The following is a 56607-nucleotide window of genomic DNA, read 5'->3' as shown; positions in this document are numbered from 1 at the left end:
CATCCGCTGCCGGAGAGCCCGGACGGGAACGCACTGGCATGCCAGCACAATCATCGCTGTTCAGCGAAGATCCGTCGTAGGTGGCCGGTACGGACAGACGACCGGAGTTCACCAGTGGACGCGCAAATTCAGCAGCCTCGGAAAGATCCAGAACAGCATCGCGGAACACACGGCTGATCGCGGATTTTGGTGTGATGAAGTCGGTAGAGCGGGAAGAGTTCAAAATGTTCTCATCCGCAGCGTAGATGCGCTCTTCATCATAGGTGTCCAGCAGGCTCATTGGCGCCGTGCCGTCCATCACCAGTTTCAGCTTCCAGATCAGGTTGTCAGTGTCCTGCAGGCCGGAGTTTGCACCACGAGCACCGAACGGAGACACCTGGTGGGCACTGTCGCCAGCAAAGATCACACGGCCTTTGCGGAATTGTTCCATACGGCGGCACTGGAAGGTGTAGATGGAAACCCACTCAAGCTCGAAGTTCACATCCTCGCCCAGCATCGCTTTCAGGCGTGGGATGACGTTTTCCGGCTTCTTCTCTTCTTCCTTGTCGACATCCCAGCCCAGCTGAAGGTCGATGCGCCACACATTGTCTGGCTGCTTATGAAGCAGAGCGGACTGACCGCGGTTGAATGGCGGATCGAACCAAAACCAGCGCTCTGTCGGAAAGTCCGCTTCCATAACCACATCGGCGATCAGGAAGTTGTCTTCAAAGATGCGGCCCACAAAGTCCAGACCCATCATAGCGCGGATTGGAGAAGCAGCACCATCACAAGCGATCACCCAGTCGGCTTCAACGGAGTAGTTGCCTTCCGGTGTTTCCAGCTCAACAGTTGCGAAGTCACTGCTCTGATCAACGGAAACAACCTTGTTGTTGCCACGGATCTCAATTGGCTTGCCCTGTGCCTGAAGCTCTTTAACCCGGTCAACCAGATACTCTTCAAAGTAATACTGTTGCAGGTTGATGAAAGCCGGACGCTTGTGACCATCTTCTGGCAACAGATCGAACTGATAGACCTGACGCTCATCGAAGAACACCTTGCCCACGTTCCACTGAACGCCTTTGTCGACAAACTGATCACCGCAACCAATGCGGTCGAGGATTTCCAGTGGGCGCTTTGCATAACAAACCGCGCGAGAACCCCAGCTCACCTTGTCGTTGTCATCGACAACAACAACTTCAATGTCCTGCATGGCCAGTTCAATTGCTGCAGCAAGGCCAATCGGGCCCGCTCCCACCACAACAACCTTATGGCGCACTGCCTTTTCCGCATCCTGATCCGGCGACCGGACATATGGATATAGCGGAACTTCGAAAATCTTTTTTTTCGTCATACGCTGCCTCCCAGCAAGTGTGATGCCTCAGCCAGCATCCGGCAAAACATCAATCAACTTTGGAGAGCCGGCTGGAACTTGGGGCCATCCGGCGCTCTGACGCATATGGGGCGGCTTTCGCCTGCGAGGTTTTTCGTCAATGTTGGGAGCCAGCAGTATCGATCGTTCACAAACAGAGTAAGAATTGTTCTGCGAAGGAAGGATCCAATCTCTGTTATGGATTTACTCTGTTCCTCAAGGCTCCCAAGTAGGTTGGACTTAAGCTTTGCTGACAGAATAAGCTCTGTCAGCTGGCTTAAGTCCCTTCATATTAGCCCTGCAATGCTGCCCACATTTCGCGGTCGCGCTCTGCAGTCCAAATACGTGGTGTCTCAATGCCGCGGGCTTCGTCAAAAGCGCGTGCGACATTGAATGGCAGACAATGCTCGTAGATTGCGTAGTCAGCGAACTTCGGATCGCATTCTGCGCGCACTGCGTCCCATGCTTCTTTCAGCGTGCCGCCTCGTACTGCCACGCGGGCGGCTGGTTTATAGGTGCTCTCAACAAAGTCACGGGTGTTCTCAATGGCTTTGTTGACCATCTCTTTGCCCACAAGCGCATCGCCGCGGCCCGGTGCAATTGCATCCGGATTGTAGGCTTTGATCGCGTCGAGGGTGTTGCCCCAGTCCTTGAAGTGACCGTCGCCGCAGTAACAGGCGGAGTGGTATTCAACGATATCACCGGTGAACATTACGCCTTCATCGGGAACCCATGCAACGATGTCGCCAGCGGTGTGAGCGCGGCCCAGATGCATCAGCTCAACCTTGCGCTTGCCCATGTTGATGGTCATGCGGTTTTTGAAGGTCATGGTTGGCCATGTGAGGCCCGGAATGGAATCTGCTGCAGAGAACAGGCGTGGGAAACGACCGTACTCAGAATCCCAGTCTTCCTGACCGCGTTCGTAAATCATGCCCTCACACTTTTCAGAGGCAATGATTTCAGAGGCGCCGTAACCGGAGGCACCCAGCACGCGCACAGCGTGGTAGTGGGTCAGGGTTACGTATTTGATCGGCTTGTCAGTGACTTCGCGGATTTTATCAACCACGAGCTGAGCCATGACAGGGGTTGCCTGCGCATCAACCACCATGACGCTGTCATCACCAATGATAACGCCGGTGTTTGGATCACCTTCCGCGGTGAACGCGTACAGATCGCGTCCAACTTCGGTGAAGGAGATCTTTTTGGCTTCCATGTCGCCACTGGATGCAAATGCTTTAGCCATCGTCACTATCCTAAATTAAGCTTTGAAATCTGGAGCTGGCAGAATTTTGCCGGTGCATTCGCCGAAGCCGATGCGGAAGCCATCGCCCTGCGCCCAACCTGTCAGCGTCAGGGTGTCACCATCCTCGATGAACGTACGGCTTTCACCGCTGTCCAGAGTGATTGGCTCTTTGCCACCCCATGTGAGTTCCATCAGCGAGCCAAACTCGGCCTTGTCCGCACCGGAAATGGTGCCGGAGCCGAGCAGGTCGCCCGTGTTCATTTTACAGCCGCCAATGGCATGGTGTGTCAGCTGCTGCGCCGCAGAGTAGTACATGCGGTTGTAGTTGGTGTGGCAGAGCAGTGTCGCTTTGTCCGCGCCTTCCGGCTGCATGTACGCCTGCAACTCAATGTCATAGATCATCGGACCTGGCTCATTGAGGTAAGGCAGAAGTTCCTTTTCACGCTCCGGTGTGCTGGTGCGGAAGGACTCCAGCGCAGCCTTCGTCACAACCCACGGGCTGATGGAGGTCGCGAATGCTTTTGCCTGAAACGGACCAAGCGGCTGATATTCCCAGCCCTGAATGTCACGGGCGGACCAGTCGTTGAGCAGAACGTAACCGAAGATCATGTCGTCAGCTTCTTGCACGGTGATCGGCTGACCCATGGTGCTTGGTGTTCCAACAACAGCGCCCATTTCCAGCTCAATGTCGAGGCGCGCACAAGCCTTGAAGGATGGCACCTGAGCGGTTGGGGCTTTGGTCTGGCCCAGTGGGCGCTTAATATCTGTACCGGATACAACGACCGTTGAGGCGCGGCCATTGTATCCGATTGGGATATGCAACCAGTTTGGTGGTAGTGCATTCTCAGCGCCGCGCAAGATGGTACCAATGTTCATGGCATGCTGCTTGCCAGCGTAAAAGTCGGTGTATTCAGAAACCGCGAAAGGCAGGTACATCTGCGCCGCACTCATTGGCACCAGTGCTTTTGCCTTCAGGATATCATTGCCGGAAAGAGCATCATTGCCATCTTTGGAAAGCAGGGCAGTCAGCTGATCGCGCACGCTGTCCCAGGACGCTTTGCCTAGGCCCATGAAGTCATTGAGGGCTGGCTTGTCGAAAACGGTGGCAGAACCGCCTGCATTGAGAAGACCGGCGGATTCCAGCACAGCCATGTCAACAACCATGTCCCCGATCGCAACACCACACCGTGGCTCTTCACCGTTTTTGGCAAACACACCGTAGGGAAGATTCTGGATTGGGAAATGGCAGTGCGCTGCATTCGCACTCTCGATCCAACTCGTCATAACACATCCTTGGCAATTGAAGATCGCGGCAAAGTCCTCCCAGACTCAGGCAATCTGTAATTTATCTAATCTCAGAATAGTTTCACTTGTAACTTTGTCAATAACATTTTCCGCCAAAACAAATTCCCTAAGCGTAAGAAAGCGGGCTAAAATGCTGCAAAATGGCTAAAAATAGCTGATTATTCTACTTTGGGATATATATCAGTGAGCCGTTTGATGGTCTTGACATATAGTTGCAATTGATACTATCAGGATATTTGTGCAAGTATCTATGTGCAATAGTTTCATTTTAAACCAACGAGACGTGATGATGGTGACTGCGAATAACACGATGGATAAGGAAGACTTCCAGCTTGGGTCGTTCTTTCCCTACAAGGTCCGTGTTTTTGGCACAGCCGTTAGTACTGCTGTCTCAAGTGTTTATCGGGAACGGTATGGCCTCAGCGTATCTGAGTGGCGCACCATGGCGATCCTGGGTCGCAATCAGGCGCTGTCTGCTTCAGAGATTGTTGAGCGCTCCAGTATGGACAAGGTGAATGTCAGCCGCGCCGTTCAGGCCCTTCGCAAAAAGGAGTTCCTGCGCCGCGATATTGACGGAGAGGATCGCCGCAAGTCCGTGCTGCGTCTGACCGAAAAAGGTCTGGCCGTTTTCAATGATGTCATTCCGTTGGTCCGAGATGTGGAAGCTGCGTTGACTGAGAACCTTTCCGCAGAAGAACAGGCGGTTCTTCTGACCTTGATGGAAAAGGTGCAGAAAAACGCAGAAGCGCTCATTGGGGATATGAGCGCCGAGGCAGCCAACGGGTCCTGAAGCAGAACCTTTGAAACGTGAGAGACTGTTCTCGCAAAGGGTTCCGCGCAAGATAGAGAATTGAGCTCTGGGAGGGGGCGCCAATACGATGAGCAATATTACTTTATATGATTACTGGCGCTCTTCTGCGAGCTATCGGGTGCGTATTGCGCTGAACCTGAAAGGCCTCAGCTATGACATGGTGACCGTCAATCTGCTCAAGGGCGAGCAGAAGGATGCGGATAACCTCAAGCGCAACCCGCAAGGCTTTGTGCCATCACTGGATCTGGATGGCGATATGATGACTCAGTCTCTCGCCATCATCGAGTATCTGGATGAGCTGCACCCATCCCCTGCCCTGATGCCTGCCACCGCCCGTGAACGGGCCCGCGTGCGCACGCTGTCCCATGCCATCGCTATGGACATTCACCCGGTCTGCAATCTGGGTGTGGTTCAGCGCATCGTGGAGCTGTCTGGCGGAGACGATCAGGTCAAAGTCAACTGGATGCGTGAGTTCATCGCCAAAGGTCTCAATGCCTTTGAAGAGCTGCTGACTGACGGACAGAGCGGCAAGTTCTGTCACGGAGATAAGGTCGGGCTGGCTGATATCTGTCTCATCCCGCAGGTCTACAACGCAGATCGCTGGGGTGTGGACCGCTCTCACCTGACCCGCATCAACGCCATCGTCAAGGAAGCTGACCAGCTGGAAGCCTTTCAGAAGGCCGAGCCAAAACAAGAAGCCTGAGGGAAAATCTCCCTCTATTTAATGAATGGCGTTCATTTTTCACGCGGTGTTGGAAAAATATTCCTGCACTGCGTTTTTGCGTTTTAAGACGCTCATTCCAGAATAAATCAATTGTTTGGTTCCGAGAGTTTCGGATGCCGCTCCAAGAATTACTGCAATATTGGGCGCAAGTTTCTCTCAGTGAAACTGTAATTTCAGCAATATTTCACTTCTAAACTATCTCTCTGCATAGATTTGTTGTCATGAAAATTTTTCTTTAATGAGTTTTGCCTCTTGCAAACAGAGATATATCAGAGATAATACTGATATATCACCGGTGGCTAATGGAATTATTGGGAGAGGCCACCACCTGCACGCCACCATGCATCATAAAATAATAAGCAGGCCCGGCGTGTATCAATTGAGGGGACTATCATGAAGACTTTATTGATTGCCGCGCTTGCAGGCGTGTCGATGCTCGCCATTAATTCGGCTCAGGCCGTGGAACGTGGCGGCACGCTCACCTTCGCCCGCTATGATGATTCCAATCTGGTTGATCCGGTGTATGCTGACCGTAACCCAGATATCTGGATGGTCACAAACCTCTATGACACTCTTCTGCGCACCAAGGCGGATGGCAAAACCATCGTTCCGGGTCTGGCGTCCGGCTACGAGGTTTCTGCCGATGGTAAAACCATCTCCATCACCCTGCGCGACGGCATCAAGTTTTCCGATGGTTCCCCGATTACTGCGGCAGACGTGAAGTTCTCATTGGAACGTGCTGTTAATCCGGATTTCGGCCCATGGTCCGGTCTGCTGGGATCTGTTGAAAGCATCACTGAGACCAAGAATGGTGTCACGCTTTCCATGAAGAACCCTGACCCAACCATCATCTCCATTCTGGCAACGTTCAACACCGCGATCGTGTCCAAGGCTGCGTTTGAGGCTGCACCAGGAGCCAATGATCAGGAAAAAGCAACCGCTCTGTTCGCGCCTGGCACACCGGTTTCCGGCCCCTTCACGCTGAAAGACCGCACCCGCGGCAGCACCATGACCTTCTCCGCCAACCCGCATTACTGGCGTCAGGGTGAAGATGGCAAGCCGCTGCCATATCTGGATGAAGTCAGCTTTGTGGTCATCCCGGATGATGCGACCCGCATCCTGAAACTGCAAGCGGGTGAAGTGAACGGTGCTGAGTTCGTGCCATTCTCCCGCGTGGCAGAGCTGGAAGCAGATCCTGCGATCAACATGGAGCTGTTCCCATCCACCCGCATCATCTATGCGCCAATCAACGCTCGTGAGACCCGCGCAGATGGTTCGCCAAACCCAATGGCCACCAAAGAAGCACGTCAGGCGCTGAACTACGCAACTAACAAGGGCGCACTGGTTCAGCTGATCACCCATGGCACCGGCAAGTCCATGACATCCCCGCTGATGGCATCGACAACCCAGCTGGCACATGATGGCGGTCCGCTCTATCCATACGACCCTGCCAAGGCGAAGGAACTGGCAAAATCATCTGGTCTGGAAGGTGCTGAAATCACACTAACCACCCTTGCAGGCTCTTCTGATGATGCAACTCTGTTTGCAGCCATTCAGCAGATGTGGGGCGCTATAGGCGTGAACGTGAAAGTGGAGCAGGTTGATAACCCGACCCGCGGCGCAAAGAACCGCTCCGGCGAGTTTGATGTTCACACCTACGGCTGGGTGAACGACGTGAACGATCCGGCACAGGTTGCTGGTTGGCTCGGCTATTACCCAACCCGCAAGGCTGTTGGGACTGGCTGGAACAATGCGGAGTTCAACTCGCTGTTCGAAGCCTCCAACACCGAGATCGATCCGGAAAAGCGCAGCGAGCAGTACAAGCGCATGCAGGAAATCTACCGCGATGCGGCCCCGCTACTGTTCCTCTATGAAACGCCATTTGCTGTTGCGCTGTCTGCCAACGTGAACGGCTATCTCCAGACACCGTTGGGGAACAATGAGTTCTCCTCGGCGTGGATTGCAAAATAACTCCTCCTCTGGGTGTGCCCGGCCTGCGTCAACAGGTTGGCCGGGTGCAATTTGAACCGGGCGGGCTGGTCTGTTCAAACACGGCAGGACCAGACCACCTGCCCCATGCAATCCGGAAAGCCGAAGCGTCAATCCCGTTACTCCGGCGCTTCGGCTCTCACTGTTAAGCCTCTACTAGGGATCAGGAATGTCGTCACTTTCCTATCTGGTGTCACGCCTGTTGCAGATCATTCCGACCTTTCTTCTTGTGATGGTCGTTATCTTTCTGCTGGTGCGTATGCTGCCAGGGGATCCGGCCATTGCCATGGCCGATGCCAAAGCCACCGAAGCTCAGCTGGAACTCATCCGCCAAAAACTCGGGTTAAACGAGCCGCTGGTCATGCAGTTCCTCTATTTTGTAAAGAACACCCTGACCGGAGATATGGGCACATCCATTCTCCTCAAAGCCCCTGTTCTGGAAGTTATTCTGGAGCGCATTCCTGTCACCGCGTTCCTCACTATCTATGCGGTTTGCCTTTCCATTCTCATTGCCGGTCCGCTGGCCTTTGTCGCTGCACTCAACAAGAACGGCATGCTCGACATTGCCATTCGCAGTGGCTTTCAGGTGGGCCTTTCAACGCCTGTGTTTTACATCGGCCTGCTGCTGCTCACTTTTCTGGCCGCGTCTCTGCGCCTGTTTCCGGTTGGTGGTTACGGCACAACCTTTCTACAGCACTTGCACCACCTGATGCTGCCCGCTTTGACGGTCGCCCTTTACACCTCCGCCATCATCATGCGGAACCTGCGCTCTGCGGTGATTGAGGTGCTGGACGCGGAGTACGTGCAGTTTGCCCGCTCCAAGGGCCTGTCGCGCAGTGTGATTTTAGGCCGACATGTTCTGCGCAACGCGCTCATTTCCACCGTGACCCTGCTGGGCCTTTCCATCGGCAACCTGATGAGCGGGACGCTGGTGACGGAAACTGTCTTCGCAGTGCCCGGTCTTGGCCGGTTGATGCTGGAGGCGATCTTTGCTCGTGATTACCCGCTGATTCAGGGCCTCACGCTCACGTTCGCCGTTATGGTTTCTCTCGTGTTTCTGTTCACCGATATGGTGCAGGCATGGCTTGATCCGAGGTTGCGCCTGTCATGACCCAGCTCGATACTCTTCAAGGCACCACACCGCAGAAGAAAAAGCTCCACCCACGAGTGAAAGCGCTGCTGCGTCCCGGGTTTCTGCTCGGTTTCTTCATTCTGTCGTCTTCCATCCTGCTTGCCGTGTTCCCATGGGCGTTTGCGCCGTATGATCCCAATGCCTTTGACTTCATGGCCATCCAGCAACCACCAAGCTGGGCCCATCCGTTTGGCACGGACAATCTGGGCCGCGACACGCTTTCCCGCGTCATCTGGGCCTATCAGGTGGATATGCAGATCGCGTTCTTCGCCACCTTCTTTGCCATGGTGATCGGCGTGATTGTCGGATCACTGGTCGCCTATCACGGCGGCATTGCCGATGTGCTGTTTGGCCGACTGGTCGATGTCACCATCACCTTCCCGTTTCTGGTGCTGGTCATTGCAGTTGTAGCGGTTCTGGGACCGGGACTGACCAACATGTACGTGGCGGTAACGCTGGTACAGTGGGTCTACTACGCCCGCCTCACCCGTGCTGAAATCATGACGCAGATGACCAGCGATTACGCTTCCGCCGGAAAGGTGATGGGCTACTCCTCCACCCGCATCATCTTCCGCCACCTGCTGCCCAACGCCACCACACCGCTGATCACCTATTGGATGACCGATATGGCGCTCGCCATTCTGCTCGGATCCTCGCTCGGCTATCTCGGCCTAGGTGCGCAGCCACCGCAGGCGGAATGGGGCGTGCTGATTGCTGAAGGCCGCAACTTCATCACCACCGCGTGGTGGATGAGCCTGATGCCGGGGATTGCGATTGTTTTGACAGGGCTCGGGTTCTCACTTGTCGGTGACAGCCTTGCCGATGTTCTCAGACCACGGGGGGCATCGTGATGACCAACCAAAACGAAAGCCTGCTCCAGGTTCGCGATCTCACCACCACCTTTCACAGCAAGGGCCGCGTTCTGCGCGCTGTTGACGGCATCTCCTTTGATGTGCGCGCTGGTGAAGTGCTTGGTCTGGTGGGAGAAAGTGGGTCCGGCAAGTCCATCACCCTACGCTCTATCATCGGCCTCGCCCGTGATTACGGCAGTGTCGAGGGCAGTGTTTACTGGAAAGGGGAAGATCTTCTGGCCCGCACGGACAAGCAGCTGCAATCTGTGCGTGGCAGTCAGATCTCCATGATCTTCCAAGAGCCCATGACGTCGCTCAATCCGCTGCTCACCGTGGGTTTGCAGATTGAGGAGAACCTGAAGGCTCACACAGATCTGGATCGCCGCGCCCGCACTGCCCGTGCTATCGAGCTGCTGGACATGGTCGGCATTCCAAGCGCGGCGTCCCGGCTCAAGGACTTTCCGCATCAGTTCTCCGGCGGCATGCGCCAACGGGTGATGATCGCCATCGCGCTGGCGTCCAATCCGGAACTACTGCTTGCAGATGAACCGACTACAGCCTTGGACGTGACCATTCAGGATCAGATCCTGCAACTACTGCTGTCACTGGCCAAGAACCTCAACATGGCGATTGTACTGGTGACCCATGATCTGGGCGTGGTCGCGCAAACCTGTGATCGCGTGGCGGTGATGTACGCTGGTCGATTGGTAGAAACCGGCTCTGTTCGCGATGTACTGAAACGACCTCAGCACCCTTACACGCTCGGCTTGCTGAAATCGGTTCCAGAAAACATTCCACCCCGCACATCACTGTACTCTGTGCCAGGCACACCACCGGCACTGGATGCCCTGCCCAAAGGATGCGCCTTCGCACCGCGCTGTCTGAAAGCGGAAGATGTGTGTCTTGGTACCAAACCACCACTGGCGGTTCTGGGAGATGGAATTTCGTCGGCCTGTCATTTCATGGCAGACATACGTGAGGAGGTGCTGGCATGACCTATGAAGCTCCGGTTCTGGAAGTTGAGGGCCTGCATTTACACTTTCCGCTCAAAAGAACCCTCTTCGACGCAATTCAACGCAAAGAAAAACGCATCGTCAAAGCCCTTAATGGGGTGAGCCTTGAGGTGAAACGGGGTGAAACCCTTGGCATTGTTGGTGAATCTGGCTGCGGAAAGTCCACTTTAGCGCGTTGTCTGGCCCGTCTTTATGAGGCGGACAAAGGCACCATTCGCTATGATGGGCAAGAGGTTGCTGCCAAAGATGCCGGTGCATTACGGGAGTATAACCGCAAGGTCCAGATGATGTTTCAGGACCCTTACTCCTCCCTCAATCCCCGCATGACAGTGCGGCAAGTGCTGAGCGAAGCTCTCCGCGTTCACAATATGCGCCCGCCTGAGCAGATCGAAACCCGCATTGCCGAACTGCTGGATCTGGTCCGCCTGCCACAAGATGCTGCAGATAAGCTCCCCCACGAGTTTTCAGGAGGACAACGCCAACGCATTGCCATTGCGCGCGCTTTGTCGGTGGAGCCGGAGGTGCTTGTGGCAGATGAGCTGGTATCAGCGCTGGATGTTTCCGTGCAGGCGCAGGTGGTGAACCTGCTGCTGGAACTGCAGGAAAAGCTGGGCCTGACCATCCTGTTCGTGGCCCATGACCTCAGACTTGTGCGCCATGTATCCCACAGGGTTGCGGTGATTTATCTGGGATCAATTGTTGAGATCGGAGACTCCGAACAGCTCTTCAACGCCCCAAGACACCCCTACTCCAAGGCTCTTCTGGCAGCAGCCCCTTCTCTTGATCCTGACAAACGCCATACTCGCCCGTCAATCTCCGGCGAACTGCCCAGCCCGCTCAATGTACCCAAGGGCTGCGCGTTCCATGCCAGATGTCCCCATGCATCAGGCCGATGCCAGAGTGAAATTCCCAGATTGAGGGCAATGGATGAGCTGGGTAGAGTGGCTTGTCATCATGCCGAAGCTCTTTTATCAGCGACAAACCCCATCAAATAGCCGAGCAGAAAATGTTGGAAAATCAGAAGTTTGAGACAACCACAGACCGCTTGAACCTCATCCGCACCGAGTTGAAGAACAAGGGGCTGGACGGAGTTATCATCCCCCGGTTTGATGAGCATCAGGGGGAATATTGCGCCCCGCATGATGAGCGACTGGCATGGGCAACCGGCTTCACTGGCTCCGCAGGTCTGGCGATTATCACGGCAGATCAAGCGGTTATGTTCGTTGACGGTCGCTACACCGTGCAGGTACGCAACCAATGCAGCAGTGATCTGTTCTCCTATCAGCATATCTTTGATGAACCACTGGAAAACTGGATATCCGCCAATATGAAGGCCGGTCAGCAAATCGGCGTTGATCCGATGCTTATCCCCTCCACCTGGTGGGATCGCTTTGCTGGCGGGGCAGAAGATGCAGGCGCCGTGCTGGTTGCCACCACCAGCAACATCATTGACGCAGTCTGGTCTGATCAACCGGAAAAACCGCTCGCGCCAATCACACCGTATTCCCTTGAAAACGCAGGTAAAACCAGTCTTGAGAAACGTGCTGAGATAGCTTTGCAGTTGAAAGATGCAGGCGCAAAGGTGCTGGTGGAAACCCAGCCAGACAACATCGCCTGGCTTTTAAACGTGCGCGGTGATGATGTTGAGTTTAACCCAATCCCGCATTCCTTCCTGCTGTTGAAGGACGATGGTTCCGCCAGCTGGTTCGTCGATTCCCGCAAACTTTCCAATGACTTGAGCGAGTATGAGCTGGAGAATGTTGAAACCGCAGACCCGTCCAGCTTCATCAGCTCGCTGGAGAAAATGACGGATAAAGGAACGCAGGTTCTCATCGATCCAATGTTCTCCCCCGTCGCCACCCGCCTCGCCGTTCAGGCTGCTGGCGGTGTTCCGGTGATGAAACCGGGAGCCGTTACGCTCACCAAGGCGAAGAAAAATGAGAGTGAGCTCAAAGGCTTGCGTGACTGCCATATAAGAGATGGTATCGCGTGGACTGAGTTCTCCGCTTGGCTGAAACGGGAAGTCCCACAGCGCGCTGAAGCGGGTGATCCGGTGCATGAGCTGGAAGCGGAAGAGCGCATCCTGATGGAGCGTCAGCGCCAGAAAGACTTTGTATATCCGAGCTTTAGAAGTATTTCAGCCGCCGCTGGCAACGCCGCCATGTGCCATTACGCAGCCACGGAAGCGTCCAACACTGCAATCCTGCCAGAGAACACTTATCTGTTGGATTCCGGCGGTCAGTATCAGGATGGTACCACCGACGCGACGCGTACCTTCGCGTTTACTGAGACTTCAGAGGAATTCAAACGCGCCTACACCGCTGTTTTCAAAGGCTTTGTCGCGCTGGCATCTCTGCGATTTCCGAAAGGCACACAAGGTCATCACATCGATGGTTTCGCCCGCCGCCCGCTCTGGGAATTGGGTCTGGACTATGATCACGGCACCGGCCACGGCATCGGTCACTTCCTCTCCGTCCACGAGCAACCACAACGCATCGGTAAACCTTACAATCCGGTGGATCTGGTCGCTGGTATGGTGATGTCCATTGAACCGGGATATTACGTTGCAGATCAATACGGTATCCGGATTGAGAACCTCTTTGAGATTGTCGAGGAGGACGATGGTTTCCTCGCGTTCCGCAACCTTTCTTACATCCCGATTGAGCCGCAGATGCTCAACATGGTTGATCTCACCCGCGCTGAAATCAAATGGCTCGGCGACTACAATGCTGATTTGAAACGGGTTCTTGGCCCTGAGTTGAGCCCGGATGCATATGACTACCTGATGCGTTGTACCGAGCTACCGGAGTAAGCGCAGCCTTTGAGATGTAAAAAAGCCCCGCAGAACGAGTAACTCTGCGGGGCTAATCAATTGGTGCTCAACAGGAAATCAGGCGGAAACCTGTTCTCCGATGGCCTCAATGAGCAGAGCTTTCGCGGCCTCCAGCGTCAGCTCTACAGGGTTGCCACCGGCACTTGGGTCCTTGATCGCTTCTTCTGCCAGCACGTCGATCTTATCGGTGCCAACGCCCAACTCGCTTAAGGTCTCCGGAACGCCCATGTCCGCCCGCATTTTCATAACAAAATCAAAGAAGCCGTCGAAACCGCCCTCGATATCGAGATAAGCCGCCAGCTTCTCGATCCGCTCTTCAATTGCACCACGGTTGAACTTGAGCACAGTCGGCATGATCACAGCATTGGTCAGGCCATGGTGGGTGTTGTAAACCGCACCAACCGGGTGAGCCAGCGCGTGAATGCCGCCAAGGCCTTTCTGGAAGGCCACTGCGCCCATAGCCGCCGCGCTCATCATATGACCGCGTGCTTCGATATCATTAGGATTTTCAACGACTTTCGGCAGGTTCTCTTTCACAAGACGCATGCCTTCCAGCGCGATACCCTGGGACATCGGATGGTAGAACGGAGAGCTGTACGCTTCCAGACAATGCACAAACGCATCAATGCCAGTGCCCACAGTGATCATCTTCGGCATGCCAACAGTCAGCTCAGGATCACAGATCACAACGCTTGGCAGGATCTTCGGATGGAAGATGATCTTCTTAACGTGGCTCTCTGAGTTGGTGATCACACTCGCACGGCCAACTTCAGAACCGGTACCAGCAGTGGTTGGAACAGCGATGTTCGGATAGATCGCATCCGCATCCGCACGGGTCCACCAGTCGCCAATGTCCTCAAAATCCCAGACCGGACGGGTCTGACCTGCCATGAACGCGATCAGTTTGCCCAGATCAAGACCAGAGCCACCACCAAACGCGATAACGCCGTCATGACCACCAGCCTTGAAGGCTGCAACACCCGCTTCCAGGTTGATTTCAGTCGGGTTTGGGTCAACCTCACTGAACATGGCGCGGCCAAGTCCAGCCTCTTCCATCACGTCCAAAGTGCTTGCAGTAACCGGCAGGTTTGCCAGGCCCTTATCAGTTACAAGCAAAGGCTTTTTGATGCCTGCAGCTGCACAAGCTTCGGCGAGTTCCTTAATGCGTCCGGCACCAAAGCGGATTGCGGTTGGGTAGCTCCAGTTTGCTGTCAACGTCATTGTTCTTATGCCTTTTTGAGATGGTAGGATTTTGGACGGGTCAGGTTCTGATAACCGATCTCAGAGAGTGCACCACCGCGACCCGTGTCTTTGCAGCCGGTCCAGCACAGCGCCGGATCCAGATAGTCAGCGCGGTTCATGAAGACAGTTCCTGTCTCGATCTGCGCACCAATTTTCGCTGCCCGTGCAGGGTCTTGGGTCCATAGAGAGGCCGTCAGGCCGTAATGGCTGTCGTTCATCAGGAGGGTCGCTTCCTCATCGCTCTCCACTTTCATGATGCCGACCACGGGGCCAAAGCTCTCTTCGCGCATCACTTCCATGTCGTGGTTTACGTCCACGAGGATCTGCGGAGCCAGATACGCACCACCATCATCTTCAGGGAAGAGGCCAGCGTCGATCATTGGCTTTGCGCCCTGTTCAACCGCATCTGCAACCTGTTTGCGCACGACATCCGCAAAGCGAACATGTGCCATTGGGCCGATGGTAGTTTTCTCATCCAGCGGACTGCCAAGCTTATACCCCGAAACGATCTCGACAGCCTTCTTCACAAATGCATCGTATTTGGAAGAGTGCACGTAAATACGCTCGATACCACAGCAGCACTGGCCGGAATTGAACATAGCGCCATCGATAAGAGTTTCAGCCGCAGCCTCCACATCCGCATCATCCATGACATAGCCCGGATCCTTACCGCCCAGCTCAAGGCCAAGACCAGTGAAAGTGCCAGCAGCAGCTGTCTCAATCGCGCGGCCACCGCCAACGGAGCCGGTGAAGTTCACAAAACCGAAATTACGGCCTGCGATCAGGTGAGAAGTGGTGTCGTGATCCAGGAACAGGTTTTGGAACACCTCTGCCGGAACGCCCGCCTCAGCGAAGGCCTTTGCCATGCGTTCGCCAACCAGAAGGGTTTGGGTCGCGTGCTTAAGGATCACGGCATTACCGGCGATCAGCGCTGGAGCCACTGTGTTGATCGCGGTCATGTATGGATAGTTCCATGGTGCAATCACAAGAATGACGCCGTGAGGCTCCTTCTCGATGCGGCGTTCGAAGTTGTCGCTCTCTTCCGCGATGATCGGCTTCAGGCTTTCTTCCGCGATCTTTGCCATGTATGAGGCGCGCTCGTTAAAGCCGCCGAACTCGCCGCCATAACGAACCGGACGGCCCATCATTTTTGCAAGTTCCGGAACGATTTCGTCGTTCTGTTCACCAATCTTAGCAACGCCAGCCATCACCAACTTGATGCGCTCTTCGAGTGGGCGTGCGGCCCACTCTTTCTGCGCCCTCTTGGCACTGGCAATGACGGCTTCTGCTTCTTTCTGGCTTGCCACCGGACGTTCTGCAAATACAGAACCATCTACCGGCGAAATACATTTTAGTGTTTTTGTCATGGTCAACTCATCATTCACAGCAACTGCTGTTCACATCAGGCCCGTTCAAATCCGCGTGCAACCTCCCAATCAGTTACACGGCGGTCATATTCATCCTGCTCAATCTTGGCGGCATGTGCGTAGTGATCAACTACATCGCCCCCAAAGGCATCGCGAAGCATTTCGGAGGATTTCATTGCAACTGCGGCATCGCGCAGGGTTGTTGGAATTTCGCGCGCACCTTCACCGCCATAGGCATCACCTCTGAACTCAGGCTCCAGCTCCATTTCCTTCTCAATGCCGTCAATGCCAGCAGCCAAAAGAGCGGCCATCGCCAGATATGGGTTCAGGTCTGCCCCACCAACACGGCACTCAACACGCACGGCTTTGGTGCCATCGCCACACACGCGGTAACCCGCAGTGCGGTTGTCCATGCTCCAGATCGCTTTGGTTGGCGCAAAAGTGCCAGCTGCAAAGCGCTTGTAGGAGTTGATGTTTGGCGCGAGGAAGTAGGTGATCGCATCAGCGTGCTTCAAAAGACCTGCCAGATAATGGCGCATCATTTTGGACATGCCATACTCACCAGCTGGATCGTAGAACAGCGACTCCCCGTCTTTGCCCCAAAGAGACTGGTGCACGTGAGAAGAGCTGCCAGCTGCATCATAGTTCCATTTCGCCATGAAGCTCACGCTCTGGCCCTGCTGCCAGGCGATCTCTTTACAGCCGTTTTTGATGATGGAATGACGGTCAGCCATGGTCAGCGCATCGGAATAACGAACGTTGATTTCTTCCTGACCGGCATCTGCTTCACCCTTGGAGCATTCGACCGGAATGTCAGCACCATTGAGACCGTTGCGGATGGCACGCATCACGTTCTCTTCCTTGGTGGTCTGGAAGATGTGATAGTCTTCGTTATAGGCGGAAATCGGAGACATTCCGCGGTAGCCCTTTGAATGGGCTTCTTCAAAACTCTCTTTAAAGAGGAAGAACTCCAGCTCGGTTGCCATGTTAGCGGTCATGCCCATGCCTTCAAGGCGGTCGACCTGGCGTTTCAAAATGGCGCGTGGAGAATGAGGAACTTCTTTGTGGGTGTGGTGGTCCAACACATCGCACAGAACAAGTGCGGTGCCTTCCAGCCACGGAATAACGCGCAAGGTGGCAAGGTCTGGCTTCATGACGTAATCGCCGTAGCCTGCTTCCCAGCTTGTGGCCTTGTAGCCGTCCGGAGTGGCCATCTCCATATCGGTTGCAAGCAGATAGTTGCAGCTGTGGGTCTCTTCCCAAGCGCTGTTCACGAAGAATTCTGCCTGAAAACGCTTGCCCATCAGGCGGCCTTGCATGTCCACCTGTGCTGCAATCACTGTGTCAATCTCACCCGCATCGACCAGCTCGCGAAGCTCGTCGAGGGTCAGTTTTCCGGTTCTACGTGTCTTTTTGGTTTCTTCTCGCAACATACCTGTTCCCCGAGGACCCTGTTAAAGCGGCGGATGCCCTCGCCTCTCCTGCATGGCATCACCGACACTGCTTACTCACTGTGTGGCTTGGTCAGCCCGAAACCCGGGCCGACCGTTCTTGGATAATCAGCTTAACCGTAGCGGTAAGGACGTCCGGCTTTTGCCATTGCTGCGTTGTATTCCTTCAGGATCTGAACAACGCGCGCATTGCGCTCGGACTTGGCTGCAATCTCGTCCCAGAACTTGAGCGCTTCTGCTTCCACAGTTGCCCACTCTTCGTCAGGAATAGAGGTCAGCTCCAGCTTTTCACCCTGCGTGCGCAGCTTCGCTTCACCTGCCCAGTACCAGTGCTGGCGGTAGTAGTGAGAGCTGTCCATACACAGGTTGAAGAGAGTCTTCAGGTGGTCTGGCAGTTCGTTCCAACGCTCTTCGTTAGCAAAGTAAGAACCAGCCCATGCACCGGAGATGTTGTTGGTGAGGAAGTAGTTGGTTACATCAGCCCAGCCTACAGTGTAGTCCTCGGTGATGCCTGACCATGCAATACCGTCCAGTTCGCCGGTCTGCATTGCAACTTCAATGTCTTCCCATGGCAGGGTGACCGGAACAACGCCGAAGCGTGTCAGGAACTTACCAGCGGTTGGGAAGGTGAAGACGCGCTTGCCCTTGAGGTCTGCAAGGCTGCGGATCGGGTCTTTGGTCGCGAAGTGACAAGGATCCCAGGCACCAGCGGAAAGCCACTTAACGCCTTCTACTTCGCCATAAGCTTCTTCCCAGATCTCTTTCAGGCCCCAGTGGTTGAACAGGGCTGGAACATCAAGGCTGTAGCGGGAAGCGAATGGGAAATAGCCACCGAAAACAGACACATCTACTGGTGCTGCAATGGAGTCATCATCTGACTGCACAGCATCAATGGTGCCGCGCTGCATGGCGCGGAAAAGTTCACCGGTTGGTACCAGCTGGTCAGCGTAGTACAGCTCGATTTCCATCTCACCATTTGCTGCCTTGTTGAAGGCATCAATGGATGGCTTGATTACGTGCTGTGCAAGCGCTGCACCTGCGTATGTCTGAAGGCGCCACTTGATTGGGCGGCCCGCAGCATGAACAGCCGGTGCTGCAAGGGTAGATGCACCAGCAGCTGCGACGGTTGTCAAACCGGCTTTCTTAAGAAAATCACGTCTATTCGTCATACTCAATTCCCCTTGGAATATGAATTTCTGGATCCCTCAGTACCGGTGGACTTTTTATTGCGAGGGGTGTGATTTTTATCTGTCTCCATCCGGAATTCTTGCATTACTTCAATGGTTACGCTGGTAGGGTCTCCTCATGTCAGCGTGCGTAGTAAAGGTTCGGCAGCCAGAGCGCGATTTGCGGGAAGACCGTCACCAGACCTAAGCCAAACACCATGATTGCCACGAATGGAATGATGGACTTGTAGATGTCTGTCAGTGAGATCTCCGGCGGCGCCATGGCGCGCATTAGGAACAGGTTGTAGCCAAATGGCGGTGTCATGTAGGCGATCTGACAGGTGATGGTGTAAAGCACGCCGTACCAGACAAGATCGAAACCTAGGATTTTCACCAGCGGCACGTAAAGTGGTGCCACGATCACCAGCATGGCGGTGTCATCCAGGAACATGCCCATCACGATGTAAGAGAGCTGCATCAGAAGAAGGATCTCCCAGGGGCTGAGGCCCAGATCACCCACGAAGAAGTTCTCAATCGCCCGCACAGCACCCAGACCGTCAAACACTGCGCCAAAGGCAAGTGCGGCCAGGATGATCCACATGAACATACAGCTGATCTGCAGTGTCTTCTCAGTGGTGATGTGCAGCAGGCGGAACGACAGGCGTCCTTTGAACCATGCCGCAAGTGTTGCAGCGGTTGCGCCAACTGCAGAGCTTTCCACTAGACTGGTCACGCCCATCAGGAACAGGCCGGTCATGGCAAAGAAGATGAACAGCGGGATCACACCAGCTTTCAGCAGGCTGATCTTCTCCCCCCATGTGATTTCCTTGCGCTCTTCCTCAGAAAGGGTTGGCCCCAGTTCTGGCTGAAGGCGGCAGCGGATGACGATGTACAGGATAAACAGACCTGCCAGCAGCAGACCCGGAATAGCACCAGCGAGCCACAGCTTGCCCACAGGCTGGCGGGCAATCATACCGTACAGAACCAGAACCACACTTGGCGGCACGAGAATGCCCAGTGAGGAACCGGCCTGAATAACACCGGTCACCATCACCTTGTCATAACCGCGACGCAGCAGTTCTGGCAGAGCGATGGTTGCGCCGATGGCCATACCGGCCACAGACAGACCGTTCATGGCGGAAATCATCACCATGAGGCCGACTGTGCCGATGGCCAATCCACCATGCAGGCCACCTGTCCAGACATGGAACATCTTATAAAGATCTTCCGCAATGCCTGACTCAGAGAGCATATAGCCCATGAAAATGAACAGTGGCAGCGTGAGGAGCGGGTACCACTTCATCAGCTTCATACTGGCGGAGAAGGCAATTTCGGAGCCGCCATCACCCCACAGAAGCAGAGCGGCGATAACAGCAACGGAACCAATTGCAGCAAAAACGCGTTGCCCGGTGAGGAGCATCAGCATCATGCTGGAGAACATCAAAATGGCGATCAGTTCATAACTCATGGCGCAGGTCTCCCAAGGGCTGCGGCCAAGTCCTTAAAGAATGTCGCGATTGCCTGAAGCAGCATCAAGAAAATTCCAAAACACATTACGGCTTTGATCGGGGCCATCGGTGGCGCCCATGCCGAATAGCTTTCCTCGCTGTATTTGATGGCGTATTCCAATGAGGAAAGGCCGCCATAAAGGAGGAAGATGAGGTAGAAAATCAGAAGCAGGATGGTCATCACATCCATGATGGCCTTACGTCGTGGAGACCAGCTTCCGTAAAACAGATCCATGCGCACGTGGGATTGCGTCTGCATGGAATATGCGCCACCCAGCAGGTAGTAGGCGGCCATGGTGAACTGCGCTGTTTCCAGCGTCCAGAGTGGTGGTGCGAAAAAGGTCTTGGCGATGGAGGAGTACAAAAGCACTCCCAGCATCACGAAGATGAGGTACATGGCAAACCGGCCAACATATTTGTTGATCCAGTCAACCCATCTGACGAAAACAACTATTCCCCTTGGCATTTTAATCTGCTGCCCTTGCTTTTGTTGTTGCCCCCTGCCCGCTCACAGCTGTTTCAGCGCTAAACTGTGGCAGGACTTGCAGAATTGCCTCTCCCAACAACTCTGCAACTTGCTCCTGGTCTGCTCGTTTAGCGATAAGGTCGTTGCGTACCTCAATCATAACGTTTAGCAGGCCGCGGGATTGTGCCTGAGAAACAAGGGTATGCGTAACCCCGTCTTCTGGCCCATACGGTTCGTTTCTTTGTATGTCGTAGAGATCTGACGGGCACAGTGCGTTCAGCAGCGCATCAGCAAAGCGTGTGTCGCTGTCGTGTAGAACACCCACTTCCACGGCGCGTTTCTTGCCGTTGTAAACCGGGGTGAACGAGTGGATGGTGATCATCACCGGCAACTGGCCGGAGGCCTGCTTGGCATCGATCACCTGTTTCACTTCGGCTTGGAAGGGACGGTAATACTTGTTGACCCGGTCCAGACGCTGTTCATCACTCAAAGAGACATTGCCCGGCACCTCAAAGATTTCGCTCTTTTCCGGCATGGCGCTTGGGGCCTCCGGTGGGCGGTTACAATCATAAACGAGGCGCGATACTCGTTGAGCGACCAGGGGTGCGTTCAGCCTAGTGGCGAGGAGTTCGGCGACTACCAGAGCTCCCGGATCCCAGGCTGCATGGCTGCTTGCAGCTTCTTCGCTTAGACCAAGGCCATCAAGGTATGCAGGAATAAACTTGGATGCGTGTTCGCAGACCAACACAATCGGAGCTGCTCCTCCTGTATTGATCGTTTCAACAATGTCGTTGCCAACAGATTCTATCTGGTCAATTTTGACTTCAGACAAGAACAGTCCCCCCGATGCATCTTGTTTTTCCTTGTACTTTCAGTCTTTTTATTCGTAAAAGAGATTCTGAAAGAAACGTTTCGAAAGAGACTAATCTGAATGGAACGTTTCACAAAGCCTAAAAACTAGGCAAATATACATACATGAGGCAGGTGAGAGACGTGCGAGACCCAAATGAACAGACCGTCGCAGAAAAATTACGCGGACATTTTAATGGGTTAACTCGTGCGGAGCGCCAGTTGGCTGTCTCTCTGCTTGCAAATTATCCAGTCAGCGGGCTGGGCAGTGTTTCAGAGCTTGCAAAATCGGCAAATGTTTCAGGTCCAACCGTTGTGAGAATGGCGCAGAAGATTGGTTTTGCAGGATTTTCTGAGTTGCAGGCCGCTCTGCGATCGGAGGTGGAAGAGACCATTTCCAACCCGATCTCCAAACAGGAACGCTGGACCCGAAATGCACCTGATGCACATATTCTGAACAGGTTTGCAGACGCTGTCATCGATAATCTGAAACAAACCTTACAGCAAATAGACCCGCAGGACTTCGATCAGGCCGTGCGTTTGCTCACAGATCGTGAACGCGCTGTCCACATTGTTGGGGGCCGTATCACCCGCGCGCTTTCAGATTACTTCTTCACGCACTTGCAGGTGATCCGCGACGATGTGATCGCCATTGCCTCCAACTCCAACACGTGGCCGCATTACCTTTTGAATATGAAAGAGGGTGATGTGGTGGTTGTGTTTGATATCCGTCGATACGAGCACGACATTCTGCGGTTTGTCGATCTGGCTCGCGAACGGGGCGTTGTGGTGATTGTGTTTACCGATCAGTGGACGTCACCAGCGGCGGTTAATGCAGAGTACGTGTTCAATGCCCGCATTGAAGCGCCTTCCGCGTGGGATAGTACGGTGGTGATCATGTTCATTCTGGAAGCCATGATCGAAGCGATGACGACTTCCACCTGGGAGATCACCAAAGAACGTATGAACACGCTCGAGAGCCTGTTCGACAAAACCAAGATGTTCAGCAAGTCCAGTTAGTTGGGCTGCTGCTCGGTGACGCGTGCTGGCATCAGGGCCGGTGCGAAGAATGTCAGGTATTTAAAGCTCACATAAAGAACGACGGCTGCGGCCACATAGAGCTCGATATGTGCCAGCGCTCTGATCTGTGCCACAAGGCTGGCGTTCGCGCCAAGACTTTCCATCCACGTTACGGCTTTGAAAAGAGCCGTTGCGCCAATCACCAGCGGGAAGGTGAAGGCAGAAAACCCCGGAGAGAATGGCAGGCGGAACAAGCGCAGGAAGGACAGATAGATCAATGCTGTCATCGCAACCGCGATACCACCTAAAACCGCAACCATGATCGGAGATGGGCTTGGGGCGAGTGTCAGGTAGCCTGCCAATGAGAGACTCGCTGGTGCAGCCAAAATAGCAATGGTTGGCTTTGCTGCATCCGGCACTTCCGGATGGAAGATCAGTCGATAAAGCATCATCGGCAACATGATGGCATAGGCGACCAGACCGAACCAAAGTAAGGCATTGGCAAAACCTTCAAACACCCCGCCAGGAAATGAAACCGCCGCAACAATGATACCGACCGGCGGAACAAACCAGCTTGGTACCATGTGCTGAAGGTTGAAGTTCTTCACCCGATGATATGTGAAGGCGCACAGGAATGTGAGGTGGAGTGCAATTCCCAGCAGCCAAAGCATTTGCCCGACAGCGAAACTATACTGCGCGATGGCATAGGAAACGATCATCAGCGCCATGGCTGTTGTAGGCAGGACACTGCCAACCACTGGGTGCTTCAGATCCTCAAAAATAGCAGTGTGTGCAAGGGTGATCTTGCCAAGCAGCAGCACCAGCAAAACACCGGAAATCAATGCGCCTGTGAGTTGTAGGGCACCTCCAAAGTTGCCTGCATTTTCCAGTGACCAGCCAAGACTTGCTATGCCAAGCGCGAGGCCACCAAGCGGAGCCGGAACGTGTGCCAGTTTGCTGCGAAGAGTATTCATGGAAAATGCCAGTAACCTGAGGGTGAAAAACCTAATTATGCAACTCAAGTTCCTAGCTGATTTGATATGTCCTGAAAATCTGAATATATTGAATAGGATGTTCAGATAAATTGAACACATTATGATGTGATCCCAATTACAGGCGTATCATTGGAATGAATATAACGCTTCGTCAGCTTAAAGTGTTTGTTTCTATTACTCAGGAAGGCTCGATTACCGCAGCTGCCGAAAAACTATTCCTGACCAAGTCTGCCATCTCCATGGCGCTTGCGGAGTTGGAGCGGCAGCTGGGACGCAAGATGTTCGACAGGGCAAACAAGCAGCTCATCTTAAACGAGCAAGGGCGCCGTTTGCTGCCTCTGGCTGATGAGTTGTTGGACCGGGCAGAAGCGATCTCTCAGATTTTTGAGGGCGAGGATGCAACCAACGGTAATTTGCGTGTGGGGTCCAGTTACACGATCGGCAATCATCTGCTGCCGACCTTGCTCGGTGATTTCCGCAAAAACACCGGATATCTTCATCAATCCCTGAGCCTTTCCAACTCCACCAAAACCTGCCGAATGCTGTTGGATTTTGAGTTGGATCTCGGGTTCATCGAAGCAAAGATCAGCGACAAGCGATTGAAAGTGGAGCCCTGGATGACTGACGAGATGGTGGTTATCTGTGCGCCTTCTCAATGCCCCAATGCTGATGAGCCACTCGCGCTTGAGGCGTTGAAAGGCAACAACTGGGTGCTTCGTGAGCCGGGATCAGGGACGCGTGAGTATTTTCTGACGGAAGTCGGATCAAAGCTGAATGACTGGACTGAGGCGTTTGAACTCAACAGTACAACGGCGATTGTGAATGCAGTGATTGCAGGGCTTGGACTGGCCGTCCTCTCCAGACGCTCCGTCAGCGCAGCTGTTCAGGATGGTCGCCTGTCGATCCTTCCCCTCCAACACAAGATGACCCGGCAGTTCTCTCTCGTTTACAACACTGAGAAGTACCAGAGCCCTGTCTTCAAATCTTTCAAAGAGTATGCTCACAACTGGGCGCTGGGACGTGAGTGACTACAAAATAGATAGGCTTCTATCGCATGGAATTGCAATTAAGCATTGTTTGAAAGTAAACGAGTAGCAGTCAAAATTGATCGCTAAATCACATTTGCATGCTAAAATATGTAAGTAAATCATATGTATATAGTCAAATAATCTATTTTTTGACTGGAGGGTGAGGTCACCAGTAAAACCGATTATTTCTGTCATTTATAGGAAAATGCATATATCTGGCTTGATTGCTGATTAAATTCTTTCTAGCATTCCCCTTGGTAAGGGGAGGCGCCAGTGTGTATTCAGATACCTTCAGATCAATCCTGTCGATTTGAGCTGGATGAATGGAACACACGGCTGACCGAAATCTGCGGCCATTTCGTCACCAACACAGAGACCGGCAGCGTGACCGGAAATGCCTCGCTGCTGCATCTGGGGGACGTAGACTGCGCCCGTGTCACGCACAATGCCAGAGAGATTACCCGCGGCCCTTCCGATATCAGCAAGGACGGAGAAGCCTATTACTTCCTGATCCTTCAATTACGCGGCGAAGCCGAGCTGGAGCAAAATGGCCAGACGGCCCTGCTCTCAAGCCCCGGTGATATGACGCTGATTGATTCAGTAAAGTCCTCTGTCTTTCGCGCCAATCGGGAGCTTGGGTCTGACCAGATCTCCATCCATATCCCCCGCCATCTGCTGCACAAACAGTTCAATTCCACCTATGCTTGCGGGCGAAAAGTCCCTGCCTCTTCAGGAGCTGGCCAACTGATCAATGCGCACCTGAACATGCTGCTGTCGGCTCAACCCGGAAGCCAGAAACAGCATTTGTTGTCAGGGGCTTTTCATGATGTGGTGAGTGCAACGTTTCTGGAGGAAGACATAGGCGCCTTGCAGGAAGGCTATGACAAGCTGCAGCTTCTTCTCTCGCTCATTCATGACAACGCATTGGAAGAGAACTTCAACATCGATGAGCTCTCCAAGCTTTCCAGCATGTCACGCAGCAGCATTTACCGACTCTTTCGGGAACATGGCCTGAGCTGTAAGGAGCAGATCGCCAAGGTGCGTGTCGGGCGGTTTAAACGAGAGCTGTCCCGCCGTTTGCATTCCCGACAAGACTTCAGAATTTCACAGCTCGCCTTCGAGTTTGGCTTCCGCGATTTGTCGACCTTCAACCGCGCCTTCCGAGCGCAAGTTGGCATGTCACCGCGCAACTTTGCTGAGCAGATCCGGCAGAAGGAACCAGCGCTGAAACGATATGCCTAGTAAATTGCACAGGATGCGCAGACTCACAGATCGTTGCTCGCCTAAGCTTTAACTGGACGGAATTTGGGGGAGAAAACGCTGGAGGGTTCATCTCCCCTTTTACTGGGAGGGAACCAATGACTTCAAAACTGTTGGGGGGGCTCGTCGCCGCTTCGATGCTCACATCGGCGTCCTACGCTGCTGATCTTCATCCATTAGATGGTTTGACGGGCGATGAGCTTAACGCGGTTCGTGCGACGCTGATTGAAGCGAGCATCGCAAGCGACAAAACTCTTTACCCGCTGATTGAGCTTCTTGAACCACACAAGCAGGCAGTACTGAGCAATGCGACGGATGGGAGCCTTGATCGCAGAGCAACGGTGCATTTTCAAGAAAACGACAAGTTCCATCAGGCCGTGGTGAACATCACCAAGGGTACTGTTGAGAGCAGTTCTGCGATGGAAGGTCAGCCGATGATCATGCTGGCGGACTTCATGTCAGCCATGGAGATCGCGCTGGGAGATGAGCGCATGGTCGCAGGTCTCGCCAAGCGTGGACTGACACCAGACGACGTGTTCTGCCTTCCGCTAACGGCAGGCAACTTCTTCAGTGATGCCGAGAAAGGCAAGCGCCTGATGAAGGTGCCTTGTTACGTGAACCCAACCAGTTCCAATTTCTATGCCAAACCGGTTGAGGGGCTGGTGGCTGTTGTGGAGCTTTCTGAGCGCAAAGTGCTGGATGTGCTGGATGAAGGCGCTGTTCCACTGCCTGAGGATGATTGGGGCTATAACGAAGATGAAGTCGCCAAACGCACTGCACTGAGAGCCAAAACCAATCCGGCGCGTCTGCGTCAGGAAGGTGGCCCGAACTTCTCCATTGATGGCAGCGAGATCACCTGGGATATCTGGAAGATGCGTTACCGCGTCGACAAACGCCCCGGTCTCGTCCTGTCGCAAGTCAAAGCCAATGACGGCAACAACTGGCGCTCTGTGCTCTATCAGGCCTCCCTTTCTGAGGTGTTCGTGCCGTATATGGACCCATCAGAAGGCTGGTACTGGCGCACCTATATGGACAGCGGTGAGTACGGCTTTGGCTTGTTCCTGACACCGCTGCGCAAGAACGTGGACTGCCCGGATTATGCGACTTTCCTCCCTGCCCTTATCCATGATGATATGGGCCAGCCACTGGAGATCCCTGACGCAATCTGTATCTTTGAGCGTGACATTGGAAACCCGGCATGGCGTCACTTTGAAGTGTTTGCTCAGTCAGAAACAGAGTTCGTTCCGGCGGAAGGTCGTCCTGAGACAGAACTGGTCATCCGCACCGCCTCTGAAGTGGGCAATTACGACTACCTGATCGACTATCGCTTCAAGCAGGATGGCACCATCTACCTGAAAGTGGGCGCATCTGGTCTTGATGCGGTGAAGGGTGTTGCCTCGAAAACTCTAACAGATCCAACTGCTGCAGAAGATACGAAATATGGGTCGCTCATTGCGCCATATCTCGTGGCCCCATTCCACGATCACTACTTCAACTTCCGCCTCGATTTTGATGTCGATGGACCAGATAACACAATGATGGTTCAGGAAATTGTTGGTGGTGAGCCTCCCGTCAATATCCCACGCCGTTCACTTTGGACGGTTAAGAACACACCCGTGAAAAGCGAGATGGAAGGCCGCTTCCGCCTCAGCTCTATGAAGCCAAAAGCCTTTATGGTGATGAACGGAAACGTGGACGGCTACCTTGGTCACAAGCCAGGTTACATGATCCACCACGGCAGTGTGTCTTACGCCCCGTTTGACTTTGAGAACGATGCACCATTCGTGCGCAACCGTTACATCGAGTACAGCGTGTGGAACACGGCTTACGATCCAAAAGAGCGCTACGCTGGTGGTGAGTTGGCAATGGGTTCAGACGGCTCTGATGGTCTGGCCGAATGGGTGAAACAGGATCGCGACTTGATGAACAAGGACGTGGTGACCTGGTTCACCGCAGGCTTCCATCATGTGCCGCGTATGGAAGACTGGCCGGTCATGTCTACGGAATGGAAGACCATCCATATCCAGCCGATGAACTTCTTCCCGCGCAACCCGGCTCTCACCATCCGGTTGCCAGACGCAAACAGCTAAGTGATACCAATCGGTTAGAGCATCAATTATATGGTGCTCTAACCGAGACTTTTATAGGTGTAGCCTTCACCCGGAATGGGTTTCACGCGCCCATCCTTAGGCGGTAGCTCGATGGAGACACCAAGCTTTTCCATGAATGCCTGCATCCAGGCCCAGAGGCCGTGCCATTCCACGCCGTAAACGATGTTACCATCGACCACCACGCCCTCATAGTTCAGCTTCTCGTAGGTGTTGCCCGCCATCTGAACTTCCGTCTCGCAGACGAAGTTACCGGTCATGGTTTTGCCTTTCAAAAGGCCCGTGGATAGCAGGATCTGAACACCCCGACATATGGATGCGATTGGCTTGTTTTCCGTAATGAAATGTGCAGTTACCTCCCGCACAATCGGATAGGTGCGTAAGTATTCGCAGGAGCGACCACCGGGGAGAACCAGCGCGATATAGTCAGCAGGATTGAGGTGGTCGAGAGCTACGTTGATGTTGATGCGGTGCCCTTCCCACTCGGTCACGGTCTGGTAGTTTTTGTTGATGTCATGAATGGAGGAGGCAACGGTATCCCCCTCCCGCTTTTGCGGGCAGGCAACATGCACTTCATATCCAATGGCTTTCAGCAGCATGAAGGGAACAATGACTTCGTAGTCCTCACCAAAGTCACCGGTAATCAGAAGGATCTTGCTGCTCATGAGTACACCTCACTCCAAAATGTTTGGTGTGAAAGATGACATGGCGCACTGAGCAAACTGTTTGGCAATCAGTTCGGTTTTGAACCGTGATTGAGTCAGTTTGCTCCTGTTTGCTCTTTTGCGAAAACAAACTCGATACTGAGGCCCGAGCCTGAAGCAGGTGCAGACAAAATTAACTCGGCCTGATGCAAATCCGCGATGGCTTTAACCAGTGCCAGACCGAGCCCCGCGCCCGGTGTGCTGCGGCTTTTCTCCATTCGGAACATTGGCTCAAGCACGCGCGGATAGAACTCTACCGGAATACCAGGGCCATTGTCCCTCAAGCCAAGAGTGTTGCCTGATACGAAAAGGGTGACCTGAGCGTCCTGAGGTGTATGGCGGAGAGCATTTTCGATGAGGTTGGCAAGCGCCTGAATGAGCAGCACACGGTCAGCATTGATCGTGGTCGCCTCATTGATTTCCAAAGAGAATGACCGGCCTGTTTCCTCAATGACAGCCTGATAGATCTCAGCAACTTCATTTGCCAGCGTATCCAACTGGAGCTGCTGAAACTGCTTCTTTCTTTCACCTGACTGGATGCGTGAAATGCGCAGCAATGCATCAAAGACTTCGAGCAGTTCATCCGTTTTCCTCAGTGCAGCAGCAACACCCTCAGCATCGCTGATACCCTTCAGGTTCTGCTCCTGCGTCTGCTCCAACTGAGCTCTGAGCCGTGTAAGGGGTGTCTTCAGATCATGCGCAATATTGACGGAAAGGTCTCTAACCTGCTGCAGAGTTGTTGCGAGCCGCTGCGTGGTGTCATCCAGCTTCACAGAAAGGATGTCGAGGTCATCCTTGCAGTCCTGAGGGGCAATCCGGGTTGTCAGATCTCCGGCTGCGATTTGGTCAAGAGCATGCGTGATTTTGGAGAGACGACGCTGCGCCCGCCAACCAAACCAGAGGCCACCACCAAGCGTGATCAGCATCATCACACCGCCGCTGAACAGGAACGCATAAGGCAGTGTGTTCAGTAACTGGTTACGTGTCCGCAGGCTTGCACCCACAACAAGCGTGCCACCGGGGACGCGGCCTACATAAGCTCGCCAGCTGGTCTCGGATTCAACATGCTCGCCGCTCTCCTCATCCTCTTCGTCCTCATGAAAGTAATAGGGTGCGAGGTTTATGAAACCGGTTTCGCCATATAGATCAGGGATCGGATAGCCGTAGATCTTGCCTGTGTCAGACTTGAAACTGATGAACTCATCGACGCTGAAATGCTCCGATTCTGATTGGTAAGAGCCGGCAATCGACTGATAGGTTGCCCCGCGAGAAAGATCAGTCTTGATCTGATCAAACTTGTCCAGCAGCTCATTGTCGATGGTTTGATTGAGGTTCGCGCGAATGGAGACATCTGCCAGCAAACCTGTTGCCAGCAGCACGCCCAGAAACACCAATGTCAGCGCAAAGGCCTGACGTAAGGCGGACATTTGCCAGAGGTGTTTGAACGACCTAATCATCCAGTATGTACCCTGCCCCGCGAATGGTCCGGATCAGTTCAATATCAAACGGCTTTTCGATTTTGCTGCGCAGGCGGCTGATATGGGTCTCTACCACACTGCTGGTGGGGTCGAAATTCATGTCCCAAACCTTCTCCAGCAACATGTTCTTGGTCAATACACGGCCTTTGTTGCGGATGAAGGTTTCAAACAAACGAAACTCTTTTGCATTGAGCGGGACCGGCTGGCCTGCTCGGGTGCATTGCTGTTTCAGCAAATTGAGTTGGAACTTTTCCACTTCAAGGCAGCTTGTTGTCTCAGCTGAGTTGGTACTGGGGCGGCGACCAAGCGCGGAAACGCGGGCTAAAAGCTCTGAGAAAGCAAAGGGTTTAGGCAGATAGTCATCTCCGCCAGCATCCAACCCTTCAACCCGGTCTTCGACAGAACCAAGCGCGGTGAGAAACAGGACGGGGACAGAGTTGTTGGTGGAGCGCAGTGCTTTCAAAACCGACAGGCCATCAAGACCCGGTGTCATTCGATCCAGAACGATGACATCATACTCGCGTGTCGTTGCATTTAAAAACGCATCGTGGCCATCCTTGACCCAATCTATCACATGACCAGCCTTGGAGAGGCCGTCTTCAACCCATGTTCCGATTTCGATGTCATCTTCCAGCAAAAGAATGCGCATAAGATACTCTGAGTAACTGCAGTACGTTGTGTTTGCACGAACCAGTTGATCCGGTCAAGAAAGCGCATCAACGTCTGGAAACGTTGATGCGCACTTCCTCGGGCGGTGTTGGGGACTACCCGCGGGAAGTATTAGCCGTGTGACCGGCTTGAACGCTCGTGTTCGTGCTCCCGTTCCACTTCTTCATCGTGGCGGTCGCAAGCGTCGTGGTTGCGATCTTCGTCATGATCATCGTAGCGATCGTGCTCATCACGGTCGTCGTGTTCGTTGCGTTCATCATGCCCTTCTCCGTGTTCAGAAGAGTCGTCGTAATCTTTGCAGGATCCTGCTTTTTCAGCGCGGTGTTCTTCCTGAACAGAGCGGGCATCGGCAACAATGAAAGGTGTATTGATCTGAAGGTCGGCCTCCGGGGCAGGTGTGCCAGCAGCAGCGACAAAACCAGTTGAAGCAACGGTTAAAAGAACAGAACTCATCAAAATACTGATTGTTTTCATAATGTATCTCCTTGGGGGCGTTATTGCCGGGACATCCAAGGAGTAGCCCGCCAGTTTTTCAGCTGCCGGACACCAACTTTACAAGTTTGTAAGCTTGCATAAATTCGTCAAACTCAAATCAAAGGAAGCTTTCAGCTTAGTGAACGGGAAAAAAGCGTATCAACCTTGCCCGTGATCATCCGGCGCGGGGGGCATGATTACATGCTAGCGTCTCTCTTGAATCGCTGAAAACAGCCGTATTGCGACTTGAAACAGGTCGTAACCGAGACTTTGGAGAGCGTTTATGAAGGGCCCCCAGCAAAGCAGAGAGGATATTCCGGCTGCACTGCAGGATGATCGTATGATCATTCTTCAAGGGTCTTTGTGTTGTTTCGCGCGTAACGGCTATTTCAACACCACCTTCAAGGATATTGCCAAGGAAACCGGGCTTTCCCAGCAAAGCATCGGCTCCATTTTTGCCAGTAAGGATGAGATTCTGGCTGAGTATCTGCAGATGTGCGATGACGAGATTGTTGAGCAGATCAAGGAGGAAACAGAGTCAGATGCTGATGTGCTGGAACGCATCCGTTCCATCTGTGTGACCACGCTGATTTACCTTGGAACACACTCAGAACTGACGGCAATCTGGGTGGAGTTTTACAAGCACCACGTTGCGCGCGTGGTGTTGAAGAAGTTCTTCGGCCTGCTGCGCAGCCGTATCAGCGAACAGATTGTCGAGGGGATGGAAAACGGTGTGATCCGCAAAGCGAATGCAACGCATATCGTCGAAGCCATCGTTGAGTTGTTTGAAGGAACTCTGATCCTGAGCCGTCTTGAGGGCACCAATAACGAGGTGGAACGGCGCTTTCTGGCTTCCTGGGAGGTGATGGTGGAAGGCCTCGTTCAGAAATAGCGAGCCCGCAGCTAACGCGGGCTCAGCTTAATCTTACTGCGCAGCAACCACAGTGAACTCAACCAGAATGTCTGGACGAGCCATGCGTGCTTCCACACAGGCGCGCGCTGGTTTCTCGCCATCTGCAACCCATGCATCCCAAACTGCATTCATTGCCGCGAAGTCTTTCATATCGCGCACATAAATGGTGGTGGACAGGATCTTGTTGCGGTCGCTGCCAGCTTGTTCCAGCAGAGCATCAACCTTTGCCAGACAGCGCCGGGTCTGTTCGGTGATGTCCCAGCTTGGATTATCTGCAGCGGTCTGGCCGCACAGATAGATGGTGCCGTTGTGCTTGACGATCTTACTCATGCGGTGGTTGGAGTCCACGCGTTCAATGGTCATTGGTTTACTTCCTGTTGTCTTGGAAAATTGAAGAGTTAGAGCACCTTGCGCTCAAAGCGATCAATGCGGAACGGGTTCAGATCAAAGCTGGATTTGCCGGTGGTGATCAACTGAGTGAGAACATCCCCCACAATTGGCCCAAGCTGGAAACCGTGCGCGGAAAACCCGAAAGCATGGTAGGCGTTGCGTGCATTCACACCTGCGCCGATCACCGGCAGATTGTCTGGCATATACGCCTCTAATCCAGCCCACATACGATTGATGACGGCCTTTTTCATGATAGGAAAGAAGGTCTTAGTCGTCTCAGCCGCGAGCGCCAGTTTCTTGTAATCCAGCGTTGTGCGGTTGTTGTCACGGTCCGCAAATCCCTTGGCTCCGCCGCCGATCAGAACAGTTCCATTCTCAAACTGCTTGAACGACAGCTGACGTGAGATAGCTCCAACCACGGGCCCGGCAAAGTGCGGCATGCGGGCAGTGATCATCAGCATGGGCGCGCTGTGTGAGAGGGGGACATTGTCGCCCATCAGAACCGCGGTTTTGTCAGCCCAAGCGCCGGAACAGTTGATCAGAATGCCGGCATTATAGGTTGTCTTGTCAGTCGTGATCTGCCAGTTGGCGCCGATTTGGCGTAAAGACTGAACAGCTTCGCCTTCATGAAAGACCGCTCCTGCGCGCTCAGCAGCTAATCGGTATGCGCTGGTTGCTTTGTAGGGGATGGCATAACCGTCTTGTTCAGAGACGACACCGCCAACGCAGTTGGGTGCAACATGAGGCAGGCGATCGCGCAGTTCCTGCTGGTTGATCTGGACTTCATGATCATAACCCAGCTCTGCTAGCTGATTGATGCGACTGCTGATTTTTCTCATATCCGCATTATCGATTGCGATGTTGATCAGGCTGCGACGGCGAAAGCCGGTGTCGGCACCCAGCTCCTGATCCAGCGTTTGCCAGCGTGTCATGGCCTCTTTGGAGAGGGGAACTTCTGCAAAGTCGCGGCCCAGCAAGCGTACGCCGCCTGCGTTCACGCCGGAGGCATGGCGGCCAACGTAGTCTTTCTCCAACACCAGAGCTTTTATGCCAGCGTTTGCAAGGTGATAGGCTGTTGCGCTGCCGTGGATTCCACCGCCAATGATGATTGCATCAAAATTCATGCGGACACCTCGGCTGGTTTTGGTGCAGGTTGCACCTCCTGAAAATGACTGAGTTCTTCGACACTTAGCAGTTTTTGTGGGGAGCGCAGGCGGTAGTAACCAACCTCTGAGACAGGCTTGCTCTGCCAGTCCGCCAGCAGCTCGCTGACTGTATGACCGCACTGACGGCCCTGACATGGACCCATGCCACAGCGTGTTAACGCCTTGAGAGCATTGGGATCTTTCGCGCCTTGCTCGAACCCGGTACGCAGCTGTCCAACGGTCTGTTCCTCGCATCTACATACCAACGTCGAATTTTGCGTTGGAATGCGTTGCTGTGTTGGAGGCGCGTAGTAAGTGTCCAGAAAACGGCGAAAGGTTTTGAACGAGTTCATCGCCTTCAAATGGTCCGCACTCATGCTCTCCAGATCCGACTTATCCACCCTGCCAAGTTTGTGCATAGCTTGCAGCGCAGCCAGACGGCCTGCGTGCCGAGCTGCTTCAGCACCCTGAATGCCAGCGGCGTCACCAACCACAGCGATGTGCGGGATGGAACTCTGGCCCCAATCGTCAAGTGTCGGCGTCCAGCAGAGCTGTTGCTCTGACCAGTGATGGTCCATACCAAGGGCACGGGTCATGTTGAGGTTGGGAATAACGCCCTGATGCAGGAAGATGTGGTCTGCGTTGACGGAGTGTGTGCGATCATCCTGTTTGAACTGGAGGCCAACAGCCTTGCTCTCTCCCAGAACGCTCAGATCGGATGCGTGGCGAAAGACCGGAACGCCAGCTTTGCGGATCTCGTTGAGGAGCTTCAGGCCCTTGATGAGGTAAGCTGGTTTGCTCAGCGCACCGCCCAGATGTTGCAGAGCGCGACCGACACCGCCAGCTGGTGTTGTGTCCACTACGGCATTAACGGTGACGCCAAGGCGCAGGTATTGGGCGACGATCAGGTACAGCAGCGGGCCTGTGCCTGCGAAGATAGCACCGTCTTTCACCATGCCGTCCGATTTCAACATCACCTGCGCACTGCCAGCGGTCATCACACCGGGGAGATGCCAGCCTTCAATGGGGAACGGACGCTCCATAGCGCCGGGACTGATGATGAGTTCGCGGGCGACAAGGCGGCGAGTCTGGTTGTCTTGCGAATAGAGAACTTCGCCGTTCTCGCCAATGTGCCAGACATCTGCGTTCTGGTGGCGGTCAATGTCTGCCTCAAGGAAGGCGTTCACCAGCTCTGCGCCCTCTGTGTATTCGACACCCAGAACGGATGGATCCAGCAAAGGGCTTTGCGTAACGTCGCGGTAGATCTGGCCGCCGGGTGTCGCCTTCCGGTCCAGAACCACAACGGAGGCGCCAAACTCTGCGGCCTGTAAGGCGGCAGACATGCCGCCGGGGCCGGCGCCGATGATGGCGAGGTCAAAAATCTCAGTCATGCTGCGCTCCCTCATCTGAACCAAGTGGAGCAATGGACTGTTCGGTCAGCAGCTGACTGCGAACTTCCATTCCTTCAGAAACCTTGGCGAGGCAGGCCTGTTGGTTGGGGACGCCATCAATCTCAACAAGGCATTCAAAGCACACGCCCATCGCGCAATAGGCGGAGCGCTGATCGCCGGAGACGGAGGCCAGACGGGTTTGCGTTGTGCCGGAAAGCGCCATGGCTGCCCAAAGGCTGGAGCCTTCAGCTACCTGAACCGCCTGCCCGTTTATGGTGATGGAGACATTCGGGGTCTCGGTTTTGCGCAGTGAGCGAAACATTGGACCTGCCTTTTACTGGCACATTTCAATTGGGAGGCAAACGCCTCCAAAACCGGGCGGATCAGGCAATTCGATGACACCGGGGTCGGGGCCGGTGGGGGAACGAGACTGCCTGATCCGATTGGAGACCTAGCGGTCTGAGTGCTTAGTTCTTGATTTTCTCAAGAATGGACTGACCCCAGTCAGCACCAACGTCGTTCAGGATCTGTGGCCATACGTCTGCGCGTACTTTCTTGGCCGCTGCTGCCAGCTCATCATCAGAGAGGCTGACAATGGTTGCGCCATAGTCTGCCAGTTTCTGCTCAAACGCGCCCTGATCGGATTCAGCTTTGGACCAACGCTTGGCTTCAAACTCTTTCGCAGCTTCTACGAGCGCTTTGCGGGAGCTTTCATCTAGGCCTTCAAAACGCTCAGAGTTGATGATCAGGTACCAGACTTCAAAGTGTGTGTTCACCGGGATGTAGGTTTTCGCAACATCGCGGAAAGAGGCGTAGTAACCTTCAGCGCCGGAACCAACCACACCGTCAACAACACCGGTCTGCACAGCGGTGAAAGCTTCAGAGAATGGGATTGGGGAGCTGATGTAACCCAGCGCATCTGCGGTCAGCTGGAAGCTTTTGATGCCAGGCACACGAACCTTGATGCCTTTGTCAGCATTTGGGTCGCCTGGAGCAACAGCATCGCGGTTCAGCGCGATACCACCGAAGTACACCGGATAAGCTGCCAGCATGGTGATGTCCTGCTTGGCATAAAGTTCTTTCATCGCGTCATGGATTGCGCCGCCCGGACCATAAATCTTCTGCGCCTGCTCCCAGTTTTCTGCCACATATGGGAAGGCACTGATCTGCATTTTACGCTCAACAGCGGTTGCTGCCGGCTGCACAGCCATGTCGATTGCACCAACGGAAATACGCTCCTGCACAGTGGTGTAATCACCCAGTGCACTTGCTGCAAAGATCTTCAGCTTCAGATCGCCATTGGTTGCTTTTTTCAGCTCTTCAGCCAGGTCTTTCACTTCCAGATCAACAGTTGCACCCTGCGGACGGATGTGGCTGATCTTCAGCGTTTTGGCGTGGGCGACAGATGCTGCACTTACACCACCAATGATGGTTGCCAGCGCAAGGGTCGTTTTCAATGCCTTCAAAATCATAGTTCACCTCTGTGTTTTGTTTTCAATCGCAACTGAGGTTGCTGTTATCGGAGCTGCTCCCACAGCTCGCTTTGGGCTCTTGTCTGGTGATGGGGTCAGTAACCAAAGAGCCGGGGAATGAAGAGAGACAGGCCTGACCAGAAGGAGGTCAGGAACACCACTGGCAGATAGCCAAACAGGATCAGGATCATGGCCGGGCGGATCACCTGAGTGACCGGCACCTTGCCGATGCGTGCGCCCAGATAAAGGATCGACGCATATGGAGGGGTCACACCGCCCATGGCTGTGTTCACGCCCATGATCGCTGCAAACTGGATCGGGCTGATACCGATGGCTTCCATAAGTGGCAGAAGTAGCGGAGCAATCAGGATGATCGCGGTCACGTCGTTCACCACCATGCCCACAAGGAAGAGCAGGATGTTGATGAGGATCAGCAGCAGGATCTTGTTCTCAGTGATGGAGAAGATCGCTTCTACCAGCTCCTGAGGAACGCTTTCCAGAACGAACATCTGGGAAAGGATCATGGAGAACAGGATCATCAGCATGATCGCGCCAACGGAGGTTGCTGCCTCTTTACCTGCACCAAGGAATGTTTTGGCATCCAGACCACGGTAGATGAGGAAGCCAACAGGAATCGCATAGATCACTGCAACAGCTGCTGCTTCAGTCGGCGTCATGATGCCGCCAAGGATGATGACGGGCATGAGCAGCGCCGGGGTTGCCTTGAAACCGCGATGGCTGGCTTCCTGCACAAAGGCTTTGCCGCGCGGGCGATCTTCCAGCTTCAGGTCAAACTTGCGTGCCAGACGCAGGTTCACAACAGAGAAGCTGGACATGATCAGCAGGCCCGGGCCAAGCGTTGCGAGGAAGCAGGCAAGGATGGATGTGTCTGTCACCCAGCCGTAGACGATCATGGTCACGCTTGGTGGGATCAGCAGACCGAGCAGAGAAGCGTTGGCGATGAGAGCGGTTGCATAAGCGCGCGGGTAGCCCTGCTTTTCCATTTCAGGAATGAGAAGCGGACCAATCGCGGCCACACCGGTGAGGCCGGAGCCGGAGATCGCCCCAATGAGCGCACAGCTGACAGTTGCCACAACGCCCAGACCGCCGCGCAGATGGCCGATGAAGATGTTGACGAAGTTGAGCAAACTGGCGGCAATGCCGCTGACGCTCATGATCGTGCCCGCCAGCACAAACAGCGGAATAGCAAGCAGAACAGGGTTGCCAAGCTGCTGGAAGCCCCAGAGCATGTTGCCCTTCATGATGACGTCACCAGCGAAGTACATGGTCATCAGGCCCGCGCCAAAGCAGTAGGGCAGCGGCACACCAAGAGTGAGCAGAATAACGAGAACTGCAACGGAAAGAAGTGCAATCTCAACCATATCAGGCCAGCTCCTCTTGTTGGGACTCTGTTGTGGTTGTGGCTGATGGTGGGTAGTTGCCTGTCGCGACCTGATAGATGTGGCGGCCAAGCTGGATTGCAGTGAAGACCATCATCAGCACAAGGCCGGTGATCAACGCCACGTCCACATAGAAGGTTGGGATGTAGAGGGTTGGGCTCTCTCTCCAGACCCGCATGGAGTATTTGGTGAAGTCCCACGCCCAATAGGTCAGCCAGCAGCCGATAACGAGGCTCAGCGCTTCGCCGATGAGCGCGAGGACGGCCACTTGCTTTGGTGTTTTGAGGAAGATCTCAAGAACGTTGGCGCGGATATGGCTGTTTTCGCGCGATGCGTTCACCGCACCGGCCATGTAAAGCCACATTGTTGGGTAAAGCAGGCTCTCTTCCAGCCCCAGGACTGGGATCTCAAGCAAGTATCGCGTGATCACCTGTACAAACTGGCCCAATGCAACAAGGCAGATCAGCCCCGTCAACAGCAGGCTCATAAAGCGATCCATCAGCAATCCTCCCTAAGTAGATGTCCGCAGTGCTGTTTCGGGGAAGATTTCGACTTTGACCTATAAAATCAAAATGATTTAATCTATTGATGTATAGAAAAAAGTTATGGGGCATGTGATTGCCTCACAATTACAGGCAGTTACATGAACCTGAGTTTTCGACAGTTGCAGGCATTTCGTGAAGTGATGCGCACCGGTTCCATCTCTGAAGCGGCACGTACTCTTGGCCGAACGCAACCTGCGGTAAGTTCTCTGATCTCCAATCTGGAGCAGGAACTGGGCATAGAGTTGTTTGAGCGGCAGCGCGGCAAACTGATCCGAAAACCGGAAGCGCAGTTCTTTTTGGGAGAGGCTGAAGCCATTCTGGATCGTCTGGCGCGCTCAACACGAACCATGCGCGAGATCGGCTCCCTGCAACAGGGGCGGCTCAACGTGGCATTCATGCCTGCGTCTTCTCAGGTGCTTGTGCCGCAGCTGATCTCAGAGTTTGTGCAGGACAAGCCGGATGTGAAGGTCTCGCTGATGATGCGCGGTTCCAACGTGATTGAGGAGTGGGTGGCTTCTCAGCAGTATGATGTCGGTCTGGCTGAGACCCCTGCCCCGAACACGGCCCTGTTCACCCATGACTTTCTGCTCAACTGCATCTGTGCCCTGCGCAGCGATGATCCGCTGGCGCGCAAGGAGATTATTGAGGCGAAAGACCTCTCCGGCAAACCACTGGCAACACTGCCGGAGATGCATCCGAACTGCGTTTCCACGCGGATGGCTTTTGAGGACCAGAGAGCGGAGTTCAACCAACGCTTTGAGCTGCGCAACTTTTTGCCTGCGCTGAAGCTGGTGGAAGATGGCCTATGCTACTGCATTTGTGACCCGATGACAGCGGATGGCTATCTGAACACGGCCCGGGAACACAGCTCGCTTGTCTTCCGTCCGTTTGCGCCAAAGGTGGTGTTGGCGATCTCCATTCTGCTGCCATCCCAACGACCGGCGTCTGCATTGGCGGATGCGTTCGCTGCAAAGTTGATTGCGGCGGTGACAGAGATTGAGAAGAAGCAGTGGGGTGATTTTTATGGTGGCCCACAATAGAAAAGAGATAGTGCGTATTCCCGATATTAGGGCCAGATAAGTCTCGGGAATACGCAGTAACGGGTGAGGTTGCCCACCCGCTATTTTATGTTCAACTAGGTTGTACGGCGCTTTGCAGCTTCTGGATCTGTGCTTCCAGCTCTGCAATCTTCTGTTCTTTTTCTTCCAGCGCTGATCTCACCCATTCTGCATCCACGCGCACAGGAATGTGCTGCGGGCAATTGGCATCCCACGCATCAATGGTGAAGATGATCGCCTGTTCCGGCGCGGCGCGATAAGGCTGGTCGTATTGCATCAATTGCTCGATCAACTCAGGATCGTCTTCAATGACTTTCGCCGTGCCCCAGATCTTGATGCGGGTCTTTTGCAGGTAATCGATCAGGAAGATGAAGGCCTTGGAGTTGTCCTCCAGATTGCCCTGACTGATGTACTGCCGATTGCCGCGAAAATCCGCAAAACCGAGGCGCCGATTGTCGAGCACCTTCAGGAAACCCATCGGTCCGCCGCGGTGCTGAATATATGGCTGACCATCTGCATTGGAGGTTGCCAGAAAGAAACTGCGCTGCGCGGCGATGTATTGCGCCAGATCGTCGGTGACTTCGGTCTTCCAGCCACCGCTTTCTTCCATGCTGGCATAGCCATGGCGCGAGCCTTTGCGGCTCTGGATGGCTTTGACGGTGGGCGTAAAGGCAATATCACTGGAATACATGGGGGTTCCTCCAGTTAAAGACCCAGATCACTCAGGCTGGCATGATCATCCGGGCGGCGACCGAGGGGCCAATGGAACTTGCGCTCCTCCGGCTTGATCGTGTGCTCATTGATGCTCGCAATGCGGCGCTTCATCAGGCCGTCTTCTGCGAACTCCCAGTTTTCGTTGCCATATGCGCGGAACCACTGTCCGGAGTCGTCATGATACTCATAGGCAAAGCGAACTGCGATGCGGTCACCTTCATAGGCCCATAGCTCTTTAATAAGGCGGTAATCGAGCTCTCGGGTCCATTTGCGAGTGAGCAGCTGCTCAATCTCGTGGCGACCGGTTACAAATTCGGCTCTGTTCCGCCATTGGCAGTCTGGCGTGTAGGCCAATGCAACCTTTTGCGGATCCCTTGAGTTCCAGCCATCTTCCGCCGCACGGATCTTGGCGCTGGCTGTTTCCCGTGTGAACGGTGGGAGTGGTGGTCTGGTCATGACGATCTCCGGAAGGGTGGCAGGTGGATTGGGCCCCACCTGCCTGTGGTATCAGGCAAGTTCTTTAGCGGCTGGGAAGTCCACTTCCGTTCCCAGAACCTCGTTCATGTAATTGGTCAGCGTGTTCAGGGCCACATGTCCAACAATCTCAACGAGCTCTGCATCGGAGTAGCCTGCATCGCGCACAGCCTGCACTGCTGCATCGGAAACCTGACCGCGGTTCTTGACGACGGCGACCGCGAACTCAACAGCAACAGCGGCTTTCGCGTCCTCTGAGCTGCCTTTGCGGTTCTTCACGATCTCATCTTCAGAGAGCTTGGCAAGGTTGGATGCAAGGTAGGTGTGTGCGGAGAGGCAGTAGTTACAGCCATTCAGCTCGGCCACGGCCAGAGCGATACGCTCTCGGGTTGCGGCGGGCAAAGTTCCCTTGCCAAGCGCGCCGTTCAAACCGAGGTAACCTTCCAGGGTTTGCGGGCTGTTGGCAACGATACGGAACAGGTTCGGCACGGAGCCGAGCTGAGACTTAACGGCCTGAAGGGAAGCCTGAGACTCCTGAGGAGCGGCTTCGATGGAGGATGGGGTAGAAATGCGTGACATTGATTATCTCCTTATTATTGAAACCGGATGATGGTCTTCATGTAACCAATGTTTGAAAGGAAATAATTGGGCTTCTGTGCAATTCACTATTACACTTGCTGTAATAAATGAGTGTGATTGCGGGATTGTTATGGACAAACTTGAAACAATGCAGGTCTTCGTGGAGGTGGCTGAGCGGGAGAGTTTCGTGGAAGCCAGCAAAAAGCTTGGCCTTTCAGCTCCTGCGGTGACCCGCTCCGTCGCCCGGCTGGAGCAATCCCTTGGCACAAGATTGTTCAACCGAACCACCCGCCATGTCCGCCTGACAGATGCGGGTCGGCATTATCTGTGTGACGTGAAAGGCATTCTGGAAAGCGTTGAACAGGCGGAAGCCGCAGTAACGGGCAGTTTCGCAAAGCCGATTGGGGAGCTTTCCATCACAGCCCCCGTATTGTTCGGGCAGAAGTACATCATCCCTCTGATCACCCAGTATCTGGATCTCTATCCGGAAGTCAGCGTCAATGCAGTGTTCTATGATCGCATCGTCAATATGGTGGAAGACAATCTGGATGTGGCCATTCGTATCGGGAACCTGCAGGATTCCAGCCTTTATGCCACTCGCGTGGGGAGCATCCGCCGTGTGATTTGTGCCGCTCCTGAGTATTTTGCGGAGTATGGAGTTCCGCAAACCCCGTCCGATCTGGCAGACCACAAGATCATCCAGCCCACTGCGGTGGAAACCAGCAATCAATGGAAGTTTTCTGGCGAAAAATCGGAGGTGGTGAAGATCAAACCTCACCTGCGCTGTAACCAGAACTGCGCTGCCATTCAGGCCGCTACGGGAGGCGCCGGGATCACGCGCCTGCTGTCCTATCAGGTGGCGAAGGATGTGGCGAACGGAGCATTGCAGTTGGCACTGGAGGAGTATGAACCCGATCCACTCCCGGTCCATATCGTTTACATGGAAGGCCGGCGTGCCAGTGCGAAGGTGAGATCCTTCGTGGATTTTGCTGCCAAGAGATTGCGGGACAATCCTTTCATTGGCGAATAGTTCACCAGAAAAAAACGCCCGGGGTAACCCTCTCACACCCGGGCGCTTTCTTGAGCTCTAAGCGTCTTCCAGCTTAGCCTGCTCATTGAAGTTTGGCTTACGCTTTTCAAGGAAGGCAGTCATGCCCTCCTGTTGAGCGGGAGAGCCAAACAGCGCATGGTACATCTGCCGTTCAAAGCGGATGCCATTTTCCAGCGAGTTCTCATCGGCTGCATTCACACAGGCCCGGGCCATCATGGTGATGTCCCGTGCATAGCCTGCGATAGTCCCAGCCGTTTCCTTTGCAACGGAAAGCAGTTCGTCTGCCGGGATTTTTCGGCTTATGAGGCCCATATCGTACGCTTCTTGCGCATCGATCATACGGCCCGTCAGGATCAGATCCATCGCTCGTGCTTTGCCGACCAGCTTGGTAAGGCGTTGAGACCCACCAATGCCCGGAATACAGCCGATCTTCACTTCTGGTTGGCCGAATTTGGCAGTGTCAGCTGCCAGAATGATATCGCACATCATGGCAACTTCACAGCCGCCACCAAGAGCATAACCGGAAACCGCAGCAATCTTCGGAATACGGAGTGCAGCGAAGCGATCCCATCCGGTGAAGAAGTTGCTGGCATACATGCTGGCGTAGTCTTGCTCGTTGAGCTCAGCGATATCAGCACCAGCAGCAAAGGCCTGCTCGTTTCCGGTCAGGATCAGACACCCAATTGCCGGATTGGCGTCATATTTGGTTGCCGCATCCAGCACTTCTTCCAGAACCTTGGAGTTCAGCGCATTCAGAGCTTTCGGGCGATTGAAGCGGATGGTTGCCACGCGCCCTTCGACAGATGTTTCAATGGTTTCATACATGATCAGCTATCCCAGATTGCGCCATAGGCAGGAATGCCGAGGCTTTCCATGTCATGAACGAGTTTGCGGGTCAGTTTCTGGTTGGAGATCACAATCACGGCCTCCGCCCCACTCTCCTGTACTGCTTTCATTGTGAGAGCTGTCAGGTCCGGCTTGCCCTGGGCATCTGTATCCCAAATCACCGGATCCTCTGTGCTGGACATAATCTCATCCACGAAAGCATCGCCGTAGGTTTTACGCGGATTGCGTGTGGACCAAATCACCTTGTTCGGCACTTTGCCTGCAAGCAAATGCGGTACGATAGGTCCAATGCCGGACCCTGTTCCCACGTAGACCACCTTCTTGAACAGCACTTCGATGCGAGCCACACCAGAGGTGGTGATGCCTTTTACCCAAACATGGCTTGGCGGGTTTTCAATAAACTCACCGGTCCAGTCCCCTGCCCGGCTGATTGCGAGGCGATATCCCGGCTCATGCGGGGATGGGATGTTGGCGAAGGCATGGTACTCGCCAAATGGTGTGTGGCTGATGGCGTTGGAGCTGCCCGGGAACGGAGTGTCTCCGTAGTTGAACTTTGCCAGAACCGCATGGTTGGACGGCTTAACAACATCCACCTTCACACGCTTCAGTGTCAACCATGGGGAGACGATGGAAAGCGTGATCAGGCAAAGCATCCAGAAAGCTGGAGTTTCCAGCAGAACGCCACTTGTATCTTGTGTGATGGAGATCGTCTGTGCCCAGAAAAGACCCAGAACAGTCCAGCCCACAAAGCGGTGTACCTTTTCAAAGGTGTTGTGATAGCGCGCCCGGAAACCACCCTGTGCTGTGATGATCAGCAGAACCATCAGCGCAACCATGGCACCGCTCAAAGCAAGCGTCTGGTCAGATGGCAGAGCTGCCCCTTCAACACGATTTGCCACCATCGCGTACAGCAAAAAACCAAACCAGATTGTACCAGATACGGTGCTGCTGGAATGAAGTCCGCCAAAGTGGAACACCTTGCCCGCGCCCCAGCGGATCCAAAGTGGCCAACTGGTTGGAATGCGGGTTGCCAGCCAGAACAGCGCATTCACCACCCGCTGCTGGCGGATTAAGATGCCCAGAGACAGGTTAATCAACGCCATATCTGCAATGGCGCCAAGCGCAAAGCCGGTTTCAGAGAACCAGCGGCCATCCTGCAAGCCTGCAATGAAAACTGCAATGTTGACCACCGCAACGAGCACGACAAGTCGGTTGTATTCCATCAAAGATGGATGGCGAGTTACACGGCGCCAGTTATAGCTGCGCGTTTCGGCAGCTGTTGCTTCAATGGTCATTAATTTAACTCCACACCCTGAGCGTCAATATGGTCTTGTGCCAGCTTCAACAGCAGGCGTTTGTCCAACTTGCCGCGTGGCGTGCGAGGCAGCTCATCCATGGCAAGGATCAGCGTTGGACTGCAATAGTAAGGAAGTTTGTCTTTCACAGACTGAGCGGCATCTTCTGTGCTCACGTTCGCAGGGCTGACAAAGGCCACCAGATTGCGACTATCGAACTTGAGCGTGACGGCCTGATCACAGCCTTCCGTTGCTTCCAATGTGTTAGAAACCCCATCCAACTCCACACGGAAGCCGCGGATTTTCACCAGATCATCAACGCGCCCGAAGTGTTCCAGCTCACCGGTATTGGTCCAGCGACCAAGGTCTTTGGTGCGGAACATCATGTGGCCGGGACGGAATGGGTCCGGACGATACCGATCCAGTGTCAGTTCCGGATTGGCGAGGTAGCCAGCGGTCACACAATCACCACCGGCCCACATCTCACCTTTTTCACCAATGGCAACAGGGCGCAGATTTTCATCCAGAACGTAGACCGTGTTGTTTGGTGTCGGGCGACCGATGGACAGCACTTCCTTGCCCGGATAGTGCGGTTCTGCTGTGTTGATGATGGTGGTCTCAGTCGGGCCACAAGAGTTGTAGAACCGGCAGAAACTGCTCCATGCATCCGCCAGTGGACGCGGGCAAGGCTCACCGGCAACAGCGGCGGTCTGCACTTGCTGGCAACGGGAATGGTCAAGGGAGTTCAAAATGGACGGTGTTGCGATCAACACATCCACTTTCTCTGCTGTCTCCTGAATGCTCTTGCCGCGAATGACGAGCGTTGCACCGTTGGAGATTGCACCAAGAGTTTCCCAGGCCGCCATATCAAAGGCGATGGAGAGAATTTGACCCACCCGCAACCCCGGACGCATACCTAGGTCACCCGGTCCGGTTTGTAGAATGTTACATAGGTTTTTGTGTGTGACCTGAACGCCGTTTGGAACACCTGTGGTGCCAGAGGTGAACAGGATCATGCAAAGGTCATCAGGCTGAGTTTTGTACTGCTCTCCCAATGGTGGCATGGTTGGCAGTGCGTCATCTTCCATCACATCTTCAATGGAAATGAGCGTTTGCCCTTCTGCGACAGGCACCTGCTCGCGCAACTCGCGCAGTGTCAGGATGACTTTCGCGCCCGTGATATTGGCGATGTGGCTCAGCGTCTTTTCCGGAGCAACGCCCACGTGTTGCGGAATGTAAGCAGCGCCAACACGAAGGGCGGCGACAATGCCCACGATCATTGGAATGGAACGGTGTAGGTAGAGACAAACGGCGTCTCCACGCTTTACACCGTGCTGAACCAGCGTGTTGGCCAGCCGATTGGCAGCAATGTTCAATGCACCGTAGCTGATCTCCTCTCCCTGATACTCAGCAGCGATGGCATTTGGCTGTGCAGCCATAAAGTGGTTCATTGCGGAAATGATGGTTGGAAAGCGTGGCGCGGTTTCTGGTCCCCATCCAAATTCCAGAAAACGTTCCTGATCAAAATCGCTCAATGCCGACAGAAGCGGATTGCGTGGTGCAACCCCTGCCAGTTTTGGCATGGCCGGAAACACTGGCCGAATGTCATTTAGATAATCTGCAGCAATATCCCGCATGGCGAGTCCCTCTTATGGTGATAAACACTCATTCTAGATAATGGGAAAAATTCCCATTTGAGTATAACAAGTGTTCAACAAGCAGTAACGAATTCGTAGGATGAAAAATTTTGGTGTAATGATTAGAGAACTGGACAGCACAGGAAACGGAAATGAGTCCCGAGCAAACAGACCCTTTTGAGACTGCCCTCACAGCGCTTCTTGCCCCGCTGGCGAAAGCGATGGTGGCGCGTGGCGTCACAATCGGGCCAGCGACCGAGGCCTTAAAACGCGCCCTGCTGCAAGCCGCACTGGAGGAAACCCCAGGCAAAACGACAGACAGTCGGGTTAGCCTGAAGACCGGAATTCATCGTAAGGATGTCAAGCGGTTACGAACCGACGAAAACGGCGGTTCTCTTAAGAAATCCGTTAATGCCTCTGCGCTCGCCATCAGCTATTGGGCCACCGCGCCGGAGTTTCAAAGCAGTGAAGGAACGCCGCGCGACCTGCCTCGGCACGGGAGTGAAAAGGAACCGGGCTTTGATGAACTTGTGCGTTTGACGCGCGCAGATATGGCGCCGGGAACGGTTCTGGAAGCGCTTATTGAACAAGGTGTCGTTACGGAATTAGATGACGGATTTTATCGTTTATTGACTCATGCCTTACTTCCGGCTGCTGGAAGTGCAGAACAGGTCGCGGCCTATCAGGCGACGCTTTCCACCCATCTGACAGCGGCTACCCACAACTTAATTGCTCCTGAAGGAACCTCCCTCAATTTTGATCGAATCCTGCGCTACTCACATTTATCTGATGAGTCAGTCGAGACGCTGAACAGGCTGACGCAAGAGAAAGCCCAGATGCTTTTGGAAGAAGTCAACGCTCTGGCGAGGGAGATGCAGATGAATGATGCGGAACAGACCGCAAATGGCCGTTTTGCCTTTGGGGCCTACGTCCTTCCAAAAAAGCCGTCCTCTGATGAGGCGGCTGCATGATGGTTTGGAGGCACACACTTTCCGCTCTGATTGCGTCCAGTTTTCTGATTGCTCCAGCTGCAGGACATGCAGAAGAGGAGCGTGAAGGCGGTATTTTGGGGACCGGCATTGTCGGTACAATCACACGCCTTGGCAGTATCATCGTCAACGAGCAGCGGATCACCTTCCCTGCTGATCTGCCGGTGAAAAACGAACTTGGCCCTCTTACTGCCGCGCAGCTGGTGCCGGGTGATACGGTCGCCGTTGTGGCTGATCTGACAGGTGCAAACTGGGAAGCTCAAAGCATCCGCCGCATTTTGCCAATCATTGGTCCAGTCTCAGAAATCAGCTCCGATGAGACCGGCAGAACCTTTGAGATCATGGGAACAGCTGTCCATGTTCCGCTGTCCATTGCGACCACTGTGAAGCAAGGTGATTGGGTCGCGATCAGTGGTCTCTGGCAGGATGAAGATGTGGTCGCAACACGCGTTGAAGTGGTTCCGCCACGCCAGTCCGCCGTGATCATTGGTAGCAACCTTTCCGTCGGCGCCAGTAATGTGCCTCAGATCGGAAACACCCTGATCGCAGGCATCATTCCGCAGCACGTGGAATCTGGTGATGTTATTCGGGTAACCGGTATTCCTGAAGCCGGCAGCATCCGCGCCACTTCTCTGGAAACCGGCATTTTTGACGGCAAAGTTGGCCTGGTTCAGGCGGAAGGCTACCTGTCTCCACCAACCTCCAAGGGCCTCTACACCCTCCTCGGCACCGGCATGGTCGCCTTCACCGACCAACCCGACATGATCGACGAAACCGCCAAAGTCCGCCTCTGCGGCTACGACGGTAAGCTCGGTGGTAACTCCACAGCTGATGCGAGCCCGGAATTGCTTGAGAAGCTGGGCTGTCAGTAAGAGACACAGGAACGCGTTGCATCTGAACTACGCGTTCCTGATCAATATCATATACATGCGTATATCTACCCCATACGGTTGTGCTCGATTAAAATTGCGGGCATTAGCTCTTTATTGCTCTGCGGAGAGCAAATGAGATTAAGCAACTAAATGATGTTGTTGGGGGATTGAGATGATTAGGCAAATTGCTGCAATTGCTTTTTTGCTTGCCGGAACCAGCGTTGCGATGGCTGAAGACCACTCTGGTGATGTTCGTGCAAACAGATCTACGATTGTGAACAGGCACTTTTATTACAATAGTCAATTGTGCAGTTCAGGCCCGATTGCTCAGGTTAAACTCAAAAAAGAACCGAAGCACGGCTCCGTAAAAATTGTTCGAAGCGTTTGGGTACCTGAAAAAGGCAAGTGCAAAGGCAAAAAGTTCAAAGGCGTAGATATTATCTATACGCCAAAGAGAGGTTATCGCGGTCCAGATGAGTTCTCGACTAAGTACTCTATGCCGAAATATGCAAACCGGAGCACGCTGCGCTATCTCCACGATAACTATAAGATGCAAGTGAAATAGAGTTTGGCTCTCTTTTGCTAAAAGCAAAACCCCGGAGTGTTCATCACACTCCGGGGTTTCTTTGTTTCAACTCTGATTCAGCTTAGCTGATTTTGCCGAGCAGGGCGTCCATGGAAGACTTTGCATCACCGTAGTACATGCGAGAGTTTTCCTTGTAGAACAGTGGGTTCTCGATACCGGAGTAACCGGTGCCCTGACCACGCTTGGAGATGAACACGTGCTTGGCTTTCCAGACTTCCAGAACTGGCATGCCAGCGATTGGAGAGTTTGGATCTTCCTGTGCGGCCGGGTTCACGATGTCGTTCGCACCGATGATGATCACAACATCTGTATCCGGGAAGTCATCGTTGATCTCGTCCATTTCCAGAACGATATCGTAAGGTACTTTCGCTTCAGCCAGCAGAACGTTCATGTGACCTGGCAGACGACCTGCAACCGGGTGGATTGCAAAGCGTACGTTTTTACCTTTGTCACGCAGACGCTTGGTCAGCTCAGAAACGGACTGCTGAGCCTGAGCAACAGCCATGCCGTAACCTGGTACGATGACGATGCGGTCAGCTTCAGAAAGCGTTTCTGCAACGAAGTCGGTATCGGTTGGAACCATCTCGCCTTCGATTTCCTGAGCAGGGCCAGAGGTGTTACCAAAGCCACCCAGAATAACGGAGACGAAGTGGCGGTTCATCGCCTTACACATGATGTAAGAGAGAATTGCACCTGAGGAACCAACGAGCGCACCCACAACGATGAGAAGGTCGTTGCCGAGGGAGAAACCAATCGCTGCAGCTGCCCAACCTGAGTAGGAGTTCAGCATGGAAACAACAACAGGCATATCTGCACCACCGATACCCATGATCAAGTGGTAACCGATGAAGAATGCCAGCAGGGTCATCAGGATCAGAGTCCAGATACCTGCGTCGTTGAAGTACATGATGCCCAGAATAATGGAAGCAATCGCAGCACCTGCGTTGAGCGCATGACCGCCCGGCAGCTTGATCGCCTTGGAGTTGAGCTTACCTGCCAGCTTGCCGAATGCAACGACAGAACCAGTGAAGGTCACCGCACCAATGAACACGCCGAGGAAGACTTCTACGCGAAGAATGGAGACTTCAACGCTGGTCTTTTTCGCCAGAACCGCAGCAAAGCCTTCCAGTGCTTTACGTGCAGTGTCGTCCATTGCAAGCACACGGCCCAGCTCGATATCAGCGTTAAAGCCAACGAACACAGCAGCCAGACCAACCAGCGAATGCATCGCAGCAACCAGCTGAGGCATTTCGGTCATCTGCACGCGCTGTGCCACGTAGTAACCGATCACGCCGCCAGCGGCGATCAGGATGACGGAGAGCAGCCAGAGGCCGGAACCCGGACCGATGAGCGTGGCAACAACTGCCAGTGCCATACCCGCGATACCGTACCATACAGCACGCTTAGCGCTTTCCTGACCGGACAGACCACCCAGAGACAGAATGAAGAGAACAGCCGCAACAACATAAGCGGCGGTAGTGAAACCAAATTCCATAGTACCGGCCCCCTTAAGACTTCTGGAACATGGCGAGCATGCGCCGGGTTACGAGGAAGCCACCGAAGATGTTGATACCAGCCATAAAGACTGAAACAGCAGCAAGGAGAATGACAAGCCAGCTGCCAGACCCGATTTGCAACAGTGCACCCAGGATAACGATGGAAGAAATCGCGTTGGTGACAGCCATCAGCGGAGTATGCAGAGAGTGTGCAACACCCCAGATAACCTGGAAGCCAACGAAACAAGCCAGAACAAACACGATGAAGTGCTGCATGAAGCTTGCTGGTGCAACAAGGCCAACGAGCAGCAGCAACGCGCCACCACCAGCAAGCAGAGCAACCTGCTTCTTGGTCTGGTCTTTGAAGGCCGCAACTTCAGCGGCACGGCGTTCTTCCGGCGTCAGCTCTGGTGCTTTTTCCTTCGGTTTTTGGGCAGCAATCGCAGCGATTTTCGGCTTTGGTGGCGGGAAGGTGATTTCCCCGTCCTTGGTTGCCGTTGCACCGCGGATCACATCGTCTTCCATGTCGATGTTGATCTGACCGTCCTTCTCAGGGGTCAAGTCTGTCATCATGTGACGGATGTTGGTTGCGTACAGCGTAGACGACTGCGTTGCCATGCGGGATGGGAAGTCTGTGTAGCCGATCACGGTGATGCCGTTTTCGGTGACGATCTTCTCGTCCATCTTGGTCAGTTTACAGTTGCCGCCCTTTTCAGCAGCGAGGTCGACAATCACGGAACCCGGCTTCATGGACTGGACCATGTCTTCGGTCCAGAGCTCAGGCGCATCGCGGCCTGGGATCAGAGCTGTGGTGATGACGATGTCGACTTCCGGTGCCAGCTCACGGAACTTCGCCAGCTGTGCTTCACGGAATTCCGGTGAAGAAACAGAGGCATAGCCGCCTGTGGCTGCGCCGTCCTGCTGCTCTTCCTCAAAGTCCAGATAAACGAACTCAGCGCCCATGGACTCGACCTGCTCAGCCACTTCCGGGCGAACGTCGAAGGCCAGAGTGATTGCGCCCAGAGATGTGGAAGCACCGATTGCGGCAAGGCCGGCAACGCCAGCGCCGATGACGAGCACTTTGGCTGGTGGCACTTTACCAGCAGCGGTGATCTGACCGGTGAAGAAGCGACCGAAGTTGTTACCCGCTTCAATAACAGCGCGATAACCGGCGATGTTGGCCATGGATGACAGAGCATCCATCTTCTGCGCGCGGGAAATACGCGGCACCATATCCATCGCCAGCACATTCACCTTCTTATCGGCAAACTGCTGAAGGAGCTCACCATTCTGGGCTGGCCAGAAGAAGCTGATGACGGTTTGTCCTTCGTGCGTCAGTTCCAGTTCAGAAGTTTCGGGCGGACGGACTTTGATAACAATGTCTGAGGTTTCCCAGAGCGTTTTTGCGTCTGCGACAACCTTTACATCAGCCTCTGTATAATCTTTGTCAGAGAAGTTTGCAGCTTCACCTGCACCGGATTCAATAGCGCACTCGTATCCCAGCTTTTGCAGCTGTCGGGCGCTGTCCGGCGTCAACGCGACCCGACGTTCCCCGTCAAGGACTTCCTTGGCAGCCCCTATGATCATGTTCTAACCTCTTGCCTGTTAAATAGGTTTCCAGCAGAAATCGCTCGTTACCAACTGTTCCAATCGTTTTTGTTCTCTTTCCCAGCGTAGTGGCTGGTTCCGTTTTTGTGCAATGCACCAAAGGCCCTAAACTTTATCGAACTGACCAAAGGAATCTCTTTGAGCAATCTCGTTCGCAAGGCAGGTTAAGCTCCTTGGCGTAAACTGCAAGTCTCTCCTAAAAACTTCGGAATCCCTTCATCTTTAAAATGGACCCCGTTCAAATCCCAGTAGGGTAAAGCACTATCTGAACGCCAGAATGAAACCTTTACCCAAGTGTTTGAGCTCAAACTAAAGAACGAGGTGGATAAGTGAAATTGAATGAATCTCAATATAGTTCACATATATAAGAGCGATTGTGAGTATAAACCTCGTTTTCGGCAGTTTATTGCGGTTTATACTTGCATTTGCTCTTAAGGTGGGAAGAGGAAAACTGTGCCCAAAGTGGCAGTTTAACTGAAATATATTTATATCTTAGTCTCTAGTAGAAGTTAGATATACCAGTTCATCACTTCGGCGGATGCGACAACCTGACATAGAAGCAACCCTGTGTGTAGCTCACGAACCAGCACGTGCGCACCTGCGTTAATCTGTGCGTTACTTTGCAAGGTTTTGCGTTTTTATGCGTTGCAATGTGAAATTCGGTAGAAAAGGACCTTTAGGAAAGCGGCGTACCCCACCACCACGGTAGGTTCTCACCACTGTATCCTGATAGGCTGCGCTTTGCTGATGATTGTTCTTTGCATATGTGCTAGGGGCGCCCTTCACCAAACTAAAAGACCAACGCTACGGCGCTTCACCGCGCGGGCATAAGTTGGCTTGCTGAGGGGCATAAGACAAATCAGATGATGGATGCTTTACGGTACATCGGAATAATCGCGATTTTCGCTGGAACTATCTATTCGTTTCATAAAATCCGTCAGAGGCCAGAATACGAAGAGCTGAGAAAGCGCAATCTCGCGCGCAGTCTGAATTTCATCTTCCTGCTGCCCGCATTTTGGTACAAGAAGGAGCCAGCACTGAAGCCCGCCTATGTGAAGCTGGCTAAGATTGGTCTTGTTCATGTGTTTGGCGCCCTGTTCGGGATGTTGGGCTATCCCACTCTGCTGGATTTCATCTACTTCTATATGACTGGCCGATTACCTTTATAATCTCTGATCTGAGAAAGAACTTGTCCCCCTCCTCCAAGCTTGTGGCATTCTGTTTGAACGGAATGTGTTCGAAGAATAAGCACTCAGAGATAACTGGCTGCAGGGAGATTACCAAGGAATGAACGCCGCGCTCTATATTGGCATCTTCCTCACCCTCCTCGCCTTCTAGATCTCAGAGAGAAAGACCAAGTCCCCCTCCCCGAGTTCTATGCCATTTTGATCAAGCCGTGGCGGCTGTGATGAGGATTTCTACTTTGAGGCTGTCTAGGGCGAGTTTGCATTCGCCGCAGGCGCGGGCTGGTGGGTTTTGCGGGTCAACCCATGCGTCCCAGACGGAGTTCATCTCGTCAAAGTCAGCAACATCGTTCAGCCAGATGGTGGCTTGCAGGATGCGGGATTTGTTGGATCCGGCTTCTTCCAGCAGTGTTTCGATGTTTGCCAGAATAGCGCGGGTCTGATCGGCGGCGGTTTTGCCGTTGGTGTCGACCTGACCGGAAAGATGCACGATGCCGTTGTAAATGACGGCCTGGCTCATGCGTGGGCCTTTGTTCAGACGGGTAATGTCAGACATGGGGTAGTCCTATGCTTTTACGTAAAACGGTGGGGTGAAAGAGCTGCCACGATCTCCTCCGGCAATTCGGAGGGGCGATTGAGGCAGAGGTCTGCGGTGAGGCGGGAAAGGGCCGGGCTGGTCTGGATGCCATAACCGCCTTGAGCGGCCAGCCAGAAGAAGCCGTCTGCATCTGGCGCAAAGCCGACAACCGGGCTGCGGTCTTCAACAAAGCTGCGCAAGCCTGCCCAACTGTGTTCCACGCGTGTGACGGGGAAGTTGACGGCATTTTCAAACCGATATAGCCCTTCGGCGAGCACCATATCGTCCACGAAGGCGTCATGGGGCTCAACAGGGTCAGCATCAACGGGCGAAACGAGTAGCTTGCCCGCTTCAGGTTTGGCGTAAAACGGTTCCGCTGCGCCTTCAAACAGCGGCCAGTCGCTGCTGTCTACACCCTCTGGCAGAGGCAGAATGGCGGCGGTGCGGCGCTTGGGGGTCAGGCCTATGGTGGTGACACCAGCAAGTTCCGCAATCTTGTCTGCCCACGCGCCAGCGGCGTTGATGAGAACAGGCGCGGTGAACACGCCCTTGGGTGTGGTGACCTGCCAGAGATCATTGACGCGCTCAATTGTTGTTGCTGGCGCGGAGAGCACGATCTCTCCGCCACGGGATTTGAGCAGGCGGGCGTAGCCCTGAAACAGCCGGTCCACGTCGATATCAAAGGCGTTGGGCTCATAAAGGGCGGAGGACACTTTATCCGGATCGAGGATCGGCACCATTTCCAACGCTTGCTTTGCGCTGCGGGTTTCCAGGCCAACGGCATCCTCTTCGAAGGTTTCCAGCTGATCTTCCTGGCCCTCTTCCGCCAACATCAGCAGACCGCGTAAGGAAAGGACAGTGCTGTCGCAAATGCCTTGCGGGTTCATGAGCGTTGGTTCAGAAGCAGTATTGAGCGCGCGGATGACCGCATTGCCATAGTTGCGAATGAAGATCGCGGCAGAGCGCCCGGTGGAGTGATGACCAATCACCTCTTCCATTTCCAGCACAATGGTTTTGGCGTGCTCAGCCAGTTGTGAGGCCGCGCTGATGCCGGCAATGCCGCCGCCGATAACCAGAAAATCGCAGTGCTGTGTCATGGAGAGCCTCACAAAGGGATAAATCAGAAAGCTGATATATCTCCTATTTGGTGAGGCGATGCGAGGAAAAACCGATCTTACGCACCCTTATATTGTCCCTGATACAATTGCCAAGGCCTGCGCACTGCCAGAGGTTAGACCGTCTTGAATATTGGTCAGCCAATTATTTTGAGAGGGAATCTGCGCTGAATTTCCGAATCTCACGGGCTATCAATGTAGCGGAAGGCAGACTGATCATGTTATTTGGTCGACCTATTTATAGAATTTCTCGAAATCTAAGTGCGTATTGGTCGGCAATTTCCAGATGGATTGCAAAGGGTGTTTGATAGTTGATCTGTAAATAATATGAGTGGTCTCTATGCTTTGTGAAGTTATAAGTGATGTATTTAAGCGAATTGGTGCCTAGAGTGGCTTTCATATAGCAATAAATACATAAACAACATAACTCACATAGAAAGACCGCAGTTTATGTGATCTGTGTCATCTTTATTCTATTTAAAATCCGGGATTGTCAGAGGCGCGACCAATTGTCAGTGCCAACACCTAGAATTGATATTTTGGTTGACCTTTTAATGAAATTGGTCAGAAATACCAGCAAGAGATGTTGCCGAGGGGAAGTTCGGTCTCATTTCGTAATTCGGGAATTCCGTACCAGATGCTTCTTGTCTGTGTACTTCAAGGGAGAATTTAGAAGAATGTTCCGCAAGTCTCATTTAATTGGTGCTGTGCTTACATCTGCTCTTATGGTGGGCGCTACTGTTGCAGAAGCAAAGACCTTGAAAGTCAGCCACAACCTGCCGACTGACAATCCGGCACATATCTCTCTGGAGTTCATGGCAAAGCGTGTGAAAGAGCTTTCCGGCGGCGATGTTAAAATGCGCATCTTCGCAAACGCTCAGCTTGGCACACAGCGTGAATCCGTTGAACTGATGCAGAACGGCCTTCTGGACATGGCCCGTTCCAACGCAGCAGAAATGGAAGCCTTTGAAGAGTCTTACTCCGCGTTGACCCTCCCTTACATCTTCGAGAGCGAAGAGCACTATTACAAAGTGCTGACCTCAGATGTTGCTGAAGACGTCTTCATGGCTTCCAAAGACAAAGGCTTTGTTGGTCTTGCCTTCATGGTAGACGGCTCCCGCTCGTTCTACGCAAATAAAGAGATCAACAGCCCAGCTGATCTGAAGGGTATGAAGATCCGCGTGCAGCCATCTCCATCCGCTATCCAGATGGTAGAACTGCTTGGCGGTGCACCAACCCCAATCTCCTTCGGTGAGCTGTACTCTGCTCTGCAGCAGGGCGTGGTTGATGGTGCTGAAAACAACCCGCAGGCTCTGGTGGACGTGCGTCACGGTGAAGTTGCTAAAGTCTACTCCCGCGATGAACACACCATGATTCCAGGCGTTCTGATGATCTCCACCAAAGTGTGGGATGGTCTGGAAGCAGACAGCCAGAAAGCACTGAAAACAGCGGCGCGTGAAATGATGGACTTCCACCGCGACCTTTACAACAAGCAGACCCTTGAAGCGATTGAAGCTGCAAAAACCAAGCTTGAAGTGAAGTTTGTTGAAGTAGAAAAAGGCCCATTCATCAGCGCAGTTCTGCCAATGCATGACGCGCTTGCAGAAAAGTCACCTAAACTGGCTGATCTGGTTGCACGCATCAAAGGCCTTGCAAAATAAGCAAAACACTCTCCGGGCAATAAACTTAAAACCCCGTCTCATCCGAGGCGGGGTTTTTGTGTTCTTGGGGCTCAGTCCGGGTCTACTTTGATGCCCAATCCTTGCAACAACAGGTGTTGTTGGCTAGCGGAGATGACCATGCCGCGGTAGCCGCGCAGGCTGGTGAGGAACATGGCCCCAAGGTTTGCACCTCTCAAATCTGCGTAGGTGAGATCCAGATCGTCGGTCTCAGCGTCAGAAAGCGTGGTGCGTTTCAGGTCTGCGTTGGTGAGGTTGGTGTTGGTCAGATTGCTGCTGGTGAGATCGCAATCGGTCATGATGCACTCTTCCAGGTCCAGATCAGACAGAGTTGCGTAGTTCAGCTGGCAATCGGTGAAGCTCGCCCGTGGTTTGAGCGCATGCTTTCCGGCCACTTTGCCAAAGTCACAGCCTTCCAGGGATGCACCGGTGAGACGGCAGTTCTGGAACGCGATGCAGAACATTTCTGAATACGGAAAGATGGTCAGTCGCAGATCGCAGTTGTGAAACTCCACATCACTCAGGTCGGTATGGCGAAAACAGGAGCCGCCGCGCGT

At 53.8% G+C, this 56607-nt stretch carries 53 protein-coding genes (2 of these 53 running past the window's edge); 20 read left to right on the top strand and 33 right to left on the bottom strand.

The features are described 5' to 3' along the window. From PSE_RS26400 to fahA, 3 genes are all read right to left on the bottom strand, one after another. A protein-coding gene (locus PSE_RS26400) for an FAD-dependent oxidoreductase (protein ID WP_014290458.1) crosses the window boundary here: on the bottom strand, positions 1 to 1330 show its 5' portion. It extends 293 nt beyond the left edge of the window; the window shows 1330 of its 1623 coding nt (coding positions 1-1330); the start codon lies at positions 1328 to 1330; the stop codon falls past the left edge of the window. Positions 1331 to 1640: 310 nt separating this feature from the next. After that, positions 1641 to 2591 (bottom strand): MBL fold metallo-hydrolase, encoded by a 951-nt coding sequence (locus tag PSE_RS26395; RefSeq protein ID WP_008550826.1) that lies wholly within the window; start codon positions 2589 to 2591, stop codon positions 1641 to 1643. Between the two features lie 15 nt (positions 2592 to 2606). Then, complete coding sequence (gene fahA / locus PSE_RS26390) at positions 2607 to 3875, bottom strand: fumarylacetoacetase (protein ID WP_014290457.1); 1269 nt, start codon at positions 3873 to 3875, stop codon at positions 2607 to 2609. Between the two features lie 307 nt (positions 3876 to 4182). Here fahA and PSE_RS26385 point away from each other — a divergent pair, with 307 nt between their 5' ends. The 8 genes from PSE_RS26385 to PSE_RS26350 all read left to right on the top strand — a co-directional run bounded on the left by PSE_RS26385 (position 4183) and on the right by PSE_RS26350 (position 13228). After that, on the top strand, positions 4183 to 4686 hold the full coding sequence (locus tag PSE_RS26385) for a MarR family winged helix-turn-helix transcriptional regulator (RefSeq protein WP_008551039.1): 504 nt from the start codon (positions 4183 to 4185) through the stop codon (positions 4684 to 4686). Between the two features lie 88 nt (positions 4687 to 4774). Then, a complete protein-coding gene (maiA, locus tag PSE_RS26380; protein WP_014290455.1) occupies positions 4775 to 5410 on the top strand; it encodes a maleylacetoacetate isomerase in 636 nt (211 codons plus the stop codon). A 414-nt stretch (positions 5411 to 5824) separates the two neighbouring features. Next, positions 5825 to 7402 carry an ABC transporter substrate-binding protein gene (locus PSE_RS26375; RefSeq protein WP_014290454.1) on the top strand — a complete coding sequence of 526 codons (1578 nt, stop codon included), beginning with the start codon at positions 5825 to 5827 and terminating at the stop codon, positions 7400 to 7402. Between the two features lie 187 nt (positions 7403 to 7589). Further along, positions 7590 to 8531, top strand: a complete 942-nt coding sequence (locus PSE_RS26370; RefSeq protein ID WP_014290453.1) for an ABC transporter permease — start codon at positions 7590 to 7592, stop codon at positions 8529 to 8531. Then, a complete protein-coding gene (locus tag PSE_RS26365) occupies positions 8528 to 9403 on the top strand; it encodes an ABC transporter permease (RefSeq protein ID WP_014290452.1) in 876 nt (291 codons plus the stop codon). The genes PSE_RS26370 and PSE_RS26365 overlap by 4 nt, the downstream gene beginning before the upstream one ends. After that, positions 9403 to 10398, top strand: coding sequence for an ABC transporter ATP-binding protein (locus PSE_RS26360; RefSeq protein ID WP_014290451.1), 996 nt, complete (start codon positions 9403 to 9405; stop codon positions 10396 to 10398). Before PSE_RS26365 ends, PSE_RS26360 begins: the two co-directional genes overlap by 1 nt. Continuing rightward, a complete protein-coding gene (locus tag PSE_RS26355; RefSeq protein WP_014290450.1) occupies positions 10395 to 11411 on the top strand; it encodes an ABC transporter ATP-binding protein in 1017 nt (338 codons plus the stop codon). Before PSE_RS26360 ends, PSE_RS26355 begins: the two co-directional genes overlap by 4 nt. An 11-nt stretch (positions 11412 to 11422) precedes the next feature. Continuing rightward, entirely contained in the window at positions 11423 to 13228 is a 1806-nt protein-coding gene (locus PSE_RS26350) for an aminopeptidase P family protein (RefSeq protein ID WP_014290449.1), read from the top strand. 78 nt (positions 13229 to 13306) lie between these two features. Here the strand turns inward: PSE_RS26350 and PSE_RS26345 are convergent, their stop codons facing one another. The 7 genes from PSE_RS26345 to PSE_RS26315 all read right to left on the bottom strand — a co-directional run bounded on the left by PSE_RS26345 (position 13307) and on the right by PSE_RS26315 (position 21281). Then, positions 13307 to 14470, bottom strand: coding sequence for an iron-containing alcohol dehydrogenase (locus PSE_RS26345; RefSeq protein ID WP_014290448.1), 1164 nt, complete (start codon positions 14468 to 14470; stop codon positions 13307 to 13309). Between the two features lie 5 nt (positions 14471 to 14475). Further along, positions 14476 to 15858, bottom strand: coding sequence for an aldehyde dehydrogenase family protein (locus PSE_RS26340; RefSeq protein WP_041769288.1), 1383 nt, complete (start codon positions 15856 to 15858; stop codon positions 14476 to 14478). 35 nt (positions 15859 to 15893) lie between these two features. Beyond that, positions 15894 to 17291, bottom strand: a complete 1398-nt coding sequence (locus PSE_RS26335; protein WP_008551206.1) for a glutamine synthetase family protein — start codon at positions 17289 to 17291, stop codon at positions 15894 to 15896. 131 nt (positions 17292 to 17422) lie between these two features. Further along, positions 17423 to 18478 (bottom strand): TRAP transporter substrate-binding protein, encoded by a 1056-nt coding sequence (locus tag PSE_RS26330; protein ID WP_041769256.1) that lies wholly within the window; start codon positions 18476 to 18478, stop codon positions 17423 to 17425. Positions 18479 to 18617: 139 nt separating this feature from the next. Further along, complete coding sequence (locus tag PSE_RS26325) at positions 18618 to 19943, bottom strand: TRAP transporter large permease subunit (protein ID WP_008551214.1); 1326 nt, start codon at positions 19941 to 19943, stop codon at positions 18618 to 18620. Next, positions 19940 to 20449 (bottom strand): TRAP transporter small permease subunit, encoded by a 510-nt coding sequence (locus PSE_RS26320; RefSeq protein WP_008551036.1) that lies wholly within the window; start codon positions 20447 to 20449, stop codon positions 19940 to 19942. Before PSE_RS26320 ends, PSE_RS26325 begins: the two co-directional genes overlap by 4 nt. A 1-nt stretch (position 20450) precedes the next feature. After that, complete coding sequence (locus tag PSE_RS26315) at positions 20451 to 21281, bottom strand: N-formylglutamate amidohydrolase (protein WP_014290445.1); 831 nt, start codon at positions 21279 to 21281, stop codon at positions 20451 to 20453. 143 nt (positions 21282 to 21424) lie between these two features. Between PSE_RS26315 and PSE_RS26310 the strand changes: the two genes are divergently transcribed. Next, positions 21425 to 22318, top strand: coding sequence for a MurR/RpiR family transcriptional regulator (locus PSE_RS26310; RefSeq protein WP_050773947.1), 894 nt, complete (start codon positions 21425 to 21427; stop codon positions 22316 to 22318). Here the strand turns inward: PSE_RS26310 and PSE_RS26305 are convergent. Further along, entirely contained in the window at positions 22315 to 23292 is a 978-nt protein-coding gene (locus PSE_RS26305) for a TDT family transporter (protein WP_014290443.1), read from the bottom strand. The two genes, PSE_RS26310 and PSE_RS26305, sit on opposite strands and share 4 nt — an antisense overlap. Positions 23293 to 23447: 155 nt before the next feature. On the opposite strand from PSE_RS26305, the gene PSE_RS26300 reads away from it, so the two are divergent. The 3 genes from PSE_RS26300 (at position 23448) to PSE_RS26290 (ending at position 27691) form a co-directional block, all read left to right on the top strand. Continuing rightward, positions 23448 to 24341 (top strand): LysR substrate-binding domain-containing protein, encoded by an 894-nt coding sequence (locus PSE_RS26300; RefSeq protein WP_014290442.1) that lies wholly within the window; start codon positions 23448 to 23450, stop codon positions 24339 to 24341. A gap of 273 nt (positions 24342 to 24614) precedes the next feature. Continuing rightward, the gene (locus PSE_RS26295) at positions 24615 to 25583 is read left to right on the top strand and encodes a helix-turn-helix domain-containing protein (protein ID WP_014290441.1); all 969 of its coding nucleotides are present in this window, start codon (positions 24615 to 24617) and stop codon (positions 25581 to 25583) included. A 116-nt stretch (positions 25584 to 25699) separates the two neighbouring features. Continuing rightward, the gene (locus PSE_RS26290; RefSeq protein WP_014290440.1) at positions 25700 to 27691 is read left to right on the top strand and encodes a tyramine oxidase; all 1992 of its coding nucleotides are present in this window, start codon (positions 25700 to 25702) and stop codon (positions 27689 to 27691) included. Between the two features lie 38 nt (positions 27692 to 27729). Here the strand turns inward: PSE_RS26290 and PSE_RS26285 are convergent, their stop codons facing one another. The 4 genes from PSE_RS26285 to PSE_RS26270 form a co-directional block, all read right to left on the bottom strand. After that, positions 27730 to 28374 carry a DJ-1/PfpI family protein gene (locus PSE_RS26285; protein ID WP_014290439.1) on the bottom strand — a complete coding sequence of 215 codons (645 nt, stop codon included), beginning with the start codon at positions 28372 to 28374 and terminating at the stop codon, positions 27730 to 27732. A 95-nt stretch (positions 28375 to 28469) separates the two neighbouring features. After that, a complete protein-coding gene (locus PSE_RS26280) occupies positions 28470 to 29870 on the bottom strand; it encodes a sensor histidine kinase KdpD (RefSeq protein WP_041769255.1) in 1401 nt (466 codons plus the stop codon). Continuing rightward, a complete protein-coding gene (locus tag PSE_RS26275) occupies positions 29863 to 30540 on the bottom strand; it encodes a response regulator transcription factor (RefSeq protein ID WP_014290437.1) in 678 nt (225 codons plus the stop codon). The genes PSE_RS26280 and PSE_RS26275 overlap by 8 nt, the downstream gene beginning before the upstream one ends. A gap of 131 nt (positions 30541 to 30671) precedes the next feature. Next, positions 30672 to 31034, bottom strand: a complete 363-nt coding sequence (locus PSE_RS26270; RefSeq protein WP_014290436.1) for a hypothetical protein — start codon at positions 31032 to 31034, stop codon at positions 30672 to 30674. Positions 31035 to 31317: 283 nt separating this feature from the next. On the opposite strand from PSE_RS26270, the gene PSE_RS26265 reads away from it, so the two are divergent. Next, a complete protein-coding gene (locus tag PSE_RS26265) occupies positions 31318 to 31926 on the top strand; it encodes a TetR/AcrR family transcriptional regulator (RefSeq protein WP_008551248.1) in 609 nt (202 codons plus the stop codon). A gap of 33 nt (positions 31927 to 31959) precedes the next feature. Here PSE_RS26265 and PSE_RS26260 read toward each other — a convergent pair whose 3' ends face one another. The 7 genes from PSE_RS26260 to PSE_RS26230 all read right to left on the bottom strand — a co-directional run bounded on the left by PSE_RS26260 (position 31960) and on the right by PSE_RS26230 (position 38244). After that, positions 31960 to 32310, bottom strand: coding sequence for a RidA family protein (locus tag PSE_RS26260; protein WP_014290435.1), 351 nt, complete (start codon positions 32308 to 32310; stop codon positions 31960 to 31962). A 35-nt stretch (positions 32311 to 32345) separates the two neighbouring features. Further along, the gene (locus tag PSE_RS26255; RefSeq protein WP_014290434.1) at positions 32346 to 33461 is read right to left on the bottom strand and encodes an FAD-binding oxidoreductase; all 1116 of its coding nucleotides are present in this window, start codon (positions 33459 to 33461) and stop codon (positions 32346 to 32348) included. After that, positions 33458 to 34873 carry an NAD(P)/FAD-dependent oxidoreductase gene (locus PSE_RS26250; protein ID WP_041769253.1) on the bottom strand — a complete coding sequence of 472 codons (1416 nt, stop codon included), beginning with the start codon at positions 34871 to 34873 and terminating at the stop codon, positions 33458 to 33460. Before PSE_RS26250 ends, PSE_RS26255 begins: the two co-directional genes overlap by 4 nt. After that, positions 34866 to 35195 carry a (2Fe-2S)-binding protein gene (locus PSE_RS26245; protein WP_014290432.1) on the bottom strand — a complete coding sequence of 110 codons (330 nt, stop codon included), beginning with the start codon at positions 35193 to 35195 and terminating at the stop codon, positions 34866 to 34868. The genes PSE_RS26250 and PSE_RS26245 overlap by 8 nt, the downstream gene beginning before the upstream one ends. A 145-nt stretch (positions 35196 to 35340) precedes the next feature. Beyond that, positions 35341 to 36345 (bottom strand): TRAP transporter substrate-binding protein DctP, encoded by a 1005-nt coding sequence (gene dctP / locus PSE_RS26240; RefSeq protein ID WP_014290431.1) that lies wholly within the window; start codon positions 36343 to 36345, stop codon positions 35341 to 35343. A 95-nt stretch (positions 36346 to 36440) separates the two neighbouring features. After that, the gene (locus PSE_RS26235) at positions 36441 to 37727 is read right to left on the bottom strand and encodes a TRAP transporter large permease (RefSeq protein ID WP_014290430.1); all 1287 of its coding nucleotides are present in this window, start codon (positions 37725 to 37727) and stop codon (positions 36441 to 36443) included. 1 nt (position 37728) lies between these two features. After that, complete coding sequence (locus PSE_RS26230; RefSeq protein WP_014290429.1) at positions 37729 to 38244, bottom strand: TRAP transporter small permease; 516 nt, start codon at positions 38242 to 38244, stop codon at positions 37729 to 37731. Between the two features lie 144 nt (positions 38245 to 38388). On the opposite strand from PSE_RS26230, the gene PSE_RS26225 reads away from it, so the two are divergent. Then, a complete protein-coding gene (locus tag PSE_RS26225; protein ID WP_008550904.1) occupies positions 38389 to 39330 on the top strand; it encodes a LysR substrate-binding domain-containing protein in 942 nt (313 codons plus the stop codon). A 91-nt stretch (positions 39331 to 39421) separates the two neighbouring features. On the opposite strand, the gene PSE_RS26220 is transcribed toward PSE_RS26225, so the two are convergent. Genes PSE_RS26220 through PSE_RS26210 form a run of 3 tightly spaced genes read right to left on the bottom strand, consistent with a single transcriptional unit; the run spans position 39422 to position 41115 of the window. Then, a complete protein-coding gene (locus PSE_RS26220) occupies positions 39422 to 40039 on the bottom strand; it encodes a pyridoxamine 5'-phosphate oxidase family protein (protein WP_014290428.1) in 618 nt (205 codons plus the stop codon). Between the two features lie 14 nt (positions 40040 to 40053). Next, positions 40054 to 40518 (bottom strand): nuclear transport factor 2 family protein, encoded by a 465-nt coding sequence (locus PSE_RS26215; RefSeq protein ID WP_008551220.1) that lies wholly within the window; start codon positions 40516 to 40518, stop codon positions 40054 to 40056. Between the two features lie 51 nt (positions 40519 to 40569). Then, positions 40570 to 41115 carry a carboxymuconolactone decarboxylase family protein gene (locus tag PSE_RS26210; RefSeq protein ID WP_008550845.1) on the bottom strand — a complete coding sequence of 182 codons (546 nt, stop codon included), beginning with the start codon at positions 41113 to 41115 and terminating at the stop codon, positions 40570 to 40572. A 130-nt stretch (positions 41116 to 41245) separates the two neighbouring features. Here PSE_RS26210 and PSE_RS26205 point away from each other — a divergent pair, with 130 nt between their 5' ends. Next, a complete protein-coding gene (locus PSE_RS26205) occupies positions 41246 to 42145 on the top strand; it encodes a LysR family transcriptional regulator (RefSeq protein ID WP_014290426.1) in 900 nt (299 codons plus the stop codon). Positions 42146 to 42202: 57 nt separating this feature from the next. On the opposite strand, the gene PSE_RS26200 is transcribed toward PSE_RS26205, so the two are convergent. From PSE_RS26200 to PSE_RS26190, 3 genes are read right to left on the bottom strand one after another with little or no spacing between them, the layout of a single operon-like run. Beyond that, the gene (locus PSE_RS26200; protein ID WP_014290425.1) at positions 42203 to 42991 is read right to left on the bottom strand and encodes an enoyl-CoA hydratase-related protein; all 789 of its coding nucleotides are present in this window, start codon (positions 42989 to 42991) and stop codon (positions 42203 to 42205) included. 2 nt (positions 42992 to 42993) lie between these two features. Beyond that, positions 42994 to 44307 carry a membrane protein gene (locus tag PSE_RS26195; protein ID WP_014290424.1) on the bottom strand — a complete coding sequence of 438 codons (1314 nt, stop codon included), beginning with the start codon at positions 44305 to 44307 and terminating at the stop codon, positions 42994 to 42996. Next, positions 44307 to 45944, bottom strand: coding sequence for an AMP-binding protein (locus tag PSE_RS26190; protein ID WP_008551189.1), 1638 nt, complete (start codon positions 45942 to 45944; stop codon positions 44307 to 44309). The genes PSE_RS26195 and PSE_RS26190 overlap by 1 nt, the downstream gene beginning before the upstream one ends. Before the next feature lie 152 nt (positions 45945 to 46096). Here PSE_RS26190 and PSE_RS26185 point away from each other — a divergent pair, with 152 nt between their 5' ends. The 3 genes from PSE_RS26185 (at position 46097) to PSE_RS26175 (ending at position 48370) form a co-directional block, all read left to right on the top strand. Next, a complete protein-coding gene (locus PSE_RS26185) occupies positions 46097 to 46915 on the top strand; it encodes a DUF6502 family protein (protein WP_014290423.1) in 819 nt (272 codons plus the stop codon). Continuing rightward, positions 46912 to 47805, top strand: a complete 894-nt coding sequence (locus PSE_RS26180; RefSeq protein WP_014290422.1) for a DUF5666 domain-containing protein — start codon at positions 46912 to 46914, stop codon at positions 47803 to 47805. Before PSE_RS26185 ends, PSE_RS26180 begins: the two co-directional genes overlap by 4 nt. A 172-nt stretch (positions 47806 to 47977) precedes the next feature. Continuing rightward, entirely contained in the window at positions 47978 to 48370 is a 393-nt protein-coding gene (locus tag PSE_RS26175; RefSeq protein WP_014290421.1) for a hypothetical protein, read from the top strand. A gap of 82 nt (positions 48371 to 48452) precedes the next feature. On the opposite strand, the gene PSE_RS26170 is transcribed toward PSE_RS26175, so the two are convergent. Beyond that, complete coding sequence (locus PSE_RS26170; RefSeq protein ID WP_014290420.1) at positions 48453 to 49886, bottom strand: NAD(P)(+) transhydrogenase (Re/Si-specific) subunit beta; 1434 nt, start codon at positions 49884 to 49886, stop codon at positions 48453 to 48455. 13 nt (positions 49887 to 49899) lie between these two features. Beyond that, on the bottom strand, positions 49900 to 51474 hold the full coding sequence (locus tag PSE_RS26165; RefSeq protein WP_041769250.1) for a Re/Si-specific NAD(P)(+) transhydrogenase subunit alpha: 1575 nt from the start codon (positions 51472 to 51474) through the stop codon (positions 49900 to 49902). Positions 51475 to 52358: 884 nt separating this feature from the next. Between PSE_RS26165 and PSE_RS26160 the strand changes: the two genes are divergently transcribed. Further along, complete coding sequence (locus PSE_RS26160) at positions 52359 to 52664, top strand: hypothetical protein (RefSeq protein WP_014290417.1); 306 nt, start codon at positions 52359 to 52361, stop codon at positions 52662 to 52664. 220 nt (positions 52665 to 52884) lie between these two features. Here the strand turns inward: PSE_RS26160 and PSE_RS26155 are convergent, their stop codons facing one another. Both PSE_RS26155 and PSE_RS26150 read right to left on the bottom strand, forming a co-directional pair. Beyond that, positions 52885 to 53235 (bottom strand): RidA family protein, encoded by a 351-nt coding sequence (locus PSE_RS26155; RefSeq protein WP_014290416.1) that lies wholly within the window; start codon positions 53233 to 53235, stop codon positions 52885 to 52887. Between the two features lie 17 nt (positions 53236 to 53252). After that, the gene (locus tag PSE_RS26150) at positions 53253 to 54353 is read right to left on the bottom strand and encodes an FAD-binding oxidoreductase (protein ID WP_041769248.1); all 1101 of its coding nucleotides are present in this window, start codon (positions 54351 to 54353) and stop codon (positions 53253 to 53255) included. Between the two features lie 695 nt (positions 54354 to 55048). On the opposite strand from PSE_RS26150, the gene PSE_RS26145 reads away from it, so the two are divergent. Beyond that, a complete protein-coding gene (locus PSE_RS26145) occupies positions 55049 to 56032 on the top strand; it encodes a TRAP transporter substrate-binding protein (protein ID WP_014290414.1) in 984 nt (327 codons plus the stop codon). Positions 56033 to 56103: 71 nt separating this feature from the next. On the opposite strand, the gene PSE_RS26140 is transcribed toward PSE_RS26145, so the two are convergent. Continuing rightward, positions 56104 to 56607, bottom strand: partial view of a pentapeptide repeat-containing protein gene (locus PSE_RS26140; RefSeq protein WP_014290413.1) — the 3' portion only. The gene runs 285 nt beyond the window's last position; 504 of the gene's 789 nt are visible here — the last part of the coding sequence; the start codon falls outside the window, past its right edge — the gene reads right to left on this strand; it ends in the stop codon at positions 56104 to 56106.

Source organism: Pseudovibrio sp. FO-BEG1, from assembly GCF_000236645.1.
Lineage (GTDB): Bacteria > Pseudomonadota > Alphaproteobacteria > Rhizobiales > Stappiaceae > Pseudovibrio.
This window is presented reverse-complemented; position numbering and strand designations above follow the sequence as displayed.

Excerpts from the sequence above, each read along its gene's own strand:
- PSE_RS26395 (WP_008550826.1), bottom strand. The coding sequence starts at position 2,591 with ATGGCTAAAGCATTTGCATCCAGTGGCGACATGGAAGCCAAAAAGATC.
- fahA (WP_014290457.1), bottom strand. The coding sequence starts at position 3,875 with ATGACGAGTTGGATCGAGAGTGCGAATGCAGCGCACTGCCATTTCCCA.
- PSE_RS26385 (WP_008551039.1), top strand. The coding sequence starts at position 4,183 with ATGATGGTGACTGCGAATAACACGATGGATAAGGAAGACTTCCAGCTT.
- maiA (WP_014290455.1), top strand. The coding sequence starts at position 4,775 with ATGAGCAATATTACTTTATATGATTACTGGCGCTCTTCTGCGAGCTAT.
- PSE_RS26375 (WP_014290454.1), top strand. The coding sequence starts at position 5,825 with ATGAAGACTTTATTGATTGCCGCGCTTGCAGGCGTGTCGATGCTCGCC.
- PSE_RS26370 (WP_014290453.1), top strand. The coding sequence starts at position 7,590 with ATGTCGTCACTTTCCTATCTGGTGTCACGCCTGTTGCAGATCATTCCG.
- PSE_RS26365 (WP_014290452.1), top strand. The coding sequence starts at position 8,528 with ATGACCCAGCTCGATACTCTTCAAGGCACCACACCGCAGAAGAAAAAG.
- PSE_RS26360 (WP_014290451.1), top strand. The coding sequence starts at position 9,403 with ATGACCAACCAAAACGAAAGCCTGCTCCAGGTTCGCGATCTCACCACC.
- PSE_RS26355 (WP_014290450.1), top strand. The coding sequence starts at position 10,395 with ATGACCTATGAAGCTCCGGTTCTGGAAGTTGAGGGCCTGCATTTACAC.
- PSE_RS26350 (WP_014290449.1), top strand. The coding sequence starts at position 11,423 with ATGTTGGAAAATCAGAAGTTTGAGACAACCACAGACCGCTTGAACCTC.
- PSE_RS26345 (WP_014290448.1), bottom strand. The coding sequence starts at position 14,470 with ATGACGTTGACAGCAAACTGGAGCTACCCAACCGCAATCCGCTTTGGT.
- PSE_RS26340 (WP_041769288.1), bottom strand. The coding sequence starts at position 15,858 with ATGACAAAAACACTAAAATGTATTTCGCCGGTAGATGGTTCTGTATTT.
- PSE_RS26335 (WP_008551206.1), bottom strand. The coding sequence starts at position 17,291 with ATGTTGCGAGAAGAAACCAAAAAGACACGTAGAACCGGAAAACTGACC.
- PSE_RS26330 (WP_041769256.1), bottom strand. The coding sequence starts at position 18,478 with ATGACGAATAGACGTGATTTTCTTAAGAAAGCCGGTTTGACAACCGTC.
- PSE_RS26325 (WP_008551214.1), bottom strand. The coding sequence starts at position 19,943 with ATGAGTTATGAACTGATCGCCATTTTGATGTTCTCCAGCATGATGCTG.
- PSE_RS26320 (WP_008551036.1), bottom strand. The coding sequence starts at position 20,449 with ATGCCAAGGGGAATAGTTGTTTTCGTCAGATGGGTTGACTGGATCAAC.
- PSE_RS26310 (WP_050773947.1), top strand. The coding sequence starts at position 21,425 with ATGAGGCAGGTGAGAGACGTGCGAGACCCAAATGAACAGACCGTCGCA.
- PSE_RS26305 (WP_014290443.1), bottom strand. The coding sequence starts at position 23,292 with ATGAATACTCTTCGCAGCAAACTGGCACACGTTCCGGCTCCGCTTGGT.
- PSE_RS26300 (WP_014290442.1), top strand. The coding sequence starts at position 23,448 with ATGAATATAACGCTTCGTCAGCTTAAAGTGTTTGTTTCTATTACTCAG.
- PSE_RS26290 (WP_014290440.1), top strand. The coding sequence starts at position 25,700 with ATGACTTCAAAACTGTTGGGGGGGCTCGTCGCCGCTTCGATGCTCACA.
- PSE_RS26285 (WP_014290439.1), bottom strand. The coding sequence starts at position 28,374 with ATGAGCAGCAAGATCCTTCTGATTACCGGTGACTTTGGTGAGGACTAC.
- PSE_RS26280 (WP_041769255.1), bottom strand. The coding sequence starts at position 29,870 with ATGATTAGGTCGTTCAAACACCTCTGGCAAATGTCCGCCTTACGTCAG.
- PSE_RS26275 (WP_014290437.1), bottom strand. The coding sequence starts at position 30,540 with ATGCGCATTCTTTTGCTGGAAGATGACATCGAAATCGGAACATGGGTT.
- PSE_RS26270 (WP_014290436.1), bottom strand. The coding sequence starts at position 31,034 with ATGAAAACAATCAGTATTTTGATGAGTTCTGTTCTTTTAACCGTTGCT.
- PSE_RS26265 (WP_008551248.1), top strand. The coding sequence starts at position 31,318 with ATGAAGGGCCCCCAGCAAAGCAGAGAGGATATTCCGGCTGCACTGCAG.
- PSE_RS26260 (WP_014290435.1), bottom strand. The coding sequence starts at position 32,310 with ATGACCATTGAACGCGTGGACTCCAACCACCGCATGAGTAAGATCGTC.
- PSE_RS26255 (WP_014290434.1), bottom strand. The coding sequence starts at position 33,461 with ATGAATTTTGATGCAATCATCATTGGCGGTGGAATCCACGGCAGCGCA.
- PSE_RS26250 (WP_041769253.1), bottom strand. The coding sequence starts at position 34,873 with ATGACTGAGATTTTTGACCTCGCCATCATCGGCGCCGGCCCCGGCGGC.
- PSE_RS26245 (WP_014290432.1), bottom strand. The coding sequence starts at position 35,195 with ATGTTTCGCTCACTGCGCAAAACCGAGACCCCGAATGTCTCCATCACC.
- dctP (WP_014290431.1), bottom strand. The coding sequence starts at position 36,345 with ATGATTTTGAAGGCATTGAAAACGACCCTTGCGCTGGCAACCATCATT.
- PSE_RS26235 (WP_014290430.1), bottom strand. The coding sequence starts at position 37,727 with ATGGTTGAGATTGCACTTCTTTCCGTTGCAGTTCTCGTTATTCTGCTC.
- PSE_RS26230 (WP_014290429.1), bottom strand. The coding sequence starts at position 38,244 with ATGGATCGCTTTATGAGCCTGCTGTTGACGGGGCTGATCTGCCTTGTT.
- PSE_RS26225 (WP_008550904.1), top strand. The coding sequence starts at position 38,389 with ATGAACCTGAGTTTTCGACAGTTGCAGGCATTTCGTGAAGTGATGCGC.
- PSE_RS26220 (WP_014290428.1), bottom strand. The coding sequence starts at position 40,039 with ATGTATTCCAGTGATATTGCCTTTACGCCCACCGTCAAAGCCATCCAG.
- PSE_RS26215 (WP_008551220.1), bottom strand. The coding sequence starts at position 40,518 with ATGACCAGACCACCACTCCCACCGTTCACACGGGAAACAGCCAGCGCC.
- PSE_RS26210 (WP_008550845.1), bottom strand. The coding sequence starts at position 41,115 with ATGTCACGCATTTCTACCCCATCCTCCATCGAAGCCGCTCCTCAGGAG.
- PSE_RS26205 (WP_014290426.1), top strand. The coding sequence starts at position 41,246 with ATGGACAAACTTGAAACAATGCAGGTCTTCGTGGAGGTGGCTGAGCGG.
- PSE_RS26200 (WP_014290425.1), bottom strand. The coding sequence starts at position 42,991 with ATGTATGAAACCATTGAAACATCTGTCGAAGGGCGCGTGGCAACCATC.
- PSE_RS26195 (WP_014290424.1), bottom strand. The coding sequence starts at position 44,307 with ATGACCATTGAAGCAACAGCTGCCGAAACGCGCAGCTATAACTGGCGC.
- PSE_RS26190 (WP_008551189.1), bottom strand. The coding sequence starts at position 45,944 with ATGCGGGATATTGCTGCAGATTATCTAAATGACATTCGGCCAGTGTTT.
- PSE_RS26185 (WP_014290423.1), top strand. The coding sequence starts at position 46,097 with ATGAGTCCCGAGCAAACAGACCCTTTTGAGACTGCCCTCACAGCGCTT.
- PSE_RS26180 (WP_014290422.1), top strand. The coding sequence starts at position 46,912 with ATGATGGTTTGGAGGCACACACTTTCCGCTCTGATTGCGTCCAGTTTT.
- PSE_RS26175 (WP_014290421.1), top strand. The coding sequence starts at position 47,978 with ATGATTAGGCAAATTGCTGCAATTGCTTTTTTGCTTGCCGGAACCAGC.
- PSE_RS26170 (WP_014290420.1), bottom strand. The coding sequence starts at position 49,886 with ATGGAATTTGGTTTCACTACCGCCGCTTATGTTGTTGCGGCTGTTCTC.
- PSE_RS26165 (WP_041769250.1), bottom strand. The coding sequence starts at position 51,474 with ATGATCATAGGGGCTGCCAAGGAAGTCCTTGACGGGGAACGTCGGGTC.
- PSE_RS26160 (WP_014290417.1), top strand. The coding sequence starts at position 52,359 with ATGATGGATGCTTTACGGTACATCGGAATAATCGCGATTTTCGCTGGA.
- PSE_RS26155 (WP_014290416.1), bottom strand. The coding sequence starts at position 53,235 with ATGTCTGACATTACCCGTCTGAACAAAGGCCCACGCATGAGCCAGGCC.
- PSE_RS26150 (WP_041769248.1), bottom strand. The coding sequence starts at position 54,353 with ATGACACAGCACTGCGATTTTCTGGTTATCGGCGGCGGCATTGCCGGC.
- PSE_RS26145 (WP_014290414.1), top strand. The coding sequence starts at position 55,049 with ATGTTCCGCAAGTCTCATTTAATTGGTGCTGTGCTTACATCTGCTCTT.